Origin of the sequence: Vibrio sp. T20 (assembly GCF_007858795.1) — a bacterium.
In the GTDB taxonomy this organism is placed as follows: Bacteria; Pseudomonadota; Gammaproteobacteria; order Enterobacterales; family Vibrionaceae; genus Vibrio; species Vibrio satsumensis.
Genome location: NZ_VFEB01000121.1, coordinates 57,672 through 114,297 on the forward strand (window position 1 = coordinate 57,672; position 56,626 = coordinate 114,297).

General features: G+C 43.6%; 59 protein-coding genes and 5 pseudogenes (2 of these 64 only partly in view). 50 read left to right on the top strand and 14 right to left on the bottom strand.

Translation table 11 applies throughout. The features are described 5' to 3' along the window. A protein-coding gene (locus FTW16_RS13820) for an adenylosuccinate synthase (protein WP_146491473.1) crosses the window boundary here: on the bottom strand, positions 1–1,082 show its 5' portion. Its footprint begins 178 nt before the window's first position; the window shows 1,082 of its 1,260 coding nt (coding positions 1–1,082); the start codon lies at positions 1,080–1,082; its stop codon lies off the left edge, out of view. Between the two features lie 215 nt (positions 1,083–1,297). Between FTW16_RS13820 and FTW16_RS13825 the strand changes: the two genes are divergently transcribed. After that, complete coding sequence (locus tag FTW16_RS13825) at positions 1,298–2,170, top strand: LysR family transcriptional regulator (RefSeq protein WP_146491474.1); 873 nt, start codon at positions 1,298–1,300, stop codon at positions 2,168–2,170. Positions 2,171–2,362: 192 nt separating this feature from the next. After that, positions 2,363–3,277, top strand: a complete 915-nt coding sequence (locus FTW16_RS13830; protein ID WP_146491475.1) for a LysR family transcriptional regulator — start codon at positions 2,363–2,365, stop codon at positions 3,275–3,277. A 46-nt stretch (positions 3,278–3,323) separates the two neighbouring features. Here the strand turns inward: FTW16_RS13830 and FTW16_RS13835 are convergent, their stop codons facing one another. Further along, positions 3,324–4,841 carry an arylsulfatase gene (locus FTW16_RS13835; RefSeq protein WP_186728072.1) on the bottom strand — a complete coding sequence of 506 codons (1,518 nt, stop codon included), beginning with the start codon at positions 4,839–4,841 and terminating at the stop codon, positions 3,324–3,326. Between the two features lie 373 nt (positions 4,842–5,214). Between FTW16_RS13835 and dmeF the strand changes: the two genes are divergently transcribed. From dmeF to FTW16_RS13865, 5 genes are all read left to right on the top strand, one after another. Next, the gene (dmeF, locus tag FTW16_RS13840; RefSeq protein WP_146491477.1) at positions 5,215–6,207 is read left to right on the top strand and encodes a CDF family Co(II)/Ni(II) efflux transporter DmeF; all 993 of its coding nucleotides are present in this window, start codon (positions 5,215–5,217) and stop codon (positions 6,205–6,207) included. Beyond that, on the top strand, positions 6,185–6,601 hold the full coding sequence (locus FTW16_RS13845) for a MarR family winged helix-turn-helix transcriptional regulator (RefSeq protein WP_146491478.1): 417 nt from the start codon (positions 6,185–6,187) through the stop codon (positions 6,599–6,601). Before dmeF ends, FTW16_RS13845 begins: the two co-directional genes overlap by 23 nt. Positions 6,602–7,219: 618 nt before the next feature. Then, the gene (locus FTW16_RS13855) at positions 7,220–8,944 is read left to right on the top strand and encodes a methyl-accepting chemotaxis protein (protein ID WP_146491571.1); all 1,725 of its coding nucleotides are present in this window, start codon (positions 7,220–7,222) and stop codon (positions 8,942–8,944) included. 242 nt (positions 8,945–9,186) lie between these two features. Further along, complete coding sequence (locus tag FTW16_RS13860; protein WP_146491479.1) at positions 9,187–10,185, top strand: DHH family phosphoesterase; 999 nt, start codon at positions 9,187–9,189, stop codon at positions 10,183–10,185. Between the two features lie 487 nt (positions 10,186–10,672). Beyond that, a complete protein-coding gene (locus tag FTW16_RS13865; protein ID WP_146491480.1) occupies positions 10,673–12,862 on the top strand; it encodes an immunoglobulin-like domain-containing protein in 2,190 nt (729 codons plus the stop codon). A 247-nt stretch (positions 12,863–13,109) separates the two neighbouring features. Here the strand turns inward: FTW16_RS13865 and FTW16_RS13870 are convergent, their stop codons facing one another. Continuing rightward, positions 13,110–13,853: a class I SAM-dependent DNA methyltransferase gene (locus FTW16_RS13870; protein ID WP_029235856.1), complete on the bottom strand. Its 744-nt coding sequence runs from the start codon at positions 13,851–13,853 to the stop codon at positions 13,110–13,112. 211 nt (positions 13,854–14,064) lie between these two features. Beyond that, positions 14,065–15,360, bottom strand: coding sequence for a diguanylate cyclase (locus FTW16_RS13875; protein ID WP_146491481.1), 1,296 nt, complete (start codon positions 15,358–15,360; stop codon positions 14,065–14,067). 275 nt (positions 15,361–15,635) lie between these two features. Here FTW16_RS13875 and FTW16_RS13880 point away from each other — a divergent pair, with 275 nt between their 5' ends. Further along, a complete protein-coding gene (locus FTW16_RS13880) occupies positions 15,636–16,160 on the top strand; it encodes a GNAT family N-acetyltransferase (RefSeq protein ID WP_146491482.1) in 525 nt (174 codons plus the stop codon). A gap of 174 nt (positions 16,161–16,334) precedes the next feature. Here the strand turns inward: FTW16_RS13880 and FTW16_RS13885 are convergent, their stop codons facing one another. Both FTW16_RS13885 and FTW16_RS13890 read right to left on the bottom strand, forming a co-directional pair. Further along, positions 16,335–18,053: a S8 family peptidase gene (locus FTW16_RS13885; protein ID WP_146491483.1), complete on the bottom strand. Its 1,719-nt coding sequence runs from the start codon at positions 18,051–18,053 to the stop codon at positions 16,335–16,337. Positions 18,054–18,423: 370 nt separating this feature from the next. Further along, positions 18,424–19,779, bottom strand: coding sequence for a sphingomyelin phosphodiesterase (locus FTW16_RS13890; RefSeq protein WP_146491484.1), 1,356 nt, complete (start codon positions 19,777–19,779; stop codon positions 18,424–18,426). A gap of 186 nt (positions 19,780–19,965) precedes the next feature. On the opposite strand from FTW16_RS13890, the gene FTW16_RS13895 reads away from it, so the two are divergent. The 7 genes from FTW16_RS13895 to FTW16_RS13925 all read left to right on the top strand — a co-directional run bounded on the left by FTW16_RS13895 (position 19,966) and on the right by FTW16_RS13925 (position 29,008). Next, positions 19,966–20,562 (top strand): LysE/ArgO family amino acid transporter, encoded by a 597-nt coding sequence (locus FTW16_RS13895; protein ID WP_054546391.1) that lies wholly within the window; start codon positions 19,966–19,968, stop codon positions 20,560–20,562. Positions 20,563–20,737: 175 nt separating this feature from the next. Continuing rightward, positions 20,738–21,394 (top strand): glutathione S-transferase family protein, encoded by a 657-nt coding sequence (locus tag FTW16_RS13900; protein ID WP_146491485.1) that lies wholly within the window; start codon positions 20,738–20,740, stop codon positions 21,392–21,394. A 460-nt stretch (positions 21,395–21,854) separates the two neighbouring features. Beyond that, positions 21,855–22,424, top strand: a complete 570-nt coding sequence (locus FTW16_RS13905; protein ID WP_146491486.1) for a porin family protein — start codon at positions 21,855–21,857, stop codon at positions 22,422–22,424. Between the two features lie 212 nt (positions 22,425–22,636). After that, on the top strand, positions 22,637–23,890 hold the full coding sequence (sbcD, locus tag FTW16_RS13910; RefSeq protein WP_146491487.1) for an exonuclease subunit SbcD: 1,254 nt from the start codon (positions 22,637–22,639) through the stop codon (positions 23,888–23,890). Between the two features lie 5 nt (positions 23,891–23,895). Continuing rightward, a complete protein-coding gene (locus FTW16_RS13915) occupies positions 23,896–27,612 on the top strand; it encodes an SbcC/MukB-like Walker B domain-containing protein (RefSeq protein WP_146491488.1) in 3,717 nt (1,238 codons plus the stop codon). A gap of 274 nt (positions 27,613–27,886) precedes the next feature. Then, positions 27,887–28,030, top strand: coding sequence for a DUF2256 domain-containing protein (locus FTW16_RS13920; protein WP_004733920.1), 144 nt, complete (start codon positions 27,887–27,889; stop codon positions 28,028–28,030). 93 nt (positions 28,031–28,123) lie between these two features. Then, a complete protein-coding gene (locus FTW16_RS13925) occupies positions 28,124–29,008 on the top strand; it encodes a PA4780 family RIO1-like protein kinase (protein ID WP_146491489.1) in 885 nt (294 codons plus the stop codon). Between the two features lie 166 nt (positions 29,009–29,174). Here the strand turns inward: FTW16_RS13925 and FTW16_RS13930 are convergent, their stop codons facing one another. From FTW16_RS13930 to FTW16_RS13945, 4 genes are all read right to left on the bottom strand, one after another. Continuing rightward, complete coding sequence (locus FTW16_RS13930; RefSeq protein WP_146491490.1) at positions 29,175–29,915, bottom strand: SDR family oxidoreductase; 741 nt, start codon at positions 29,913–29,915, stop codon at positions 29,175–29,177. Then, entirely contained in the window at positions 29,915–31,474 is a 1,560-nt protein-coding gene (locus FTW16_RS13935; RefSeq protein ID WP_146491491.1) for a cryptochrome/photolyase family protein, read from the bottom strand. Before FTW16_RS13935 ends, FTW16_RS13930 begins: the two co-directional genes overlap by 1 nt. Beyond that, positions 31,471–32,829 (bottom strand): DASH family cryptochrome, encoded by a 1,359-nt coding sequence (locus tag FTW16_RS13940; protein ID WP_146491492.1) that lies wholly within the window; start codon positions 32,827–32,829, stop codon positions 31,471–31,473. The genes FTW16_RS13935 and FTW16_RS13940 overlap by 4 nt, the downstream gene beginning before the upstream one ends. 171 nt (positions 32,830–33,000) lie before the next feature. Next, positions 33,001–33,423 carry a universal stress protein gene (locus FTW16_RS13945; RefSeq protein ID WP_146491493.1) on the bottom strand — a complete coding sequence of 141 codons (423 nt, stop codon included), beginning with the start codon at positions 33,421–33,423 and terminating at the stop codon, positions 33,001–33,003. A gap of 235 nt (positions 33,424–33,658) precedes the next feature. On the opposite strand from FTW16_RS13945, the gene FTW16_RS13950 reads away from it, so the two are divergent. From FTW16_RS13950 to FTW16_RS14000, 12 genes and pseudogenes are all read left to right on the top strand, one after another. Continuing rightward, the gene (locus tag FTW16_RS13950) at positions 33,659–34,789 is read left to right on the top strand and encodes a PcfJ domain-containing protein (protein WP_146491494.1); all 1,131 of its coding nucleotides are present in this window, start codon (positions 33,659–33,661) and stop codon (positions 34,787–34,789) included. Between the two features lie 23 nt (positions 34,790–34,812). Continuing rightward, the gene (locus FTW16_RS24785) at positions 34,813–34,947 is read left to right on the top strand and encodes a hypothetical protein (RefSeq protein ID WP_017107965.1); all 135 of its coding nucleotides are present in this window, start codon (positions 34,813–34,815) and stop codon (positions 34,945–34,947) included. A 27-nt stretch (positions 34,948–34,974) separates the two neighbouring features. Then, a pseudogene (locus FTW16_RS24875) lies at positions 34,975–35,046 on the top strand (GNAT family N-acetyltransferase); the annotation flags it as partial. A 242-nt stretch (positions 35,047–35,288) separates the two neighbouring features. Then, a complete protein-coding gene (locus FTW16_RS13960; RefSeq protein WP_017059204.1) occupies positions 35,289–35,543 on the top strand; it encodes a DUF3297 family protein in 255 nt (84 codons plus the stop codon). 505 nt (positions 35,544–36,048) lie between these two features. Next, positions 36,049–37,422 (top strand): glycerol-3-phosphate transporter, encoded by a 1,374-nt coding sequence (gene glpT / locus FTW16_RS13965; protein ID WP_146491495.1) that lies wholly within the window; start codon positions 36,049–36,051, stop codon positions 37,420–37,422. Between the two features lie 77 nt (positions 37,423–37,499). Further along, positions 37,500–38,555, top strand: coding sequence for a glycerophosphodiester phosphodiesterase (gene glpQ / locus FTW16_RS13970; RefSeq protein WP_146491496.1), 1,056 nt, complete (start codon positions 37,500–37,502; stop codon positions 38,553–38,555). A 225-nt stretch (positions 38,556–38,780) separates the two neighbouring features. Further along, a complete protein-coding gene (locus FTW16_RS13975; protein ID WP_146491572.1) occupies positions 38,781–39,245 on the top strand; it encodes an ASCH domain-containing protein in 465 nt (154 codons plus the stop codon). A 75-nt stretch (positions 39,246–39,320) separates the two neighbouring features. After that, positions 39,321–39,440: pseudogene (locus tag FTW16_RS24790) on the top strand (D-2-hydroxyacid dehydrogenase family protein); the annotation flags it as partial. A gap of 54 nt (positions 39,441–39,494) precedes the next feature. Continuing rightward, positions 39,495–39,995, top strand: a complete 501-nt coding sequence (locus tag FTW16_RS13985) for a GNAT family N-acetyltransferase (protein ID WP_146491497.1) — start codon at positions 39,495–39,497, stop codon at positions 39,993–39,995. Positions 39,996–40,038: 43 nt separating this feature from the next. Next, positions 40,039–40,542, top strand: coding sequence for an HAD family hydrolase (locus FTW16_RS13990; RefSeq protein ID WP_146491498.1), 504 nt, complete (start codon positions 40,039–40,041; stop codon positions 40,540–40,542). Between the two features lie 112 nt (positions 40,543–40,654). After that, the gene (locus FTW16_RS13995; RefSeq protein ID WP_019823466.1) at positions 40,655–41,035 is read left to right on the top strand and encodes an STAS/SEC14 domain-containing protein; all 381 of its coding nucleotides are present in this window, start codon (positions 40,655–40,657) and stop codon (positions 41,033–41,035) included. A gap of 228 nt (positions 41,036–41,263) precedes the next feature. Then, a complete protein-coding gene (locus FTW16_RS14000) occupies positions 41,264–41,665 on the top strand; it encodes an NUDIX hydrolase (RefSeq protein WP_146491499.1) in 402 nt (133 codons plus the stop codon). A gap of 53 nt (positions 41,666–41,718) precedes the next feature. Here FTW16_RS14000 and FTW16_RS14005 read toward each other — a convergent pair whose 3' ends face one another. Continuing rightward, positions 41,719–42,120 (bottom strand): YkgJ family cysteine cluster protein, encoded by a 402-nt coding sequence (locus FTW16_RS14005; protein WP_146491500.1) that lies wholly within the window; start codon positions 42,118–42,120, stop codon positions 41,719–41,721. Positions 42,121–42,332: 212 nt separating this feature from the next. Between FTW16_RS14005 and FTW16_RS24530 the strand changes: the two genes are divergently transcribed. The 18 genes and pseudogenes from FTW16_RS24530 (at position 42,333) to FTW16_RS24535 (ending at position 51,054) form a co-directional block, all read left to right on the top strand. Then, positions 42,333–42,494, top strand: coding sequence for a hypothetical protein (locus tag FTW16_RS24530; RefSeq protein ID WP_017059212.1), 162 nt, complete (start codon positions 42,333–42,335; stop codon positions 42,492–42,494). Continuing rightward, positions 42,494–43,192 carry a pseudouridine synthase gene (locus tag FTW16_RS14010; protein ID WP_146491501.1) on the top strand — a complete coding sequence of 233 codons (699 nt, stop codon included), beginning with the start codon at positions 42,494–42,496 and terminating at the stop codon, positions 43,190–43,192. The genes FTW16_RS24530 and FTW16_RS14010 overlap by 1 nt, the downstream gene beginning before the upstream one ends. 65 nt (positions 43,193–43,257) lie before the next feature. Then, a pseudogene (locus FTW16_RS14015) lies at positions 43,258–43,632 on the top strand (VOC family protein). Positions 43,633–43,728: 96 nt separating this feature from the next. Continuing rightward, positions 43,729–44,337, top strand: coding sequence for a sugar O-acetyltransferase (locus FTW16_RS14020; RefSeq protein WP_146491503.1), 609 nt, complete (start codon positions 43,729–43,731; stop codon positions 44,335–44,337). Positions 44,338–44,652: 315 nt separating this feature from the next. Next, complete coding sequence (locus FTW16_RS14030) at positions 44,653–45,066, top strand: GFA family protein (RefSeq protein ID WP_146491504.1); 414 nt, start codon at positions 44,653–44,655, stop codon at positions 45,064–45,066. After that, positions 45,063–45,169 (top strand): annotated as a pseudogene (locus FTW16_RS24940) (MBL fold metallo-hydrolase); the annotation flags it as partial. The gene FTW16_RS14030 and the pseudogene FTW16_RS24940, both read left to right, overlap by 4 nt. 8 nt (positions 45,170–45,177) lie before the next feature. Further along, positions 45,178–45,735: a nucleotidyltransferase family protein gene (locus tag FTW16_RS14040; RefSeq protein WP_146491505.1), complete on the top strand. Its 558-nt coding sequence runs from the start codon at positions 45,178–45,180 to the stop codon at positions 45,733–45,735. Positions 45,736–45,760: 25 nt separating this feature from the next. Further along, positions 45,761–46,174, top strand: a complete 414-nt coding sequence (locus FTW16_RS14045) for a nucleotide triphosphate diphosphatase NUDT15 (protein ID WP_146491506.1) — start codon at positions 45,761–45,763, stop codon at positions 46,172–46,174. A 49-nt stretch (positions 46,175–46,223) separates the two neighbouring features. Then, positions 46,224–46,631, top strand: a complete 408-nt coding sequence (locus FTW16_RS14050) for a bleomycin resistance protein (protein ID WP_146491507.1) — start codon at positions 46,224–46,226, stop codon at positions 46,629–46,631. A gap of 32 nt (positions 46,632–46,663) precedes the next feature. Beyond that, positions 46,664–47,083 (top strand): GNAT family N-acetyltransferase, encoded by a 420-nt coding sequence (locus FTW16_RS14055; protein WP_146491508.1) that lies wholly within the window; start codon positions 46,664–46,666, stop codon positions 47,081–47,083. Positions 47,084–47,172: 89 nt separating this feature from the next. Further along, positions 47,173–47,529, top strand: a complete 357-nt coding sequence (locus FTW16_RS14060) for a hypothetical protein (protein WP_146491509.1) — start codon at positions 47,173–47,175, stop codon at positions 47,527–47,529. A gap of 35 nt (positions 47,530–47,564) precedes the next feature. Next, complete coding sequence (locus FTW16_RS14065; RefSeq protein ID WP_146491510.1) at positions 47,565–48,035, top strand: GNAT family N-acetyltransferase; 471 nt, start codon at positions 47,565–47,567, stop codon at positions 48,033–48,035. 47 nt (positions 48,036–48,082) lie between these two features. Further along, positions 48,083–48,499, top strand: a complete 417-nt coding sequence (locus FTW16_RS14070; RefSeq protein WP_146491511.1) for a VOC family protein — start codon at positions 48,083–48,085, stop codon at positions 48,497–48,499. Between the two features lies 1 nt (position 48,500). Beyond that, positions 48,501–48,623: pseudogene (locus FTW16_RS24945) on the top strand (GNAT family N-acetyltransferase); the annotation flags it as partial. Positions 48,624–48,691: 68 nt separating this feature from the next. Then, positions 48,692–49,273, top strand: a complete 582-nt coding sequence (locus tag FTW16_RS14080; RefSeq protein WP_146491512.1) for an HD domain-containing protein — start codon at positions 48,692–48,694, stop codon at positions 49,271–49,273. Positions 49,274–49,445: 172 nt separating this feature from the next. Beyond that, entirely contained in the window at positions 49,446–49,904 is a 459-nt protein-coding gene (locus tag FTW16_RS14085) for a DUF302 domain-containing protein (protein ID WP_146491513.1), read from the top strand. A 259-nt stretch (positions 49,905–50,163) separates the two neighbouring features. Further along, positions 50,164–50,679, top strand: a complete 516-nt coding sequence (locus tag FTW16_RS14090; protein ID WP_146491514.1) for an adenylate kinase — start codon at positions 50,164–50,166, stop codon at positions 50,677–50,679. Positions 50,680–50,811: 132 nt separating this feature from the next. Next, on the top strand, positions 50,812–51,054 hold the full coding sequence (locus FTW16_RS24535; protein ID WP_029235167.1) for a hypothetical protein: 243 nt from the start codon (positions 50,812–50,814) through the stop codon (positions 51,052–51,054). A 96-nt stretch (positions 51,055–51,150) separates the two neighbouring features. Here FTW16_RS24535 and FTW16_RS14095 read toward each other — a convergent pair whose 3' ends face one another. Beyond that, the gene (locus tag FTW16_RS14095; protein ID WP_017068336.1) at positions 51,151–51,483 is read right to left on the bottom strand and encodes a PBPRA1643 family SWIM/SEC-C metal-binding motif protein; all 333 of its coding nucleotides are present in this window, start codon (positions 51,481–51,483) and stop codon (positions 51,151–51,153) included. A 255-nt stretch (positions 51,484–51,738) separates the two neighbouring features. On the opposite strand from FTW16_RS14095, the gene FTW16_RS14100 reads away from it, so the two are divergent. The 4 genes from FTW16_RS14100 to catB all read left to right on the top strand — a co-directional run bounded on the left by FTW16_RS14100 (position 51,739) and on the right by catB (position 54,427). After that, complete coding sequence (locus FTW16_RS14100; protein ID WP_146491515.1) at positions 51,739–52,455, top strand: HAD family hydrolase; 717 nt, start codon at positions 51,739–51,741, stop codon at positions 52,453–52,455. Positions 52,456–52,525: 70 nt separating this feature from the next. Beyond that, positions 52,526–52,945, top strand: coding sequence for a nuclear transport factor 2 family protein (locus FTW16_RS14105; RefSeq protein ID WP_146491516.1), 420 nt, complete (start codon positions 52,526–52,528; stop codon positions 52,943–52,945). A 16-nt stretch (positions 52,946–52,961) separates the two neighbouring features. Then, complete coding sequence (locus FTW16_RS14110; protein WP_146491517.1) at positions 52,962–53,693, top strand: glucose 1-dehydrogenase; 732 nt, start codon at positions 52,962–52,964, stop codon at positions 53,691–53,693. Positions 53,694–53,800: 107 nt separating this feature from the next. Beyond that, positions 53,801–54,427: a type B chloramphenicol O-acetyltransferase gene (gene catB, locus FTW16_RS14115; RefSeq protein WP_146491518.1), complete on the top strand. Its 627-nt coding sequence runs from the start codon at positions 53,801–53,803 to the stop codon at positions 54,425–54,427. A gap of 82 nt (positions 54,428–54,509) precedes the next feature. Here catB and FTW16_RS14120 read toward each other — a convergent pair whose 3' ends face one another. Beyond that, positions 54,510–55,688: a BamA/TamA family outer membrane protein gene (locus FTW16_RS14120; RefSeq protein ID WP_146491519.1), complete on the bottom strand. Its 1,179-nt coding sequence runs from the start codon at positions 55,686–55,688 to the stop codon at positions 54,510–54,512. Positions 55,689–55,803: 115 nt separating this feature from the next. Continuing rightward, positions 55,804–56,172: a c-type cytochrome gene (locus tag FTW16_RS14125; RefSeq protein ID WP_146491520.1), complete on the bottom strand. Its 369-nt coding sequence runs from the start codon at positions 56,170–56,172 to the stop codon at positions 55,804–55,806. 205 nt (positions 56,173–56,377) lie between these two features. Between FTW16_RS14125 and FTW16_RS14130 the strand changes: the two genes are divergently transcribed. Next, positions 56,378–56,626, top strand: the 5' portion of a protein-coding gene (locus FTW16_RS14130) for a Rho-binding antiterminator (protein WP_146491521.1). The gene runs 3 nt beyond the window's last position; 249 of the gene's 252 nt are visible here — the first part of the coding sequence; its start codon is at positions 56,378–56,380; the stop codon falls past the right edge of the window.

The window sequence follows — 56,626 nt, forward strand, 5'->3', positions numbered from 1 at the left end:
AGCTCGGCAGTTTGCGGCCAAATTGGGTTCTCTGTATGTTCACCTGAGTAAGCCGTACAGATCTTAAGTTCAGATAAACCAGACAAGCAATCAATCTTAGTCAGTGCGATCTCAGTCGCGGCTTGCAGGTCAACACCGTTGCGAGTTGCTACTGCGTCGAAGTAACCCATATCACGTGGACGACCTGTTGTTGCACCGTATTCGTTAGAGCTTTCGCGGAAGCTGTCTTGCTCTTCCATTGCCGTAACAAGCGTGCCAGTACCCACTGATGAGCTGAATGACTTAGCAACGGCAATAACGCGCTCAGGACGAAGGGCTGGTAAGCCACTACCGATACCTGCGTAAGCTGCAGTTACATTAGAAGAGGTCGTCCATGGGTATTCACCGTAGACAAGGTCACGACCTGCACCTAATTGAGCTTCAAATAGTAAGTTTGCGTCTTGTGATTGAAGTGCTTTAAGCGGTTCAGTCACGTTGCAAATGAACGGACGCCAAGCTTTGGTCACTTCAAGTAGCCACTCTGTCATTTCAGAAGCGGTTTGAGTGAAGTCACATTGAGGGTATAGCGCTTTGAGCTGAGGCATCTTCCAATCAAGCAGGAACTGAATGCGCTGCTCTAAAATCTCAGGTTGATTCAACCAACCCACAAGAATGCCTTTCTTCATTACACGGTCGCCGTACGCTGGCGCAATACCTTGACGTGTTGAACCGTAAGCACTATCGCCTAAACGTTCTTCTTCAAGCGTATCTTCAAGGGCGTGTAAAGGTAGACACAGTGTCGCACGGTCTGAAATCGCCATTTTCACTTTGATGCCAGCCGCTTGTACTTCTGCAATCTCTTCAGTTAGCGCAGCAGGGCTGATCACCATGCCAGGGCCAAGAACCGCCGTACAATCAGGATTAAAAATACCACTAGGGAGTTGGTGCAGTTTGAATGTACCGAAGTCATTTACCACAGTATGACCTGCATTGTTTCCGCCTTGAAAGCGAATGCTAGCAGAAGCTTGGTCTGCTAAAAAATCAACGATACGGCCTTTGCCTTCGTCGCCCCAGTTTGCGCCTACAACAACAATAGATGGCATAATTTTTCTCCTGACTGATTGAGAAATCATGTTAGTCCTGCAAAAAGAATAAGAGAAATTAATTATCTTTATTATCTTGATAAGGATTCCATATGTCCTTAAGGTCTTAACCTACAAGCAAGATTCCCTATCACGTTCGTCCCTCACTGTAGGGAATGACGGAAGGGGCATTCTTCATTTTTAGGGAATGATATAAGTGACACGAGAGAGAGGACATGATGCTCGATATTAATTTGTTGAAGACGTTTGTGACGCTTGCGGAGTACAAGCATTTTGGGAAAGCGGCAAATGCGCTTCATATGACACAGCCCAATGCGAGTTTGCACCTGAAACAATTAGAGCAACAAACACGTATAAAGTTGATAGAGAGAAGCCCATTTCAATTGACTCAAGCGGGTGAGCGGCTATTGGAAACAAGCCAAAGAACGCTACTCGAACTGCAGATTTGTCAGGCCGATCTCAATGCCATCAACGACCTTAAAATAGGGACGTTAACCATTGCTGTGAGTGACATCATTTCTCGATTCTTGTTGATTCGTCCGTTCCAGAAGTTCAAAGCGCAGTATCCCGGTATTGACCTTACGCTATTGAATACCACCTCATCTCAGGCATCGAGTTTAGTTAAAAATGCTCAAGCGGATATTGGTTTTGTTATCGCCAAAGAACAGCACAACGAGTCACTCTATTTCACTAAGCTGCAAGAGCTTTCTTGGTGTGCGCTTGGCGATGGGTTTGATATCCAAGACTCAGGTGCAGAGCTCTCTTTGATTTTACTTGGCCACGATACGAGAACGCGTGATTTCATTGATGAGGGTTTACCAAGCCTTAATCTACCAAGTTATAGGGTGATGGAAGTAGGGAGTGTTGACGCTCAAATCGACTGGGCAGAAGCGGGTTTTGGTGTGGCTATTGTCCCCGAGTTTGCGGTATCAACTAAGCCTCACCTGAATTCAAAAGTGACACCATTGATCAACTTCTCGAGCACCAGCCTCGGTTATATTGTTAGGCAGAACCAAGTGTTGTCGAAAGCGACCAAGCAGTTGTTAGGCTGGGTGAATGATGAGATTACCCTGTTGCAAAACCAATAATTCCATCTCTCAATTAGATCTATCTAGGCCCGCCGCGTGTGGGCTTTTGTGTTCTGTTAATCATAGTTTTCTAGCATGCTAATTCGTAGGTGACTTCCCAAAATAAAAGGCGCGTTAATGAAGTGCTTGGTTGATTCGGTATAATTCAATGATATGAACGTTACTTTAGTACGCTAGTTTGGTAAATAGAACATGAAAAACACCGATTTTAGTCTGATCCCGTATTTTGTTGTCATGATGGAAGAGCTCTCTATCTCGAATACCGCGAAACGTTTTGGCGTTACTCAACCCGCAATTAGTAAGGCGCTTAACCGACTAAAAGAAACCTATGATGATCCGTTGTTTGTGAAAACAAAGGAAGGCTATAGACCGAGCAGCTTTTGTTATGACATCTATCCCCAGATAAAACAGGCTTATGATGCCTTTGAGTCGACTTTTCCAAGTAAGCGAAAGTTCGACCCAACAAAAATTGAAAGGTCGTTTAATGTCGCTTGTATTAGTGGTGCGACTTATTCATTGATGAAGCGTGTATCGGATGTTCTTTACGCAGAAACGCCAGACATCGGTCTACATGTTGATCCTTACTACACCGCAGACATCATTCTTGATCTGCGCCAACACCGCTATGATTTGTGCATAGTTCATACACCGATAAATGACCCCGCAATGGAGTGTATTCAGCTCTCGAATGAACGCATGGTGGTGGCTTATGATAAAAACCATCCTAGATTAGGGGGCGAGATTACATTGGAAGAATACCTTGCAGAGAAGCATGTTCTTCATAGTATGTGGGATACCAAAGAGTCACCATTAACTAAAACCAGCAAATATGCGAAGAATAGAAAAGTTGCGCGAAAGGCGCCCGGACCTTTTGAAATGCTTGATATGGTCAGAGGGACGGATTGGCTTTGTATTAGTCAGGAATCGATAATTGAAAGGTTTGGTCTGATGGATGATTTTAAGTTATCACCGTTACCATTTGAATCAGACCTTGGGACTGAGTATCTGGTGTGGCACAAGAGTCGCAATGCAGATATGGCCCATTCATGGTTTAGAAAAAAGATTATTGATGCCTCACAAAAAAAGCCCCAGTGGGGCTTTAACTAGTCGTTATCTTTAGTCGCGGCAGCTTGACTATTTAGCCATTGCTTCGCTATTGCGCGTTTTGTGCTTGCATCTGCTGAATTAGCTTTTGCATTTTCAGCGTGTTGTAATTGATGTTTGCCGCGCTGAAGCCTTGGCCTTGTTGCATTGGGTAATCGTTTAGAGACCCCATGAACTTAATCACTTCTTGAGACATGGGTACGAATAACCACATATTGTCTACCATCCAACGAGTGTACATACCTGACTCTTTAGCCGCTGTTTCAAACGGGTCCATACGTAGGTTCGTAATTGAAGCCCAAGCCGGAACTTCACGAATAGCTGACTGCATGGTGCCTTCCATCATCGCAAAGCTTGCTTTCCAGTCGTTCCAACGAAGCGCGTTGAAGTCACCGTTTCCAGAGAAGTAGAAGATAGTTTCACGAGGTGATTTTTCAGTTTTACCTTCAAAGTATGGCATGAAGTTTGAGCCATCTAAGTGAACACGCCAATCTTTATTGTTGAGTGAAACACCTTCTTTAAGGTCGTCAACGATAGAGTCGTTACCTGCTGCTGCAGCCAGTGTAGGTAACCAGTCCTCTTGAGACATTAGCGCGTTAACCGCAGAACCAGGTTTGATCACACCTGGCCATTTAACGATTTGTGGAACACGCATACCACCTTCGTAAGTTGTTCCTTTTTCACCGTGGAAAGGAGAAGTACCGCCGTCAGGCCATGTAAACTTCTCTGCTCCATTATCGGTAGAAAGGATAACAATAGTGTTGTCAGCAACTTCTAAGCGTTCAAGAGTATCAAGCAATGCGCCGACATTGTCGTCTAGTTGAACCATACCATCAGCGTAGATGCCTTGACCAGAAATGCCGCTGTAATGTTCGTTCAGACGAGTCCAAACGTGCATGCGAGTAGAGTTGTACCAGATAAAGAAAGGCTTATCTTCTTTTACTGATTTCTCCATGAACGTGATGGCTGCTTCGGTAAAGTCCTCATCGATGTTTTCCATACGAGCACGAGTCAGTGGACCTGTATCTTCAATTTTGCCATCAGAGGTTGCTTTGATAACGCCACGAGGCCCGTAGTTTTTTCTGAAATCTGGGTCTTTTGGGTAAAAGTAGGTTTCTGGCTCTTCTTCCGCGTTTAAGTGGTAAAGGTTACCAAAAAACTCATCAAAGCCATGGTTGGTAGGAAGGTGTTTGTCTTGATCGCCTAAGTGGTTTTTACCGAATTGTGCAGTCGCGTAACCTTCTTCTTTAAGAGCGTCACCAATGGTAGGCGCCCAGTCAGGAATACCGTGCGCAGAACCTGGCATACCGATAGTAAGTAGGCCAGTACGGAATGGGTGTTGACCGGTAACGAACGCAGAACGACCAGCCGTACAAGATTGTTGCGCGTACATATCCGTAAAAATAGCACCCTCATTAGCAATACGGTCGATGTTAGGCGTTTCGTAGCCCATCATTCCACGGTTGTATGCACTAGTGTTGTAATAACCAAGATCATCTGCCCAGATAGCAAGAATGTTCGGTTGGTCCGCTGCAGCAACGCCTTGAGCAACGCTGAGCGCACCCATTGTTAACACCGTTCTGGTTAATTTAGTCAAGGTAATGTCCTTTCTTTAGTTTCTATTTGTTTAAAAAGAAAATACCAATTTTGCATTAACTCGGAGGACTACTGCGTATGAATTCTGGTTACTTAAAAGAAAAGTGGAGCCGTGATCAGGCCTAGTGTTTTACTCAAAATCAGAGACCTGACCCAGAGTTATTTTTTGATTAAGTGCGCATTAATCATTTTCGTTCCATTTCGAAAACCAAATTCGTCGTTGACAAGGTTTGATAATCAAACTAAATTTCAATGAATTACTTTGATGATCAAATTACTTGTTAATCAAAGTTATCTTAATAAGAAAGATCGTCTAACTACTAACACAATCTAAGGACGCCATTTTGAGTTTTCCAACACGTCATCAACACAACTTCTCTTCACACAATCAACAAGGTGAAAAACGCACTTTCTACGTTCTCTTGTTAACCGTCATCACCATGGTTGTCGAGATTATTGCAGGTACTATTTACGGTTCTATGGCGTTACTTGCTGATGGTTGGCACATGGGAACGCATGCTGCAGCGTTTGGTATCACCTTGTTCGCCTACCGTTATGCGAAGAAGCATGCTGACAGTGAACGTTTCTCTTTCGGTACGGGCAAAGTCAGCGTATTAGGCGGGTACACCAGCGCGATTGCATTGGGTATTGTGGCGTTGTTGATGCTGGTGGAGTCAGTACATCGCTTGTTCAACCCACAGGCTATTCAGTTTAATGAAGCGATTATTGTTGCGTGTATTGGTTTGACAGTGAATGTCGTGAGTATGTTTTTGCTAGGGGATCATCATGACCACGGACATGATCATGGACACGAACACTCTCATTCTGAACATAAGGGACACAACCACAATCATCAACATGAAGGGCATCAAGAACACACTGAGCACAAAGGGCACCATCACGATCACAACTTGCGTGCGGCCTACATGCACGTCTTGGCCGATACATTGACTTCTCTGTTGGCGATTGTTGCTCTGCTATTTGGTAAGTTTTACGGTTGGAACTGGTTGGATGCCGCAATGGGTATGGTTGGTGCGGTTGTGATTGCCAAATGGACAATGAACCTCATGAAACAGACAAGTCCAATCTTACTCGATCAGAATATTGACGATGAGTACCGTAACGGCATAACTGAAGCTTTAGCTCCTTATGCAGCCGTAACCGACTTACATATGTGGAAGGTGAGTGGGCATCACTACTCAGCGGCGATTACTCTTGAATCAAACAGCGACAGAAGCGTCTCTGAATATAAACAAATGCTCGCCAAGTTTGATAAGATTAATCATCTTACTCTCGAAGTGCACTCAACCGACCATGCAAAATATAGAACAGCTTAACCAAATACTGACTGAGTTCTACGATAAAATGTCTTCGTGGGAGCAGTCTGTTGTCAAAGAGACGGGTTACTCCCTGGCTCAAGTACACACCATTGAAGTACTTGGTATGCATGGCGCGTTAAGAATGAAAGAGCTCGCTGAAAAGTTGGGTATCACCACGGGTACACTTACCGTTCAAATCGAAAAGTTGGTTAAAGCAGAATTGATTGAACGCCATCAACACCCAACCGACCGCCGAGCAATTGTGGTTGCTTTAACTAATGAAGGCCAAAAAATCCACGTTCATCATAACCAACTCCACTTGAATTTGGTTAATGAGTTGACGCAAGACATCGAAGAAGACGAGAAAGTGGTGTTATTGAAGTGCCTAACCAAGATGGTAAAAGCGTTTTAGTTAAGTTCGCATCCTAACTTATTAGCGGCAAAGCGATTGATTAAGAAATCCAAAAATGGACCTGACTCGAATTAAGTCGGTCCATTTTTTCTCGCCGTTTACGCTCGACAGTACAATCACCAATCGATGGATTCACAGTTTAAAAAAACAAGTCAAAATCTCCAATATTGCGCTTCGCTCTTGCTCCTTTTATGAGCCAAAAAAACGTCATTTCTAACCCTTCGGTCAATAATAGTCCAAAGTGTTTTAATTCAAAGTCTTATATAGCGGGGTGTTCAGGCCTTCACGCTCCGTCAAATAGCTGTCTCTCACTTTTATCATTCAACTAATGTACATGTATTCAATTTGTGTTATTGATGCATTTATCTTTAGTGGGAAGAATCATTCTCTGTTTGAATACCATTGAGAATGTCACTGCTGGTGGACTAAACAGTCGCTAGGTTTAGTGCTCATTACTGATACAAAAACCATAACCATAACAATAACCAGGTCGCACGAGTTGTATTCCATGCTTCGATGCGATCAATTAGATACTCATAGTTAATTTAGTAAAGACGAGCCACGTATATGAATATAAAGAAAAAGCTCTATTCGTTGGGGATGTTCTCCATCTTCGGTATGATTTCATTGCTGTTTACCACATCACAATTCGCAGACACCACCGCTCAAATGAGCGAAGCTAAACAAATTACCAAAGAACTTGAAGTACGATTGCTCAACCTTCGCCGAAACGAGAAAGATTTCTTACTGCGTAGCGATATGAAGTACCTCGATAAGTTCGACGTAAACTACAATAAATTCTTAGCGTCTGAATCTGAGCTCAATGCGGTGCTCAGTGATTTAGGTTTAGCCAACAGTACACACCTACGTGAAGACATCGAAACCTACCACACAAGCTTTGTTAACTTAGTAAAAGCGAGTGAAGTCTATGGGTTAGCGCGAGACAAAGGCTTGCTAGGCGAGTTTCATGTTTTGCTCGATGACATTAGCGCGACAGCCAGTGCTGAACAAAAAATCGAGCTTTACCTGTTTAATGACTTAATTGAGAAGGGGAAGTTTGACCCGAGTGTTCTTTCTATAACTTCGAATATGATTAGCTCAGCTGCTTTGATAGATGCTGCTCGTCAAGTGGTTGAACAGAAGCGAGTGATTGGCTTGAAGCACAACGAAGGTCTGCTAGGCGAAGCCCGCTCTGGTTCACACGCTATCGAAACTCAGTTTAAAGAGTTTTCCGCTGTATTAGACCAAGAAACCCAACAAGAGATGGACAAACTATCGCTGATCAACAACATCCTTTGCGTCACGCTACTCGTGTCGATCATTCTGTTCAGTTGGTTAATTGTCCGTTCTATTATCGGCAAGATTGAGTCACTGCTTTCGGTGATTCGCAACATCGTTGATTCTAACGACGTGTCTATTCGTTCGCACCTTGATGGCAAAGACGAACTCGGCACTTTAGGCCAATACTTCAACCAATTGCTTGATCAGCTAGAAGGCTTGATCGCGGCATCTCAATCTAAGTCACAGCAACTGACACAAAGCACGTCGAACATGCATGACGAGCTAGAGTCAGTAATCAAACAGTTTGAAGTGCAAGCTAACCATACCTCAACCATGACAACCTCAGTGCAAGAGATGGTACTCACCATTGGCGAGATCTCTGAAAGTACATCGGTTGCAGCGGAAGGTGTACATCAAGCGAAAGTGAATGCCGATAAAGGACGTGAAGTGGTGGTTGAAACCATCAGCAACATCACCCAGTTATCTGAACGCCTTTCAAGCAGCCAAGATTCGATCAGTTCACTGAACCATCATGTTGATCAAATCGGCGATGCAGTAAACATCATCCAAGGCATTGCAGAACAAACCAACTTATTGGCATTGAACGCAGCGATTGAAGCAGCACGTGCCGGTGAACAAGGTCGTGGCTTTGCGGTGGTTGCCGATGAAGTTCGAGCGCTGGCAAGCAGAACGCACCAATCAACGACTGAAATTACCAGTGTAGTAACGGCAATTCAGAGCCAAATGAATGCTTCGATGACAGAAATTGGTGAGTGCAATCAACAAGGTCAATTAACACTAAAAGATTCAGAAGAACTTGATGCAAGCCTACAGCTCATCCTAAGCGACATGGAAAGCATTCAAGGCAACTCTGAACGTATTGCTTCTGCAATTGAAGAGCAGGGCGCTGTTATGGCACAAGTGAGTGATTCAATCACAGAACTTAATACCATTTCTAACGATAACAACGTGTCAGCGCAGCATTGCTTGGTAGAAGTCGATAAAGTCGCAGAGCAAGCCCATGAGATGGATAAAGCAGTCGCGCAGTTTAAGACATCTTAGAACCAACCTAGTTGCATTAAAGAAGTGCAGCCAAACAACACAAGCGAAAGGCGCGGATTATCTGCGCCTTTTTTGTGCCTAATGGATAGGCAAGTTCATGAATAGATAGAAATAAGAATAAGGCATTCCAAAATAGACTTAAGTATCTGTGAAATATAACTAAAATAATGACAGACTATCGAATAAACGAACGAATTGGCCCGTTTCTGACAATCGGTTAAATCTATAGGAAGAGGAACAACATGCACTACGACGTATTCAATGGAGATGCAGACGGCATCATCGCTTTACTGCAACTTCGCTTAAACGAGCCTAAAGAAAGTGTACTGATCACTGGTGTAAAGCGTGATATCAAGTTGGTCTCTCAAGTGGTTTCTAAACTCGCTGAGCAGGGTGAACAAGGAGAGGTTTCGTCTGTTACGGTCCTAGATGTGTCGATGGAGAAGAATCTACCGGCACTACACTCGCTACTCGATGCTAATATTGATGTGTTCTATTGCGATCACCATCGTACGGGAGACATACCGCAGTCTAAGTTTCTTAAGACGTTGGTTAATACGGCGCCTGAATGTTGCACCAGCTTGTTGATCAATCAAAAGTTAAAAGGTGAATATGTTGCGTGGGCAATCGCGGCGGCATTTGGTGATAATTTAAAAGCGGTAGCTTCACAATTAGCGTTAGAAAATGGCTTTGACCAATCTCAAACTGATTTCTTAGAAGAGTTGGGTACTCTAGTTAATTACAACGGCTACGGCTCGTCACTCAGTGATTTGCATTTCACGCCAATTGAGCTCTACCAAACCCTTTATCAATACCCGAACCCATTTGACCTTTTAGATGATAAAAACTCTGTGTTTTATCGACTACGAACTGCCTATCAAAATGATCGCCAGCAGCTATCAAACCTTGTTCCTGTTTATGAAAGTGAAGTCGCACGTGTGTTTGAACTGCCAGGTGAGACTTGGGCAAGGCGCATCGGTGGCGTATTTGGTAATGAAATCGTCAATCAAGATCCAAACCGAGCGCAAGCAGTATTAACGAAAAACAAAGATGGAAAGTCTTACACGGTGAGTTTACGGGCACCATTATCAAACAGAATAGGCGCGGACGAAATTTGCTCAAGTTTTGCAACTGGTGGAGGAAGAAAAGCAGCGGCTGGAATTAATCAACTTAATGAACTTGATAAGGTGAATTTTATTTCACTATTGGACGCATATTATTCATCTGGTACTGAGGGTTAACTGAAAAATTCCTGAGGTATACATCCAAAATTCCACAAATTTTCACTCCTATATTCCGTTATACGTGTGTATCTCTAGCACATGTATGACGATTATATCCAAGCTATTTTAGTGATGTCACTCGCAATGGTATCTGGTCTGAGGTCAGTGATTACGGCATGTTTGGGGTGATTTTTGCCGATTTAAAGTTCGTTTTTTCCTATTGGTTATTTTTTATGTTTTTGGTTAATTATCTTAGTGAATTAAGGTTGATTAAATATTTGCTCAGTCAATGTATTTGGTTGAAAATAACAGATTTTAGCATTTCAATTTGAATGAAAAGTCAAAATCATATTGATTCTGATATTCAATCTGTGACTTAAAATCACAAGTTAAATCAAAGGTCATCTTTTCCTATAAATTCCATTACTTCTCTATAAATATTCATGATTACAATGAATTGGTTCGGTTGTGATTGGCACAGCTGTTAAGTAAGGAAGTGGGACTAATGTTGAAACGTAAAGCTCTACAATTAGCAGTATCGGTCGGCATGGCGGCTATGTCTGGCGCTGTTTATGCGAATGGTTCAGATATGACGAATCCAGACTCTGGTGTCGTGGTTGGCTATTGGCATAACTGGTGTGATGGTGGCGGCTACCAAGGTGGTAATGCGCCGTGTGTGACGCTAGATGAAGTGAACCCAATGTACAACATCGTGAATGTGTCATTCATGAAGGTTTACGATGTGACAGATGGTCGAATCCCAACTTTTAAACTGGACCCAACGATTGGGCTTTCAGAAGAACAATTTATTGACCAAATCTCTGAACTCAACAAGCAAGGTCGCTCTGTACTTTTGGCTTTGGGTGGTGCTGATGCACACGTAGAGCTAGAAACCGGTGATGAAAGAGCCTTTGCTGATGAGATTATCCGTCTTACCGATCGTTACGGTTTCGATGGTCTAGATATCGATCTTGAACAAGCAGCCGTGACCGCAGCAAACAACCAAACTGTGATTCCTGATGCACTTAAGTTGGTAAAAGATCACTACCGTGCTGAAGGCAAAAACTTCCTTATTACTATGGCGCCTGAGTTCCCGTACCTAACGACGGGTGGTAAGTACGTTCCTTATATCGATAATCTAGAAGGCTACTACGACTGGATTAACCCACAATTCTACAACCAAGGTGGCGATGGTATCTGGGTTGAAGGTGTGGGTTGGATAGCTCAAAATAACGATGCGTTAAAAGAAGAGTTCATCTACTACATCTCTGATTCTCTTATCAATGGAACGCGTGGTTTCCACAAGATCCCACATGACAAGCTCGTGTTCGGTATTCCTTCAAGTATCGATGCTGCAGCGACGGGTTTTGTGCAAGAGCCACAAGACTTATACGACGCGTTTGATAGCCTAACGGCGCAGGGACAGCCTTTACGCGGCGTAATGACTTGGTCTATCAACTGGGATATGGGTACTAACAAAGCGGGTCAAGCATACAACGAACAATTCATTAAAGACTATGGTCCATTTGTTCACGGTCAGGTGACACCGCCACCAGTTGAAGGTGAGCCTGTATTGAAAGGTGTTGAGAATACGCGTGTTCTTCATGGCACTGCATTTGATCCAATGGAAGGCGTAACAGCAACAGATAAAGAAGATGGTGATTTAACTTCATCGATCGATGTTGAAGGTTATGTCGAAACTAGTGTTATAGGTACTTATGTACTGACTTACCGTGTGAAAGACAGTGACAACAATGAGACAACCAAGGCTAGAACGGTAGAAGTTTACAGCCAAAAACCTGTTTTCGATGGCGTGTCGGATACTACTATCGTACTCGGTAACCCATTCGACCCAATGGCGGGTGTTACAGCAAATGATGCTGAAGATGGCGATCTAACAAGTACTATCACACACACTGGCAGTGTCGATGTAAATGAGATCGGCAACTACACGCTTGTGTATAGCGTAACAGACAGCGCGAACCAAACTGTAACCGCTGACCGTAAAGTGTCTGTGACGGATGGTTCTAACTGTGCTGCTGCATGGGATGCCGACACCGTTTATGTTGAAGGTGACCAAGTATCGCATGATGGAGCAACGTGGGTTGCAGGTTGGTATACTCGTGGCGAAGAGCCGGGAACGACAGGTGAGTGGGGCGTTTGGAAAAAAGCGTCAGACAGTTCATGTGGCGGCAACCCTGATCCAGGTGGTGATTTAGAGCTAAGTGTATCTGGTCTTCAGTCGGAATACATTCTAGATAATGGCAATGTACGTTTACAGTTCACACTAGCGTCAAACGAAGCGCTTGATGTCACCGCAACGGTGAGCAATAGCTCGGATACTGTTGTTGAACAGACTAACGTGAATCTAACTGATAGCCGCACGATTACTATGGAGCTGAGTGATGTTGCAGAAGGTCAGTACCAGCTTGAAGTGGTTGGTACTGCGACAGACGGTGAAATGGTGATGGTCGATAATTCATTCGCTATCAAAGAAGAGGGCGGTACAACGCCACCTCCAGGTGATTACCCGCCATATGAAGCCGGCACAAACTACGCAGCAGGTGACATTGTGGTAGGCAGCGACAATGGTCTATACGAATGTAAGCCTTGGCCATACACGGCTTGGTGTGCAAGCGCATCTTATGCTCCTGGTGACAGCCAGTACTGGCAGGACGCTTGGACAAAGCTTTAGTCTTATAGTTTAACGATAGCAATATAAAGTAGACGATCAAAGAGAGGCCATTGTGCCTCTCTTTTTTATGTTTAAACATTTCTGATTTAGAACTTTGATAACCGTCTTGATCTCAAACTCGGTACTTTATATCACCTTAGATAACACTATGACGCAATGTGATATTGGATACGCGATAAAAATAAAGGCAAATATGGGTTCTTTGTTGATCTATGTGTTTAGACTAATTTGCTGCGTATCGACTTCTCTAGATTTTCACACACGTGATCAGCGCATTGCCGGATTGAGTATCCCAAGGTATCAGTTTGTCGTAATCGTGCTCGAATATATTAACCTCGAAGTAGGGCTTCAATATTTCGATTAATTCCTTAAACGAGAATGCCACCATCGGGTGTTCATCATTCCACACTTGAGTTTCACCCGCGGTCGTCTTTTCAATACTAAGCTTTAGCGCTTGCTTATCACCCTGACCAGAGTAATACCAACCAGAACGGAACGTGAAATCGTCTTTGTCTTGGTTTGTTGTGTGTCTAACAAATAGGTCGTTACTGATCTTGTCTTTATCCACCACGTTAAAACAGAAAATGCCTTCAGGCTTTAATGCGCGATGTACACTTTCAATACACTCTTTAAGTTTCTCTAGGCCATCGTTGTAATGGATGGAATACAAGAAACAAGTGATAAGATCGAGTGGTTCAGTGACCTCAAAGTTACTCATGTTTTGTACTGAGAACTTGGCTTCTGGGCAGCGAACTTCTGCGATGTCTAACATCGGCTTGTTAAGATCTAGGCCACCGCTTTGGTAACCAAAATCAATAAAATGACGAACGTGTGGGCCAGTGCCACAAGCTAAGTCGAGGTGTGTTTTTCCTTCATTTCCAAAGATTTGATGGAGTCTACGGACGCAGTTACTTTGCGCTTGGTAGTCAATATCTACACACATTAAGTCATAGTAACCGGATAGGTCGGTATAGAGTGCGTTAGCGGACATGTTTGCCTGCAGCATAAGCTGAAAAATTAGGGTGGCGCATCATATACCGAAATGCAGAGAACGCAATCAAATATCGATCAATATAAGCGCTTTAATTGTTGGTGGTTGTACTTTAATTGTGGACGGTGGAGTTCAATTCGTGCAGTTAGTCGACTGACTTTACGTATATTTAAACTATCTCCGGATTATGAATGAGAGGAGGTCGCTATGATTACGAAAGTGCTTCATAGCACACCGTGTCGCCGTTAACTGAGACTTGGTTTTTCCCCCTTGTTTTCGCAAGATAAAGCGCCTCATCAGTCACGCGAATCAATGTGTTAATTGTGTTGGATGAGTGGCACTCGCACTGGTTGGTGACGCCAATACTCACGCTCGATGTAAATTGGTGGCGATTAAATCCAAAAAAGATATGTTGATTGAAGGTGTGGCAGATTCGTTCGCCAATGATTTTGGTATGCGCGGACTTCGCTTTTGGAATGAACACAATAAACTCCTCGCCACCCCATCGTCCTACTACACCCCCTAACAATTCAACGTGAGTTTTAATGGTGTCTGCTAAGTGCTTAATGACCGTGTCACCGACTGTGTGCCCAAACCTGTCGTTAATCGATTTGAAGTCATCAATATCAATCAACATACATGACATCACCATATGCTGATTAACCGGTTTTTTTAACCAATCGTAAATAGCACGTCGATTGAGCACATGTGTTAAATCGTCATGCATCGCACGATGCAGTAACTCCTTCTCTAGCAACACCTTATCAGTGACTTCCTCAAGGATAACTTGAATGGCGTCTTCACCTTCCCAGTTAATCACGTTGTCATAGAGGTTGAAGTATTTATAGGAGCCATCGAAACACTGGTTAGATACCACGGAACTAAAGTTCGGTGTATGGCCGTCGAGAATATTGCCACAGCGTCTTATCGCAGCTTCGCGCTGATCTTCAGGTACAATGGATATGATAGAGTCCATAGCAAGCACTTGTTCTATAGATCCTGCACCTTGCTGCTCAACCCATGTTTGGTTGACCATTAAAGGCTTGAAGTTTCTATGGATCAAGATCCCTTGTTTTGATGTGCTGAGTAGCTTGCGGTACATACGATCGGTTTCGTTACGTTTGCGCTGAGCTTCGACTACGGATGTAATGTCAATGATAGTCACTTTGAGCGCGGGTTTGCCATTGAGTTCAATAATATGTGATAGGCAGAAGATAGAGATGTTGCGGTCATTGGCTGGAATATCTGTATACAACTTACCTTTGTTGAGCTTACCTTTTATTGCTTCTAAATAACGCTTTTTTGCTAGGTTTTGGTAATTCTCAGGGACCAATGCATAAACAAATTCTACGTTCAGTAAAAGTTCTTCCCGGCTTCGGTAACCAAAGATTCGGGCGATCTCATTGTCGACATCAATAATTCGGTGATTTTGTAGAGTCATATGCCCTTGCGCGGAATCGAAGTTCTGGCAGGGTGTTGTGGTGGTTAAATCTACTTGAATGCTCATATCGACCGGACTACTTATTCGTTAAACTGAAACAGCTGTTGCTCCCTCGCTGCTGCGACCTACGGGCTTTGCGGCACGCTTTTATGACGAGACTAGATAGGAAAAATATGGTATCTAGGTAAACCCAGTGTGACATTTATAATTTTATGATTAATCAGTAATTTTACTGATTCAAACCGAGTTCTTGAAAAGGAAACAATTCAGGAAAGTAGGCCAGTAATTAACGCCAAATCACTCAAATTAAATAAGCGAACCAAACAAGGAGAGTTGAGGCAATGAAGCCAGCAACAAATGCACAGGATTCAATGGAAAATGGAACAGCATTGAAAAGCAGCACATCGATAGAAATTAAGCTTGATGACTTATCGGGCGGGGAAGTCGTTGAGTTGCTTGAAGAGCACCTCGCTGATATGTATGCAACTTCGCCAGCCGAAAGCGTTCATGCATTGGATCTGGAAGGGCTGAAGTCGCCAGATATTACCTTTTTCAGTGCTTGGAAAGACAGCCAACTGCTTGGGTGTGTTGCCATTAAAGAGCTAAATACACAACACGCTGAACTCAAATCAATGAGAACCTCGCAGTTTGCTCGAAAGTCAGGCGTTGCCAGCCAACTCTTACAACACGTATTGGATACCGCAGCCATTCGCCACTATCAAACAATCAGTTTAGAGACAGGTTCAGAAGACTACTTTAAGGCCGCACGTAACCTGTATGAAAAGTTTGGCTTTGGATACTGTGAACCCTTTGCTGATTATGTGTTGGACCCGCACAGCCAGTTCATGAGTATTGAGTTGCGTTAGATGCGATCGAAATTGTAGATCGAAGTAAAAGAAAGATTCCCTATCACGTTCGTTCCTCACTGTAGGGAATGACGGGCGGGGTGTATCTCGATGACTTGTACTTCTGTTTTGCTGTTGTAAAAAAAAGGTTGCTCTGAGCAACCTTTTTAATAGGTAACGATAATGGCTAAAGCGTTAGCGAGTTTCTAGCTCCGCGAAAATGGCTTCAGCATCCACAACACTTCCTGAGATAGAAAGGGTACTGAACGGAACCAAATCTTCCGGGCTAGATGGTTTGTTAACAAGCAGCTCAGGGTAGACTTTCGATTCGCCCATCAACATTGCCTTGAGCTCTTTGACTGACAAATCAGGGTAGCGTGACCAAACCAAGGCCGCGACACCGGAAACCACTGGTGCAGCCATACTTGTGCCACTTTTCGAACCGTAAGTGTTCCCCGGAGTGGTTGATAAAATGCGGTACCCAGGTGCGAATACATCAACCGATTTCTGACCGAAGTTACTGAAGCTCGCCACTAATGTTTCGTCGGCGTATTTCGCTGATGCACCCACATCTAACCATGTTGAAATAGGCTTTGAGCGGTAGTGCTTAGCGTAGCGGTTTGGAAAGCTTGGTTTGATGTCATTATCGTTGCGGCTGTTCCCCGCAGAGTGAACAATTAGCACACCTTTACGCGCAGCATAGCGAAACGCGTGGTCGACGATGTACTTACGTGGCGAGTAGCTTTTACCGAAGCTCATGTTAATGACCTTAGCACCATTATCGACGGCATAGCGCACTGCGTTAGCAATGTCTTTGTCTCGCTCATCGCCATTTGGCACCATACGTACCGCCATGATCTGAGCATGATCCGCCACACCATCAATACCAATAAAATTGCCGCGTTCAGCAGCGATGATTCCAGCAACGTGTGTACCGTGCGAACCGACAGGGCCTTTTACATCGTTGTTGCCGTAGCCTTTTTCCCAAGGATTGTTGATGTCGTCCCAAACAATGTCAGCACGCGTATCGAGATCTAGGTTGAGATGGAAATCCAGAGAGTCTTGGTAACGGCTACGACGTGATTCCAGATATTCAAATGAATACCATGAATCAAACAGACTCAAAAGCCCTTCAGCAGCGGTTACAACGCTAGCGTTCTCGCTATCCAATAGTGTTTTTAAACCGTTAGTAGAAAAGTCTTTTTGATCGACGAACTGAAGAATCTGTTCTTTGAACTCATTGGCTTGGTCAGTTGCTGTTGTTACACGATTCAACGCATCTTGGTCATCTTTTAGAGATGACAAGTAATCGGATTCAACACCTTGATAGTACTTACGTTTCTTACGCGGAATCCAATGTCCGTTCTCTTTTAACTCAAGGTACTTTTTGTATTCTCTAGTGACTTCTAGCGTGTCCTGGTCAACGTTAATGCCTAATGAGTTACCAAGAAAATTCCAACCATGAACATCATCGATGTAGCCATTGCCATCATCATCGATACCGTTGTCTGGGATCTCTCCTTCATTGGTCCAAAGCTTGTTTTTGAGGTCTTCGTGTTCAACGTCGACACCCGAATCAAGAACGGCAACGATGACAGGTTGTGGTTGAAGAGGAGGCATCAAGTAGTCATATACCACATCAGAACCCACACCCTGAATTCTTGTGTAGCTTGCTGTTAAGTTAAACCAATCACCGCGTTGTTCATCAGCGTTGCTCATCATTCTCATCGAGAAAAATGAAGGCTGGATAGTTTCTCGCGAGTAATCCTCAACAATTGTCCCTTTTACATCTTGGATGAAAGGTGAGTTGGCAGGTTGTGGCTCTGGGCTACTCTCATTCAGAGTTGTAGCTGATACGTGAGCCGAAGCCATAATAGCCAAAGCAAGCGTGGTGAGTCTTTGTCCGTGATTCATGTGTGTTGCATCCTTATCATTGTGCGACTAAATAGTTGTGCCACTAGAACTGACTCTTCAGCGAAGCTTTATGAAAACACGCAGTCAGTTCTGTGAGAGGGAAATGCCCGCTCAAAAAGCAGTCAAAAGGTAATATGCAATCAGACTTGTATCATTCGTTTGATCAATGAAATGGTAGGAAGATCTCACTGTGATTGATTTTAAAGTCTCAAAGTTTGAGCTAAATTCTATTAATAAAAGCAATATTTATAAAATTAAGAGTTGGAATTAAAAACGTTTAAAATCAAATGATTAGTTTGTTAATTGCAGGGGGTGGTTTTGGCTCTCATTCAGCATTGAAGTGCTTTTGAAAGAGCCAAGATCAAGGACGTTAGTCGTCGTGAGAGCCAAATTCAAAGTTTCCGTTGACGGCAAAATGGTCTGAAAGGTGCCAACTTCCCCAAGTGTCAGAGCTCAACCTTTGATGAAGCTTGACCGTATTATTATTACTTGTTGCTCGTCTATGCATTCTGCTAACAAAAACGTAATCCAGATACTCTACATCAGCACCACCTGAATACTTATAAGCGGCATACGGGTTAATCGTCGGATCAAAGGTTGCATTGGTGTAGCCTCTGAATTCTGGAGGATCAACATCCAACGTAGCTAGCATTAGCAGGTATTCCACGAAGTCGCTATTTTTATCGATATTGAAGTCTCCAGCATAGATAACTGCTTCGTTGGAAGGTATGCCTTTAGTCAGCATAAAGGTTCGCATCAGCCCTAGCTGCAAGCGTCTTAGTCTTTTGGCAGCAGGCGTATTGAATGATGCTAGGTGCGTGTTAAATATATGATATATCTGACCATCTTTGTCGATTTTGGTATAGACGACGCCTTTATCTGCGTAACAATCCGTCCCAGAGCAGTGTTCAAAAACTATACTGTCGGTTTCAATAATTGGATGGCGACTAAAAGTGACCACGCCTCCGTCGTACATCGCACTAGTGCCACCTCCTACCACCTCTGTTCTAAATGCATATTCCTCTGCTAGAGCGTTGAATAGGATCTCTCGGTCTGAAGAAAAAGCTTCTTGAAGTGTGAGTACGTCATATCCAGAGAGAGTGTGGTCCAAGACACTTGCACGGCTTGTAATGTTTGATGATACGCCGGGGAGCATCCATAGGTTATATGAGCCAACGTTCAAGGTATTTGGGTCTTGATCAAAATCATTGATCGTATGTTCTGAGACTACAAATTCAACGTCGTCAAAGCCTGACGTGTATATAGCCTTAACACCGAACTCAGAGTGATATCCATCTTGGTTATATCGATGAAGAATATATGGGTTGTAGTCGGTCACCATCCCTTGATCTTTGTACCCATAAGACAACGTTGAGCCTGAACCGTGACCAACCAACCTAAGTTGACTTACAGGTTCTTGTGGCTTACGTGCCCAAGTACCTTCGTTTGTTAATCGTGAAATTGTTAGGAAGTAGTCATACGTTGCGCCATTAACAAGCCCATAGTATCGATTAAAATCAGCTACTTTAGCTTTTTGATAAGGCCAAATAACTAAGTTATTTGTAGTAAGCCTATATTGGTAACCGTTACTTACGGGCGTACTGGAATCTATAGAAAAGTTTATTAATATGGGTTTGTCGGTACGGTTTATATAGTAAAGTGATGTTGCGAGTGCTTGGCTGGCTATTGCCCAAAGTATCAGTGTTGAACACAGCTTTTTGATCATGTTTCTTCCTTTGATTACATTCCTAAAATCGAAATCAGAAAATAGCCTTGATATGCACTTAGTTGCAATTTAAGGGTTTTGGTTTTGTGCTGTGTAACACGTATGTGATCATATTGTATATTTTATGAAAAATTACGCTATTTTATAGTAACTTATGATTATTCTAACCGATTCGAAGTACATTCTATGACGACTTATTTTGCTGGTTTTTCCCTTGGGCTTTCGCTGATTCTTGCAATCGGTTCTCAAAATGCATTTGTTTTAAAGCAAGGGCTTAAGAATCAACACGTATTGGCAGTTTGTGCTGTATGTGCCATTTCTGATGCCTTACTAATTAGCTTCGGCGTTACAGGCTTTGGCGCAATCGTTAAACAGTTCCCACAAATTGAGCAGCTCGCTCGTTATGGCGGCGCTATCTTTTTGGGTGTCTACTCATTCTTAAGCTTCCGCTCTGCATTTACCGAAAACCACGCCTTAGAAGCCACTACTGAAACCAAAGACTCGTTAACCAAAGCGATTGCGATGTGTTTGGCGTTTACTTGGCTTAATCCGCATGTGTATTTGGATACTGTGGTATTGCTGGGCTCTATCTCAACGCAATATCAACCTAATCAAATGTTGTTTGGCGCTGGTGCAGTATCGGCGTCGTTTGTGTTCTTCTTTTCACTTGGATATGGCGCACGTTTCTTGGCTCCAATGTTTAAGAACCCGAGAGCGTGGAAGGTGTTGGAATTTGTCGTTGGCATGATCATGGCGTCTATTGCAATATCTTTGATCGTTTAGCCGCTCGTAATTAGGCATTCAAACATATTATCTAAAGTTCCTACCTAAAGTGACTGCCTTTAGTTGCCTTCGTATTTAATTATTTCCACAAAAATGGAATTATTTTTCGTCTTTCGGTTTTGGCGTTCGTCTTAGGGGTATGAATAGAAAATAATGACCTAATTCGGAGTCAACCATGATTAAACTTGTTAGCTTTAAAAACTGCCCATTCGTTCAACGTGTAATGGGTGCTTTAGTAATGAAAAATGTCCCATTTGAAATTGAATACATTGAGCTAAATAATAAACCTCAATGGTTCCTAGATATTTCGCCAAACGGACAAGTGCCAGTATTGATTACAGAAAATGACACAGTTATTTTTGAATCAGATGCAATTGTTGAATACTTAGATGATAAGTATGCGCCAATAGAAGAGGTGTCTGCCGAGCAAAAAGCACTAGATCGCGCTTGGTCTTATCAGGCAAGCAAACATTACATGCCACAATGCGGAACGATGGGTAGTAAAGATAAAGAAACCTTTGAGACGCGTTTAGCGATTCTTCAAAAATCCTTCCAAAAAGCCGAGAATAAATTGGGTGATAGCGTCTTCTTTAAAGGCGATTACATCTCTAACGTCGACATCGCTTGGCTACCACTGTTACACCGAGCATCAGTAATCAAAGAGGGCTCAGGTTTTGACATGCTTGAAGGCTTCCCGAAAGTACAGAAGTGGCAAGCGGCGCTGATTGAATCTGGCTTGACCGATAAAACTGTTCCTGCGGACTTTATTGAGAAGTTCAGTGGCTTCTATTTAACGAATAACTATTTGGCTAGTCTTACAGAAGTTTGTTAATAACATGGAATAAATTTAAATATATTTTAATAGCAGGTTGTTCTAAATAAGTCTTCTGGAAAATAAAACTCACCCTACTAATCGATAGCGTGAGTTTTTTATTTATGATGAAGGTATAGCTGATGTATATAAACGCTACTTTTAAGATTGATAGATTTCTAACCTGTTGATTTAAATTGACTTTAATGGTCGTGATATAGTGGGTGCGCTTCGTTTTACATCTGTTTTTCTTATTGTGTCTCATAAATAAGATGCTGATAAATTATTTAACTATTCGCTTGGTGAATAAAAAGTATCGTGTTAATTTCTCTATCACTTCACAAATGAACAGTGTTTTATTGTTTGTTAGGAGTCGCTTGAATAATTTATTTTAAACAGTATCGCAACCGTTGGAATAGTGTCGGAAACCTATTGATAGTTGATGAACGGTACTGTGGAACAAACTAAAAAGGGTATTTTCATGCTTAAATCATCATTTCTATTGGGCCTAATTGGCTTAGTTTCACTTCCTACACTTGCTGCTGGTATCGAGGGCGGTCCATACATTGGCGCAGGCCTTGGTGTGTATCAAGACTCAGACACTGACGGCGCAGGCAGTCTAGATGCTGAAAGCATGGGGTACAGCCTTTACGGTGGCTACCAATTTAACCGCATTGTAGGTATCGAACTTGGCTACACGGATTATGCTGACTATGAATCATTTGGTACTAAGGTGTTTTCACCAACATCGCTTTCTGTTGCAGCAAACCTAGGCTACACCTTTGATAACTCAATTCGTCCATTTGTACTAGCGGGCTTGAGCTACGTAGATTTGAACTCAAACAACGCTAGCTCTTTTGATGATGATTCTGGTGCCGGCTTTCATTTCGGTATTGGTGTTGAATACACGCCAGTAGAAAACCTAACATTACGTTTGATCTCACAAGCAGACGCTGTAAATATCGAATTCTTCGGCCCTAATGGTAATAGACTGGCAAGTCGTGATGTCGCGTTTAGCACTGTAACTCTGGGTGCTTCGTACAATTTTTAATGACCCCTGTGAAATAACTTACAGCTAATGTCATGGACACCTATAACCGCTCTAACGTTGAGCGGTTTTTTATGTCAAAAATAACGATTGGTCACGCTATGGGCGGAGTTGCTCTAAAGCCTGAAATTAGTTGGTTTTCACAAGCTTATAAAAGGGAATTATCTCGACTATTTTGGTAGATTAAAGGTATTACAGACTTCCAGTGAGCAGCAATGAAGATTCTTCACACGTCCGATTGGCACCTTGGCCAAAACTTCTACAATAAAAGCCGTAAGAATGAACATGAACGGTTTTTACAATGGTTACTTGAGCAAGTTACAGAGAACGACATCGACGCGATCATTGTTGCTGGCGATATTTTTGATACCAGCACACCGCCGAGTTACGCTCGTGAGATGTATAACAAGTTCGTGGTCGATTCGAACAAGATCGGCTGTCAATTGGTGTTGTTAGGTGGAAATCACGATTCGGTGTCTGTGCTTAAAGAGACACAACAGCTGCTCAAATACATGGGCGCAGACGTGATTCCTAATACCAACCAAGATCATGCGACTCAGGTTGTCGAATTAAAAGGTAAAAACGGCGATGTAGAAGCGCTGGTTTGCGCCATTCCTTTTATTCGCCCACGCGATGTGTTGACCAGTCAGGCGGGTGTCACCGGCGTTGAGCGCCAAAAACAACTCGGCGATGCGATCAAACAGCACTACCAAAGTGTTTATGATGCGGCGGTTGCTAAACGTGCGACGTTTGAAAACAGCGAGCACATGCCGATCATCGCTACTGGTCATTTAACGGCGATGGGGGTTCAACAATCGGACTCGGTACGCGACATCTATGTCGGCAACCTTGATGGTTTCGCCGCTGATGGCTTCCCAGATGCCGATTATATTGCACTTGGTCATATCCACCGCCCACAAGTGGTGGCAAAGCGTGAATACATTCGTTATTCAGGCTCTCCAATCCCATTAAGCTTTGATGAACTTAAATCTCAAAAGCAGGTATGTCTAGTTGAGTTTGTTGAAGGTGAGCGCACGATTTCTCAATTGCCAGTTCCAACGTTCCAACCCCTAGCCGAAATCAAAGGTGACTTGAGCGAGGTTGAATCTCAGCTGAACCAATACATAGGTTTAGATAGCGAACAAAACGTGTGGTTATCGATAGAAGTGCAAGCGCAAGATTACTTGTCGGATCTACAAGAGCGTGTGCGCGCATTAACCGAAGGTTTGAATGTGGAAGTACTTCAATTACGCCGAGCAAGAGAACGTCGCAATCAAGCATTAGAGCAAGAGTCGGCAGAAACCTTATCTGAACTGAGCCCGATGGACGTATTTAGCAAGCGTATTGCCTTAGAAGAGTTTGAAACCGATTCTGAAAAAGCGCGTTTAGAGCGCATGACGGTGAAGTTTAAACAAGTGATGGTTGAAGTGTCTGATAGCGCTCAAGCGCCGAACAAAGTAGAAGAGTAACCAGTATGAAGATTTTAAGCCTAGAATTTGAAAACCTGAACTCTTTGAAAGGGCGTTGGAAGCTCGATTTTACTCAATCGCCGTTCGCAGAAAACGGCCTGTTTGCTATTACGGGTCCAACAGGTGCGGGTAAGACCACAATTCTGGATGCGATTTGTTTAGCGCTATTCCACCGCACGCCTCGTTTGAAAAGCATAGCGAAGGGCAATAACGAGCTGATGACTCGCGGTACGGGTGAGTGTTTCGCCGAGCTTGAATTTGAAGTGCAGGGCAAAACGTACCGTTCTAACTTCCATCAAAAGCGAGCGCGCGGAAAACACGATGGCGCATTACAGACGCCAACGTGTGAATTTGCCGATGCTGATACCGACAAAGTCTTAGAGACCATGTTGACCAAGAAAACCAAGTTGGTGGAGCAGGTAACAGGTTTAGACTTTTCACGTTTCACTAAATCCATCATGTTGTCTCAGGGTGAGTTTGCGGCCTTCTTAAATGCCAATGCTAACGACCGTGCAGAGCTACTTGAAGAGCTGACTGGAACCGAAGTTTATAGCCTGATCTCTGAGCGTATATACGATCATTTTAAGTCAAGTGAAGAGTCACTTAACCACCTGAAAGCGAAAGCCGAAGGTGTAAGTTTATTGTCTGATGAGCAGATTCAAGAGCTGACAACAGAGCGTGACACGTTAGAAACTGAACAGAAACGTTTAGCCGAGCAGTTAAAAGAGTGGCAAGCGCATCTAAGCTGGTGGAAAGACGTGACTAAAGCTGAGCAAACTATTGCTACCAGTGAGCACGATCTCAAAACAGCTCAAGATGAACTAGACCGTAATCAACCTTCACTAGAGCGTTTGGCAAACAGCGAACCGGCTGAGAAATTGCGACCGCTGCACAAAGACCTAAAACGCTGCGAGCATGAGCTCAATCTTACGCAAATTAACCTAGATAACAGTACTAAGTTGCTTGCAGTACGCGAGGCCGAGAAGTTAGATGCCCAAACTAAGCTGGCTCAAAGTAGCGAAGCGGTTGAAAACGTTAAAGCCGAGCAACAAGATCAAGAGAAGATCATTGAACAAGTCCGCCCACTCGACAATCAAATGTCGGTACTTAAAGACAAGAAAGCTTCGGCGGTTAACGCCGCGAATACGCTGAATGAACAACACGCGCAGCAGCGTAATCAACAGGTCGTTTTGGTCCAAAAACTAGATGCACTGAAGCAACAAGATCAACTTAGCACTGAGTACCTAAATACGCATCAAGCTGACCAACATCTGGAAAAATACCTAGGTCAGTGGCAAGCAAAGGTAGAGCAAGTTCGTACTCTAGAGCGTCAGCATGCAGAACAGTTGAACTCAGCGAAGCAAGCTTTGTCAGCGGTTGATGCACAGCAAACGATCATCAAATCTGCGCAAGAAGCTAAAGCAACGCAAGATAAAACTTTAGCTGAATTGGTTGTGCTAGAGAGTAGTGCAAAGCAACAGTGGGAAGCATTGCAAGGCAACACCAGCGAACAAGTGTTGAATTCGAAAAAAGATATATTGGAGTTTTGGAATCGCAATACGCACTCACTACTAGAGATTAATCGTGGCTTCCTAAATGCCCAGCAACAGCTGCATGCAAAAACACAGGCACACCAAATTAACACTCAGTTGGTCGACAAACTTTCGAAAGAACGTGAAGTGCTGGTTGAGCGATATAAAGAGAAAGAGACTTCGCTTGAGCGATTAACACGTTTGATTGATCAAGAAGGCGAGTTGGCGAAATACCGTGCAGCTCTAGAATCAGGCTCTGAGTGCCCACTGTGTGGTTCAACAGACCATTCGATTGAGCAGTCGCAAGATATTGCAAATTTGGTTGCTCAAAAAGAAACGGAAAACCTAGAGTTAACGGCCATCAAAAAAGAAGGCCAAGAGCATCGTCAGCAGTTAGATTCTCTTGCCCCTATGATTGCGGCACTTAACGATGACATTCAACGTGCGCAAGCGGATATTCAGCAAGCTCAAATGAATTGGCAAGGCGTTGTCGACAAACTTCAACAGAGCTTATCGGATTTCGTTGGCACGGTTCCAGAGCTAGCGATACTAACGATTAACGATTTAGGCAATGAAGCTACGGTTGCGACCTTTGCTCAGCAGTGTGAACTTCAACTGAATCAGAGATCGCAGCAACTCAAAGCGTTGGCTAATGCTAAAGCGCACTATGCCGAAGCTGAGAAACAACGCTTATCAGTGAGTGTTATGGCTGACAAAGCGCAATCTAACCTTGAGTTGGCCGAGCAACGCTTAGCGGATCTGAATAAGCAAAACCACAGCACTAACGAGCAAGTGGCTCAGATAGGTCAAGCGAAAGAGCAGCAATGGAGCTCTTTGAAAGAGAATATTGTTCAAACGGCTATCGAAGCGCCTGAGCTGGAATATATCGATGATTGGTTTACTGCGAAATTGCAAGCATCAAGCACATGGCAGCAAACTAAACAGCAACAGGCCGATATTGAGAAGCAACTAATCACTCAACACGCCGAATTGAAAACCTTAGATGACAAGCTAAACAGTGTTGAGAAAGAGCTCGCGACACTGACGCAAGAGAGCGAGTCTCTAGTGTCAGAACTGACTCGTATTGGTGCTGAAAGGGCAGAGTTGTTTGGTGACAAAGACATTCAAGCCACCAGCAATGCGATGAAGCAAAAAGTTACTGAAGCGGTAAATGCATGTGATGCCTCGCAGTTAGTGCTTAACCGTTGCGAACTTGAACATCGAACCGAGCAAACCAAACACATTAGCTTCTCTGAAGAGTTGACTAGCAAGCAGTCAAGTTACACACAAGCGTCGAATGCCTGGTTAGAAGCGCTGAAAACGAGCCCATTCGAAGATGAAGCTAATTTTGAAGCAGCGTTGTTAGACGAAGAGGTTAGAACTCAACTTCAAAGCCTGAAGAAGTCTTTAGACGAAGCGGTTGTCAGTGCGCAAGCTAGGTTGAATACAGCTAAAGCGACGCAAGTGGAACTACAAAACCACGCAAATGCTAAAGCATGGCAAGAGCAAGACCAACAGCAAGTTGAACTTGCGACAACTGAATGCCAAAACGCACAACAAAGCCATGCGACAAAGATCGGCGCGATTTCTGCCAATCTTGAAACGGATCACCAGAACCGCAGCAACCAACAAGATCTGTTCAAGCAAATAGACGAGCAACAGGTCGACTTTGATGATATTTCACGCCTGAATTCACTTATTGGTTCTAAGAACGGCGACAAATTCCGTAAGTTTGCCCAAGGTCTAACGCTGGAAAATTTGGTGTACCTTGCGAACAAGCAGCTGCAGCGTTTGCATGGTCGTTACGAACTAAAACGTAAAGCCGATGATGGCTTAGAACTGCAAGTGCTGGACACATGGCAGGGCGATGTGATGCGTGATACTAAAACGTTATCAGGTGGTGAAAGCTTCTTGGTTAGCTTGGCGTTGGCATTAGCGCTTTCTGATCTTGTGAGTTACAAAACCAGTATTGATTCTTTGTTCTTGGATGAAGGTTTCGGCACGCTTGATAGCGACACATTGGACATTGCCCTAAACGCGCTCGATAACTTGAATGCTTCAGGCAAGATGATTGGCGTCATTAGTCACGTTGAAGCACTGAAAGAGCGAGTGCCTGTTCAGCTTAAAGTAACAAAACACTCTGGCTTAGGTGTGAGTGAGATGGAGAAGCAGTACAAGGTTGTTGCTTAGTCTTGATATAGATGCGGATAAACAGCCCCTGACTCAGTCGTATTTCCTTCTCGAGGATGACGGAGTTTCGGGGCTGTTATCAATCACTCCGCCGTCACGTTCTGCAGTAAAGAATGATTAGAGTAACTGCCGCTATTCCCTAAAGTGAGTTACGAACGTAGTAGGGACTTTAGATTTGTTCTTATTACCTTCGTCATTCCCTAGAGTGAGGAACGAACGTAATAGGGAATCACTAGTAGGCGCGGGAAGTGAACTCGTCAAAAAGGAAACGGCCATGCACAAGAAGCCTCATTTACCAACTAAGACATGTCCTATTTGCCAAAAGTCTTTCTCATGGCGTAAAAAGTGGCAACGTTGTTGGGATGACGTGATTTACTGTTCTGAACGTTGCCGTCGTCATAAGACAACTTTGGCGTAATTTCTGTTCGTTTTTACAACACGTTAATAGTTTCGTCATTCATTTCTTAAGTTAATATTTCTATCTGTAAGACAACTAATGTATAAAGGCGGCATGAAGATACCTAAAAGAATACAGCCCTTAGTTGACGATGGTTTAGTCGACGAGGTGACAAGCCAATTAATGAGTGGCAAAGAAGCATCGGTGTACATTGTGCGCTGCGGCGATACGATCCGCTGTGCCAAGGTATATAAGGAAATAAGCCAGCGCAGCTTCAAAAAAGCGACCGCGTATCGTGAAGGCCGAAAAGTCCGAAATAGTCGCCGTGCTCGAGCGATGGAAAAAGGCTCTGGCTTTGGTCGTGAGCAACAAGAAAAGGTTTGGCAAAGCGCTGAAGTGGATGCCTTGTATAAACTGGCAGAAGCGGGCGTTCGTGTACCTGTGCCTTATGGTTGCTTTGATGGCGTACTGCTTATGGAGCTGGTTACTGATGACGAAGGCTATGTAGCACCACGTTTGAACGATGTCGTGATGTCGGCAGAGCAAGCGATCGAAGATCACGCAGTGATGATGACCTATGTGGTTAAAATGCTGTGTGTTGGTTTGATCCATGGTGACTTGTCTGAGTTCAACGTATTGGTCGATGAGTACGGTCCGGTGATCATAGATTTACCTCAAGCGGTTGATGCTTCGGCGAACAACAATGCCGAGTGGATGCTGGCTCGTGATATCAATAATATCCGTGATTATTACGCTCAGTTTGCTCCTGAATTGGCGAAAACCGAGTATGCCAAGGAAATGTGGGCGCTTTACGAGAAAGGCGACTTAAAGCCCGATAGCAAACTAACGGGTGAGTTTACAGAAAGCGATGATTTGGCCGACATCAATGCAATCATGCAAGAGATTGACGCTGCGCGAGTTGAAGAACAACACCGACGCGAGCGAGCTAAAGAAGAAAAAGAAGGCGTCGACGACAGCAAGTTCAACTGGGCTGAGTAATCGTGATGATCAGTTTTGATCGTTAGCTAAATAGCAGCCATACGTCTTAATTAACTGATGCCTTCTTTCTAAAAAATAACCCAATAGAGCACCACTCTGTTGGGTTTTCTTTTTTAGCACTCATCAAATTTTACCATTCATCAAAGCAAGCGATTGGCATTCCTCACTACCAAGTCAACTGCTCGCCATCGTACGCGTAGAAGTGCCCACTTTTATCGGGTGTCGCAGTGCGAATGATATCGACTAATTGATGGGCGACGTAGCTCGACTCAAACAACCTATCTTCAGGGACATTGGTCTGAAAAGGCTTCGACAGAGCCGTATCTGTTGTACCTGGGTGTAGCGCTAACACCGTGCCTTTCTTAATGGTGCGTTGCCATTCGATCGACATGGTTTTGATGAACATGTTGAGGGCTGCTTTCGATGAGCGATAGCTATACCAGCCGCCTAATCGGTTATCTGAAATACTCCCCACCTTTGCGGAAACCACGGCAAACTTTGGGTTGTCGCTCGTTTTAAGAATCGGTGTGAAGTGTTTTGCCAATAACAAGCTGGGCAGAGTATTTACCGAGATGTTTTTTAGGAAAAACTTAGGGTCAATGGACGCAAGGTTCTTTTCCGGACCAAGGTCTGGAGTGTGAAGCATACCCACGCAGTTTATCAACCAATCAAGTTGTTCAAACTCAGAACTCAAACACTTGATATCAGCTTCGTTGGTGGCGTCGACTTTGTGCCAGTTCAAGCGACTGTTTTCAAGTTCCGGCTGTTGAGAGTGGTAAGTCGCGTCTACATGCACATCAAGAAAATCAAACCGAGAGAGCTCAGATAATAGGTGTTTAACCACAGCAAAGCCGATACCGCCGCTTCCGCCAACCACCAATATGTGTAGTCTGAGTTGCTCAACCATTATAAATTCTCCAAGTTTGTTATTCGTTGTTCTGCAGTATTGAGTATTGCTTGTTGCTCTTGTTCATTCATGTTGTCCCAAGAGCGATATAACATGCCCATGCGTGGGTTACGGTTTAACGCATCGCGGTGCTGGTTCATAAAGCGCCAGTACAAGCTATTGAAAGGGCAAGATTGCTCTCCGCTGCGTTCTTTTATCTTGTAGTGACAGCCTTTGCAGTAGTCGCTCATGCGGTTGATGTAAGAACCGCTGGCAGAGTATGGTTTGGTTCCGACGATCCCGCCATCCGCAAACAGTGCCATACCTCGCGTATTTGGCATTTCAACCCACTCAATCGCGTCGACGTAAATACCAAGGTACCAACTGTCTACTTGGTAAGGGTCGATGCCTGTGATTAAGCAGAAGTTGCCAGTGATCATTAACCTTTGTATGTGGTGCGCGTAAGCAAACTCAAGAGACTGGTCAATCGCATGCTTCATGCAGTTCATCTTGGTCTGTCCGTCCCAAAAGTAATGGGGCAAGTTGTTGTTTGCTGAATAATGGTTTTTGTTGGCGTAAGTAGGCATGTTCGCCCAATAGACGGCGCGTATGTACTCTCGCCAACCCAATATTTGACGAACGAACCCTTCGACCTGTGCGATATCGATAGTGGTAGCGCCTTGCTTGGAAGAGGCGTGATAAGCGGAGAGTGTCGCATCAATGACTTCTCTAGGGCTGAGCAGTTTGCTATTTAGTGAGAACGAAATGCGACTGTGATACAGGCTCCACTTAGAGTCGTGTTCTGTAGTCATCGCATCTTGAAACTGCCCAAATAACGGTAAACAGACTTGGCAGAAATGAGCGAGCAGAGACAAGCTTTGTGCTCGGTTCACCGGCCATAGTAACTTGTTACCGACTTGACCAATGGTTTGCACTTGGTGGCGTTCTATTCGCTGCAAAATGTCTGTTATGTCATTGGTAAACATCAGAGGTTGAGGCAGGCTTTCAATGTCTTGTTTCTTGAGTTTCTTTCGATTGCTCGCATCGTAATTCCATTTGCCGCCAACTGGCTTTCCGTCTTCTAGCAAAATGTCGAAGCGCTTTCTCATTCGGCGATAGAAGTGTTCCATCATGATGTGTTTGTCTTTCGGAAACTGTTGTTCTATCTCTTCGAATGGAAAGAGGAAGTGTTCCGTATCACAACAACCTTTAGTCGCATTAGTGAGCTTTAGCTTGTTCATCTGCTCTAAAAGGCGATATTCATCTGGCCTTTGATATTCGAATTTTTCTGCGCTGCATTCGTGTACATAATGCTTTAGGAGTGTCTCTAGGTTTTCAAATTGCGTGGTATCGTCAAGAGTAAGGTGGAGTACTTGATGACCTTGTTGTGTCAGTTCGTCAGCGAAGTAACCCATCGCACAGAAAAAAGCTGCCACCTTTTGGATGTGCGATGTAACGTAGTCAGTCTCTTGCTCAAGTTCAGCGATGATATAAATGACCTCGTCATCAACCTGTTGAAACCAAGAGTGCTGGATATTGAGTTGGTCACCTAAAATTAGGCGTACAGTTTTGTATTTCATATTACGTCCTGATATCGAATTGACGCTGAAGCCTCGTCTTCTCGGTGCCATTTTTTGATAAATGTATGTTCCGGGTCATACATCTCTGTCTGCTTAACGAGATCGAAATGGCGGGATTTAGATTGTGATTGATGGGTTACACTTTGTTTGTTGGCGTTCTGGGGAGCCTGTGGATTCAACGTTCCAGCGATATAAGCCCAATTACCCCAATTCGAAGCCACATCGTAATCGATGAGTTGGCTTTCGAAATAAGCAGCACCGTGGCGCCAATCAATATCTAGCTCATGAATCAAGCAGCTCGCGACCAGCTGTCTGCCTCTGTTAGACATATAACCCGTTGCGTTAAGCTGGCGCATGCAGGCATCAACGATGGGATAATTGGTGTTGCCGCTTTTCCATTTGGCGAAGCTTGATCCCGCAGTGGTATCGAGCAATTGTTCATTGGACAGATCACTAGATTCTCGACCAAACAGTGACGTCCCCAGCGTTAAACACTTCCAGTAGAAATATTCACGCCACAACAACTCAAAATAAATCCAGTAGGTAGAGTCGTTCGCGCCACGATGCGCTTCGAATTGCTTTAAGTGGCGGTAAATGGTTTTTGGCGAAACACACCCTAATGCTAGCCATGGCGAAAACTTAGTTGAGTTCTCTATGCCATCTAATGCGTTTCGCGTCTGTTTGTAGGTTCCGGCATAGTCATGTGAAAAGTAGTTTTCTAAGTGGGTTAACGCTGCCGTTTCGCCGCCTACATAGTCGCCTGTTATTGAGTCATCCAATTCAAGTATCGGCTCTCTATAAGAGTCAGTAGCGGTTTGAGGTACTGGTGGCAGGTACGTTATCACGCTCTCTTTTATCTCAATATCTAGCCGTTCAACTTGAAGGCGGAACTTAGTGAACGAACGAGGTAGCTTGGCAAGTTCGAAGGGGAACATATCACTCTCAAACAGAGTAGTGTGATGCTGCTGAGAGATGAGTAAATCAGGGCACTGCGTTAGCGTATCCTTTACTAGCTCTCGTTCGTCATGGGCACAATGTGAACTGACAAAAACGTGTGTCACGTGCTGAGTTTTGATGATTTGAACTAAGTTCTCATTAGTATTTTGGTCTAACACAAAAAGGCGCTGTCCAAGACGCGCCAAACTCAAGGCTAAATCATCTATAGCTTGCTTAATGAAAAGGTGACGATGCGCTCCGATTTCCTGTTCTTGTGAAAGTCGAACAGAATAAGTAGAAAGCTTTGGTTCAATGGCGACGCATAGTAGATCATCGACGAGCTGCGACGCCCGATGAAGTAGTGTGTTGTCGTTGATTCTTAAGTCATTTGTAAAAAGATAGAGACCAATCTTTTTCATGCTTACACTCGTGAATTGTTAATTATTAGACGCTTACGAGTTGATAGGTTGACAAGATCACAAATGGATACTCTGAGTGGGCAATAGCAGGGATAAGGGGGTATCAAGCCAACCAATAATACCGATAGAGGTTGGCAATACATGATGATTTTAGGAATCGAGCTGCAGCAGCTATTCCATAGGAACAACGAGAATATCGATAGGAGACGTATCGATGATTTGTTTAGAATGGGATATGAGCTTATGCCAGAAATCATGGTGATGACCACATAGCAATAGGTCGATGCCGTTTACTTCGATGACATTTTTGAGCTTATCGTTCAAATCGCCGGTACCCACGAAAATGTGTTTGATTGGGTGTTTGGCGTAGGCCTCAAACTCTTTCAAATGCTTAACGGCATCTTCATTGATGGGTAAATCACCGTCATTTCCTTGAATATCAACGAGTTCAGGATAAATCTCCCCATGCGTTCCATCGATATAAACAAATGAAATGCCAGCCTCCAGTTTATCAGCGAAGAAGGTCGCTCTATCAATGAGAATCTTGGTGTCGTCAGACAATTCAAGTGCGACCAGAATATGTCGGTAATCCATAATTAAAGCCTCTTGTTGTGAGTTATGTAACAAGCATAGTTTGTGTTAACACAAATGATATCGAAGAGATCTCATATTGCGTAAAATCATCATTCAATGTTCTTCTAAGGACCATCGTATTTATATCGCTTTGATTGATAAGAAATTTACAAAAGGTTGATATAGTTGTTGAAGCGTTAGCTTATGCTTTTAGATAGGCTTGATAGTTCAATGCGCCAATAACGAAGAGGCATCAATGACAGCACTACTAACCATTCCCACTCGAACATTAGGTTTTGACTACGATATTGAGATCCTAGATTGGTCTCAAAAGCTCGTCGGCTTTCATGTGTTCGAAGATGGTAGACGACCGCTTGATGGGGGGATTGGACTTAGCCTAAACCTCGTTGAGCAGTTTGATGTGAATGGTCGTTGGCTAGATTCGTTGCCTGCTCGTTATCGTGAAATCACCGATGACTTTCCTGAATATCAATACCAAATGTTGTGGTTAGCTGCGAACACTTACGAAGCTGCACAGCTACTTGAACTAAGGCCTGTTATTTTGGCGCTTATCTGCATGAAATACAGCGTCGACAACAAGAAAGCATTGGCACTAAGTCGCTTAGGGCAGAAGAAGATCCTTGCCAAGTTGGGCTTAGACAGCAGCAAAGCGACACTCAAATTCATCGACAAGCTAGAATTGCATTACAATGTTGGTGATGAGCTTGACCACATTGTTCGTATTCTCGAACCGTTGCAAAGACGAGTTCTTAAATTTAAGCATTACTCAAAAGTTGGATACACAGCCCTGCGTTTGGACCAAGTTCATCCATTTCTAACCGGCAGTCGATTAGGAATTGCAATGGTGGAAGAGGGCAGACTTAATGCACCGTCGAAGATGGCGATGTTCCAAGATGCGATATTGCTAGGGCAAGATTTGGAAATGGATGACCCACTGCGAGCCATTACCAGTCAGAACTCTTTTGCTATGTTTGAACAACTCCATGATCGCTGGACGGAGCAACGACAATTACGTCGTTTGGAGGGGAATCGCCCAATGGATAAAGACATCCCTTATCCAGTTCCTTTACTCGGTAATGGCAACATTCACCCGCTCACGGATTATTACGACCTTGAACACGAAGGCATAGAGCAGAAGCACTGTATTGGCGTGTATCACAACCGAATCATGAGCGATCGTTATGTGGTGTTCCGCATGCTTAAACCTCAGCGTTTAACCATAGGTTTACGCCGCGTTCCGAGCAAAGTATTTCCGTTTGAAATTGATCAAATCTGCGGAAAGCGAAATGCTCCGCCATCGGAGTCCGCTCGCCAAGTTATTCATGATTGGTTAGAAGCGAGTAAGCAAAAGTATCCTAAGCAATAGCCATGAAGTAGAAGGAATACAGGATGTTTCAACAAGGTGATCTTTGCCCGCATTGTGGTTTGATTATTGTCATGCCAACGGATTTGCAAGCGGAGTGCTTAGGCTGTGGCGAAGAAATCAATGAAGACCCAGCAGACAGTTACGAAGAAGAAGAGTAGCTTTATCTGCACTGATATAAACCAAGGCTAGGTTGGTCAGTCGTCGATATCGAATCAGAACCTAACCATAAAGTGATGAGTATTGAGCTTAATCGATAAGCTCGGAATAAAAGCCTGATATTAGGTTATCTGCCGTTCGAGTAATGAAGCTCTCCCTTTCATCCATAACGCATAAAACTGTTAAATTTTCGTTGAAACTCATGCCGATATCGCCTTTAAATCAAACAACTAGCTGTTGATTAGACCTATCAATACGATTTATTGCAGCAGTTGTTGAGCACAAAGCCTATATTGACTAGAATGACGCACTTTTTTTATTTACGTACATACAGGTAATGAACATGAGCGATACTAATTCAAGACCAGCTTTACCAGATCATCTTGCAGGTAACCCACGCAGCCCACACCACGTTGCTGAGTGTTTCGAATACCCAATCGGCATTCGTCTAAATGGTAAAGAGCGTACTGATGTTGAAGAATACTGCATCAGCGAAGGTTGGGTTAAGATCCCTTCTCCAAAAGCGCTAGATCGTTTTGGTCAGCCAATGCTTATTACTCTAAAAGGCACTGTAGAAGCTTTTTACATCGACGCATAATCACTTCGTGTGGCTAGTTAATACTTCATGTAATTAGCTAATGTTTGTCTAATCAGTCAACATTAAGTCACCAAGTGTTATTACCTAAAAGGGTCTAGAGAAATCTAGACCCTTTTTGTTTGCGTTGATTTTGGTGAATTTCTTTAACCAATAGCCCAAATCACCCTTTTAACTCCACAGATTTAACCAAAATTTTCGGTATTCACTATGCATTCGCAGGAATAATAAATTTGTTGTTGGTTGATTTGTGTTCGCTCGCTCTTTTTTGGTTTGTTCACTCTCGAAAGTTCTGATGTTTAATTAAGCAGATACAAACAAAAATATGAAGCGTAGTCTAATTAAATGAAACTAATATGCTGTATTTAAAGTTATTTTTTGTTAATGACTACCTCTATCACAGAAATTAATCCTGAAGCACATACAATTCCCTTGATTTCGAATGAGCGCTAAATTTTTTCGTTCGAGCATTTTAATTCTTCCTTCGCCCAATAATTATGAGGTTCCTATGTTTGGAATATTCAAACCTATGGCGCATATCGATCGCTTGTCATCAGATAAGATCGATAGCACCTACACACGACTACGATGGCAGCTGTTTCTCGGCATCTTCGTTGGCTATGCGGGGTACTACTTAGTCCGAAAAAACTTTAGTTTGGCGATGCCTTATCTCATTGAACAAGGTTTTAGCCGCGGAGAACTAGGGGTTGCATTAGCGGCGGTTTCTATCGCTTACGGCTTATCTAAGTTCTTAATGGGCAGTGTTTCTGACCGTTCTAACCCTCGTTATTTCCTCAGCGGTGGCTTGTTAATGTCGGCGCTAGTGATGTTCTGCTTTGGCTTTATGCCATGGGCTACAGGCAGCATTACTGCGATGTTTATTCTGTTGTTCTTGAATGGTTGGTTCCAAGGTATGGGCTGGCCGGCTTGTGGACGAACCATGGTGCACTGGTGGTCACGTAAAGAGCGTGGCGAGATAGTGTCAGTATGGAACGTTGCTCACAACGTGGGTGGTGGATTAATTGGTCCAATGTTCCTGTTGGGTCTATGGGCTTTCAATGACGATTGGCGAACCGCTTTTTATGTTCCTGCATTTTTTGCCACTCTCGTTGCTATTTTTGTTTGGTTCACAGTGAGAGATACGCCTCAGTCTTGTGGTCTACCTCCAATTGAAGAGCACAAAAATGACTACCCAGATGATTACGACAAGTCTCACGAAACTGAGATGACAGCAAAAGAGATCTTCTTTAAGTATGTCTTTAATAACAAGCTGTTGTGGTCAATCGCTATCGCAAACGCGTTCGTTTACCTGATTCGTTATGGTGTACTTGATTGGGCTCCTGTTTATCTAAAAGAAGCGAAAGACTTCTCTGTAGATAAATCATCTTGGGCTTACTTCTTATACGAGTGGGCAGGTATTCCGGGCACGCTATTGTGTGGTTGGATCTCAGATAAGTTGTTTAAGGGCCGACGCGCACCAGCAGGGATCCTGTTCATGGTTCTCGTGACTGTCGCAGTGTTGGTGTACTGGTTGAACCCAGCGGGTAACCCAACGGTTGATATGTTGGCACTGATTGCAATTGGCTTCCTTATTTATGGCCCTGTAATGCTGATCGGTTTGTATGCACTGGAACTTGCGCCTAAGAAAGCGGCGGGTACAGCGGCTGGCCTAACAGGTCTATTTGGTTACTTAGGTGGCGCGGTTGCTGCCAACGCAATACTTGGCTTTATGGTTGACCATTACGGCTGGGATGGTGGTTTCATTATTTTGGTCGGCGCTTGTGTGGCTTCAATAATCTGTCTGCTTTATGCCTTCTTAGGTGAGCGTGCGCACCATAAACAAAAAGATCTCGAACGAGAGAAAGAAGCGCTAGCTCAGTAGTGTGTTTACTGAATTACATCTATAAATAACAACAGAGGCAGGTCTATCCTGCTTCTGCTTTATCAAGGGAAACAATAATGAAAACAACGTCACTGTCTCTGACCTTATTAGCACTAAGCTTATCTGCACAAGCGTTCGCTGAGCCTTTAGTGATTGCTCATCGCGGTGCTTCTGGTTATTTACCTGAACACACATTACCCGCCAAAGCGCTGGCTTATGCGATGAAACCCGATTACATCGAACAAGATGTCGTGATGACCAAAGACGACCAATTGGTGGTGTTACATGATCACTATCTAGATCGAGTAACAGATGTCGCTGACCGCTTTCCAACACGCGCTCGTGCAGACGGTCGCTTCTACGCAATTGATTTTACGCTTGCAGAGATCAAATCTCTGAAAGTGACCGAAGGCTTTAACCTAGATGAACAAGGTAACAGAGTGGCAGGGTACCCAACGCGCTTCCCAATGTGGCAGTCTGATTTCCGTGTCGCTACCTTTGCAGAAGAAATCGAACTGATCCAAGGGTTAAATAAGACCTTAGGTTATGACGTAGGTATCTATCCTGAAATTAAAGCACCTTGGTTCCATCGCCATGAAGGCAAAGACATATCTAAAGCGGTACTAGCCACATTACAGCAATATGGTTACCTATCGAAAGATGACAAAGTGTATTTACAGTGTTTCGATGCTAATGAACTTCAGCGCATAAATGATGAACTCATGCCGGCGATGGAGATGGATCTTAAGCTCGTTCAGTTGATGGCCTATACAGACTGGAACGAAACCATGACTTACAAGGGCGATAAAGCAACGCCATACAGTTATGACTGGATGTTTGAAGCGGGTGGTATGGAAAAAGTTGCGACTTATGCAGAAGGAATAGGCCCTTGGAAGCCAATGTTGGTGGACGATACATCGACCAAAGAGAACATCATCATTAAACCATTAATGAAATCTGCCAAAGATGCAGGCTTAGATGTTCACCCATACACATTCCGCGCTGATCCAGGCCGAATTCCAGGTTATGTCGATAACTTCGATGGCATGTTGGATGTGTTTTATAACCAAGTGAAAGTCGACGGGGTGTTTACCGATTTCCCAGACAAAGCGGTCGACTTCTTAAACCGTTAATTGGTTAATCCACAATAAAATACAAAGAGTTAAAAGCACTGCCTGAAGGTGTTTTTAGCTCTTTTTTTGATCTAACAATCCTGCATTAAATCTACACTCTTAGCACACACTTTAATCGTTACTTGGTTTACACCGTTTACACTCCTTGATAGGTTACGCGCAATGCAGTCAGGTGCTCAATATGTAGCGCTTCTGGCTGAAACGAATATTGAAAATGGACACATCATGGAAGAAAGAAGCAAAGCTTACCTCGATAGCTACCTCAACACATTACCAGCGGACATTGCTTCGCAATACACCTCTTTTAGTTCCGACTATTACTGTGCTGACGAATACAATGCCAACCTATGTGCCCAGTTAATTCTCAAAGGTGAAAAACAGGCGTCTTGCAGCCTTGAATATTGGTACAGCCATGAAGGAGAAGTTATGCCTGTCGTGGGACATTTGCAAGTCGTCACTGATTGGAATGGCAAACCAGTTTGCCTTGTCGAGGTAACCTCGGTGTCGCTGTGCAAATACAACGAAGTGACCGCTGAGTTTGCTGCCGCAGAAGGCGAGGGTGATAAAACACTAGAATGGTGGAGAGATGCGCACTGGAACTTCTTCTCACGTGAATGTGAAGAGCTCAAAATTGTGCCAACTGAAGACATGTTACTCGTACTTGAGCGCTTCAAAGTGGTTTATCAATAGTGAAGTCACCGTGAGTGTCATATTGAATCTCGAGACATGGCACTTTGGCTATCTTTGACTAAAGCAAGATAGCTAGACGCCGAACCACTATTATCCTTACCAAATGTCACTGCGACGCCACATTTAGGCTATGTTGAACAAAATAGCTCCGAACTCTACTTCGATATTGCTTTCGACAACATTCTGTCCTATTAAAGGGATGGCATGTAGAGATAGAATCTGCCCCAAGTTATAAAAAGGTAGAGAAGTATGAGCTTAACAATCAGAGCAGTCGCGATAGATGATGCGCAAGGCATTATTGATGTATTGAATCCAATCATCATCGAAGCGCGTTATACGATCTTGGATCAGACTTTTACTGTTAAAGAAGAAAAGGCATTCATTGAGTCGTTCCCAGAACGTGGTGTATTTAGCGTTGCAGTCAACGAGACGACAAGCCAGCTGCTTGGTTTTCAGAATGTAGAACCATTCGCTACTTACACTAAGGCCTTTGACCATGTTGGTATTATTGGTACTTATGTTGATGCTAATAGCCGTGGACAGGGCGTTGCAAAACAGTTGTTTGATTACACATTCAAAGCGGCAGAAGCCAAAGGTTATGAAAAGCTGTTTGCCTATGTACGAGCAGACAACGAGCGTGCTTTAGCGGTTTATCTTAAGCAAGGTTTTGACATCGTCGGAACGGCTAAGAAACACGGTAAGATTGGCGATCAGTACTTTGACGAAATCCTTATCGAGAAATTTTTATAGGATCACTTAAACGCTAGGTAACTCATCGTATGCAGGAGGCAAGATGAAAAAGCTAATCGAATTAACAGAAATAGTCTTATTCGACTGGGGCAATACGCTGATGGTTGATTTCCCAGACGCACAAGGGAAGATGTGTGACTGGGAAACCGTACAAGAAGTGAGTGGTGCTCGTGCATTATTAGCGGAATTGTCGAAAACTCATCAAGTTTATGTTGCCACCAACGCAGGCGACTCCAGTAAAGAGGACATCATTCGTGCCTTTGAGCGCGTTGGCCTATCTCAATATATCTTGGGTTACTTTTGTAAGGCGAGTATTGGCTTTTCTAAGTTCGAGTCAGGGTTCTATCCTGCCATCATTTCCAAACTCGGTGTTGCACCACAAGATATCACCATGGTAGGTGACACTTTAGAGAAAGACATTTACCCAGCACTTGAAGCGGGTTTGCAAGCGGTGTGGTTGAACGCGGAAGGAGTTGAGCTCAAGTCCGAGCATCCGAGCATCATTCAAGTTCAATCTCTAAGAGAACTGTTGAAAAAACACAATTAATTCTCTGATATTAAGCCCAGATCAAGCGCTTGTCTGTTTTGACGCCGACCTCTCATCTCTTTGTTGTTTAATCCTCTAAGCTAACTCTAGTTTCCACTATGAGGGCTAGGTTATGAGTATCGAACGTCACGGAATATCAGTTGGAATTGAACGTGTTAGCGGTGAAACCATCGTTGTGTTTAAAGCGAAAGGCAAACTCACACACGATGACTATCAAGCAATGATGCCAATTCTAAGTACTACGCTAGAAGAACTCGATTCATCTAAACTTAAGATGCTGGTCGACATCTCCACCTTAACGGGCTGGGAGTTACGTGCTGCTTGGGATGATTTCAAACTGGGATTAGAGCTCAATTCGAAGATAGACAAAATCGCGATTTATGGTGATAAAAGCTGGCAAGAGTTCGCTTCAAAAGTAGGGAGCTGGTTTGTGTCTGGTGAGATTAAGTCATTCGAAGACCACGACTCTGCGCTTAAGTGGTTAGTCGATTGATTCTATCTACGAACAACTAGAAAGCAATCCGTAAACAACGCCAATGACAGTTGACGAGCATTGTCTCAAACGCTGTCATTTTTCGTTTTGGCGATGATATTTCCAATTCGATTCAATAGAGTATATTCATTCCAGCGTGTAACATACTCAGGCTTTGTTTGGTCGTGAGTAATAGTGTGGCCAGATTCAGTAATAACGAGAACTAAAACAGAAATAAGGTCTAACGACATGAATAAGGTAATTGATAAGCTCGCTTGGATATTCATTAAAGATGGCAAGTTGTTGATGGTGAGATCAAAAGGCAAAGAACTGTTCTATCTACCGGGTGGTAAACGTGAAGCTGGCGAAAGTGATGAACAAGCACTGGTTCGTGAAATCAAAGAAGAGATCTCAGTCGATTTAGTGCTTGATTCCATCAAATATGTTGAGACGTTCACTGGCCAAGCTGATGGAAAAGCGGAAGGCGTATCGGTGCAATTGACTTGCTACCTTGCTGATTATACTGGAGAACTGTCTCCGGATGCTGAAATCGAAGAACTTAAGTTTGTTGATGGTAATGACAGAGCGGTATGCTCATTGGCAGCACTGGTTGCGCTTGATTGGTTAGAAGCGAACCAGTATTTGGCCTAAGGTTTTAGCTACTATTAGCTAATGCTGAAGAGTGATCTTCAAAAGCTCATCGCTTATGAATAGCTTGAAGGGCGACTGTCTTTCATCAACAGGTCGAGTTTCCTTTGAGCTTTCTTCGTGTCTTGCAAGTCCACCACTTCAATCATTTCACATTCATCTCGCACCATCTCATTAATCAGGCTTGGATAGTGTCGGCAATCTTCTGGTCGATCTAAGTAAATGCTACATGTGTACTTGGCTTGAGCCTTGGTATCTTTTGTCGTAACCAGCTCTAGAAAAGGGCATCGAGTTAAACGTTCGCCAGTTTCTGGGTCAAACCATATCTCGCTTCCGCGAACATATTCAAAGATGTCGGGGTTGAACAGCTCCCACAAATCGATCTCTTCTTGAGTCGCGGCAAGGTCACCATCTCCGTATTTGATACAGCATTTTCCACATTGATTACAATCTTTCATTATCGATTTCATAAGTTGGTGATCTTTTACCATTTTACCACTGTTGGGCATGGCACGTTGACTTTGTTGTTCATGGTTAAGTCATTACGGGGCGGGAACTTGGAGGAATTGCGGCGACTAAAATCCATTTATCTATACACCACCACTCCAATCGAACCTGTAAATGGTGATACAATTTGTGCCTCTCACGTTATTCAAACAAAGGCGTCAAAATGAGAACCGTATATACCACCGAAGGCAACATCAACGCAAAGAAACAAAAAGAGGCTTACCCAAAGCTCGCTTTATGTGACAAGTGCGTTGGTGATTATGTGGTTATCGAACAAGGTGAACGAACGTACAAGCCTTGTGCTAAATGTGGTGCCGACGATTAATGCGCCTTGATAAATACCTATGTAAAAGCACTGACCTAACTAAGCCTGAAGCGATTGAACGCATACAAAATGGTGAGGTCGACGTAAACAGCGAGACGGTTACCGATGAATCGACTCAGGTTCATGAAAGCAACACCATCTTGTTAAATGGCACTCCGCTTAAGTTGCGAGAATTTCGATACCTCTTAATGCACAAGCCTGCGGGTACTATCTGCTCTAATATCGATGAAGTTTATCCTTCATTGTTCAACTACATCGAGATAGACAAAGCATCAGAACTGCACATCGCAGGGCGCTTAGATGCAGACACTACAGGCTTAGTTTTGATTACCGATGATGGGCGATGGTCATTCAATATCACGCTGCCAACCAAGTCATGTAAGAAGGTATACCGCGTGACATTGTCACGAGATATCAAAGACGATGTCGCTGACAAGTTCAAAGCGGGCGTTAAATTGCAGGGCGAACAAAATCTGACGCGTCCGGCAGAGCTTGAAGTGATTACCAGTAAAGAAGTGCTGTTGACCATAACTGAAGGTAAGTTTCATCAAGTGAAACGAATGTTTGCTGCGGTAGGGAATCGAGTTGTTGGCCTACACCGTGAACAGATTGGTGATGTTCGTTTAGATGTTGAAGCAGGCCAGTGGCGTTATTTAACCCAAGCCGAAGTCGACTCATTTCAGCAAGGCTCTGAATAAACGCCGTAACCACTTAAAGCGTTAAGCGTGTCAGCACCAGAACATCAACACTATAAGGATGTAAGATGGAAAACCTCAAAGTCTCAGAAATTAAGTCTTTCGTGCCCGCTAAAGACTTCGAACTATCTAAGCGATTTTACCAATCAATTGGCTTTGAAGTGATGTCCGAATTTCACGACATCGCCTATCTGCGACACGGCAGTTGTGCATTCCTTATACAAAATTTTTATGAACCTGCGCACTGTCACAATTACATGATGCACTTGCTGGTCGAAGACGTAAAAAGTTGGTATCAACACATCCAAAACTCTAATGTAGTGTCGGAATTTGAAGTTACCGTTTCCGAGGTAGTTGAGTAGCCTTGGGGAATGCTTGAGTTTTGTATCACTGACCCAAGTGGTGTGCTATGGCGTGTGGCTGAAAACATCAGGCCGCACTAATTCATCCAACTTGTATTAAGGCCAGTGAAAACTTCAAATTATCCATCTGTTTCTTTATTTATGCCGACATAAGGCAATGATCAAATAGGTTCAAACATGGATATAAAGGCTAAAATGCACAGCCAAGACGTTTACTATTGTGACGACGTTGATCTGGTCGCTGAGCAAACACAATGCTTAGAAGTGCTTTACGATTTCAACCACACTCGCCCGAGTGAAGGTGACAAACGCCAACAAATCATGAAGCAGCTGTTCGCCGAAGTCGGTGAGGGCTGCTACATAGAACCACCGTTACATGCGAACTGGGGGCGTCACACGCACCTAGGCAACAACGTATACGTGAACTTCAACCTCACTCTTGTTGACGACACAGACGTATTCATCGGCGATAACGTGATGATTGCGCCTAACGTGACCATTGCCACTGGCACGCATCCTATCAGCCCGGAACTCAGGCTAAAAGCCGCGCAGTTCAATGTTCCTGTTCGCATCGGCAACAACGTATGGCTTGGTGCGCACACGGTTGTACTTCCTGGCGTCACCATCGGTGAAAACTCAGTAATAGGTGCGGGCAGCATTGTCACTAAAGACATCCCAGCCAATGTAGTAGCAGTCGGTAATCCATGCCGTGTGGTACGCGAAATCAACGAACGCGACCGAGAGTATTATCACAAAGAACGCCGCATTCCAGATGAACTAAAGTAAGCAATTTTGACACGCCTGAAATTAGCTGTGACATAAGCCATTGTTATGCAATGGCTTGAACAATTTGGTAGAGTGACAGTTCAATGAGCATGGAGGTTTTATAATGGGAACTGTAATCGGTCTGGTGATTCTAGCTGCTATAGATTGGTATCTTGTTCGTAAAACAGGGCTTCATATACATAAATGGATCTCTAAAAAGTATGCCGCGTATCTGTCGGAGAAGGGAAACAAAAAATAGCCTTTCTTATTAAGTCATCGGTATAAAAAGCGTTATCCGCTATTAATTTTACACACATTGCAAAGATTGGAGGACTCATGAAAGGTAAAGGAAAGTGTCTATGTGGCTCGGTTGAGTTGGAAGTAGAATACGCCAGTAATGAATTAGGGGCTTGTCATTGTAGTATGTGTAGAAATTGGTCTGGCGGTCCGATGTTAGTCATTGATTGTGCTGATTCAGTTAAAATATCAGGTGAGTCAAATGTAGTGAGATATAAGTCATCAGATTGGGCGGAAAGAGGCTTCTGCGGCAAATGTGGCACTCATTTGTTCTACTATTTGATACCAAATAATCAGTACCACCTTCCTATCGGGTTATTGATGTCAGAGGATGACTACAAGCTAACACATCAGATATTCATCGATGAAAAGCCTGAATACTACGAATTTAAAAATGAAACACAAAATATGACTGGTGCGGAAGTATTTGCCCACTTTGAAAGTGGAGAGTAAGCACTGGGCTGTCACTTCATATTGAAACTGAGACGCTAAAGATCTCATTCGATATGGGAAGTGGCGATACGCTTGTAAAAGTGCGCCATTACTGGACGTTGATAGTTCACGATGAATAAACAAAAACTAAAGAACCTCATTCAACAAGTTCCTGAGTTAATTGAAACAGCCAATGTATGTCGTGGAGTGGGTTTGCCAAACTTCTATATTGCAGGCGGCGCTATCACTCAAATGATCTGGAATGATATCGAAAACAAACCGCTTCTAGAGCAAGTTAAAGACTTCGATGTAGTCTATTTCAATAATGCCTCAGTAATTACTGAAGATGAGTTCAAAATCCGCATTCGTTCACGGTTAAGTCATTGTGTCGACGTGGACGTAAAGAACCAAGCGACCATTCACGAGCGTTACGCTAAGAAGTTCGGTTGCTTAATTCACCCCTACGATTGTGTTGAACAAGGTATCGAGTCTTGGCTTTCTGCGTTTGCTATCGGGTTTACTCTGGATGATTCAGGAGATATCAAGTTGTTTACACCATACGGTGTAGAGGACGCGTTTGATATGTTGATTAAACCGAATAAGCGAGCAATGACAGAAGTGAACTATAACAAAATGACCGCTGGTTATAAGGCTCGATGGCAGCAAGTCAAAGTGCTCCCTTGGGATTAAACGATAGAGTATTAAGGAGTTTTAAGTGAGTCAGGAAGTAAGAGTAGGTGTCGCTGCGGTTATTCTACGTGAAGGACGAGTGCTACTTGGAGAACGAATTGGTTCTCATGGGGCTCATACTTGGGCAACCCCGGGCGGACACCTTGAATGGGGTGAGAGCATTGAAGAGTGTGCAAAACGCGAAACACTCGAAGAGACTGGCTTAGTTGTTAGTACATTTGAGAAGCTGTCTTTCACCAATGATATTTTTGAGAAAGAGAACAAGCATTATATAACGCTGTTTGTTGTTGCTTCTGACGCTAGCGGCGAACCGCAGATAACAGAACCTGATAAATGCAAGCAATGGAAATGGTTTAAGTTAAATGAGTTACCTGAGCCATTGTTTCTTCCTCTGACGAATCTGTTGAGCGATCCGGCCATCCTTGGGAAGCTAGCTTAGTAAAACAGATTCTTCTCATATCTCTAATTGAATGACTAAAGGATCAATGATGACGTTACGAATAGTTCCAGAGCTTTATTGTTTCGATATTAATGTGAGCAAATACTTCTTTGTCGATGTGTTAGGGTTTGAAGTGAAATATGAGCGCCCAGATGAGGAGTTTGTGTATCTAACGCTTGATGGTGTTGATGTGATGCTTGAAGGGATTGCGGGCAAAAGTCGAAAATGGCTATCGGGTGATCTGGAGTTACCTTTAGGGCGTGGTGTTAACTTTCAATGGGATGTTATCGACATCGAACCTCTTTATCAGAGAGTAAACGAAAGCGGCGCTGATTCTATTTACTTAGCGTTAGAGTCGAAGTCTTATCAATGTGGAGACTCGATCGCGACTCAGAAGCAATTCATTGTTCAAACCCCAGACGGTTATCTCTTTAGGTTCTGCCAAGATATTAGTTAGATATAAGCTGTTAATCCAAAGATAGGAAGTCAATGAAATATAAATTAGATATCGAGCCTTCTGATGACGACATTAATGAAGTCAGAGGTGGATTAATCAAACACAACACACCGTTTCTGGAAGGGATCCCCAAGTCTCAAGCTGCGTACTACGCGATGGAGGAAGGCAACAAAGTCGGTGGCATTATCGCTGACCTTTGGGGAAACTGGTTACTGATTAAGTTCCTCTGGGTCGATGATTCGATGAGAGGAAAGCAAGTCGGCAGTGAGCTGCTTGAACGTATTGAAGAGTACGCACAGTCTCAAGGCTGTACGTTGTCACTGGTCGATACATTAAGTTTCCAAGCGAAGCCTTTCTATGAGAAACGAGGGTATGAATGTCAGATGGTGTTAGAAAATTACCCTGTAGATTCCTCGCTATCGTTTCTTACCAAGTCGCTTGTCAAAAAGTAGCAATTAAAGACCCCGTATATACAAGGAGAGTAGAATGGTAAACATTCGAGTACACTCCAATATCAAAACAATCCTTGGAGTATTTAGAAATGTTGTTTTCTAGTCTGTCTAAACCATTGGTTCATGGCTCTGAGTTATGTTCTGTTCTGCTCAACTTCTTGACCAAGCATAAAAGTGATTTCGAAGAAAAGTTAATCCCAGACCTGTCATACATCGATGATATGGCACATGTGGTGAACGGTATTAAAATCAAAGACGTTCTACATATCAATGCGAATCAATACCGACTTCAATATTCGTTTGACTGGGAGCTGTTTCTAGGTTGTTCGGATAGGAACGAAACTGGCGCAGAGAATGGAAGTGTTCTATTCACACTTGAGGACGATAACGTTCTTAATATCAACTTCCCAAACTACGGTTCTCGAGATACTAGCGATGAGCTCTAGTCGGTTTTTGTGCGTGTTATATAGAGGAAAGAACAATGATAACTATCGAAAGGCTTGAAGAGTCACATGTGGCGTTAGTTCAGGCCATCCAATTAGCCGATGAACAGGTCAAGTTCGCTGGCACAGCAGCAGAGTTTTTATTAGACGGCAGTGAAACTACGCACTTACATGTGATTAAGTTTGATAACGAAGTTGTTGGTTTCTTTAAGCTGGATATCGCTTACGCGGATCACTATGAATTTTGCCCTGAAGGAAGCATTGGGTTAAGAGCTTTTGTGCTTGATAAAAACCAGCAAGGTAAAGGTTTAGGAACAGGCACGGTCAAAGCTTTGTTTCCATATTTAAAAGCGAACTACTCAGCGTATGAGTCGATTTACTTAACTGTGAATTGCAAAAATCCCGCAGCATTTCACTGTTATAAGAAAGGTGGCTTCGAAGATACTAATGAACAGTATTTAGGTGGCGCAGCAGGTCCGCAATTTATCATGTGTGGGCGAATTGCTTAGTAACATGAAACAGTTTCCACTGAGTTAAAACCCCAACAAGGTATGTTATGAAACAGAATATTGTCCATATTGCGCTGGTCGTAAAAGACTACGACGAAGCCCTCGATTTCTATGTTACCAAGCTTAAGTTTGATCTCATCGAAGACACCTACCTACCGGAAGAAGATAAGCGCTGGGTTGTCGTTGCTCCACCAAATTCAAGCGGTGTGAGCTTGTTACTTGCTAGAGCATCCAAGCCAGAACAACTCGATTTTATTGGTAACCAAGCTGGTGGACGAGTATTCCTCTTCTTAAACACCGATGATTTCTGGCGTGATTACGAACGTATGACGTCTTTGGGCATTAACTTTGTCCGAGAGCCTAAAGAGCAAGACTATGGTACCGTTGCTGTGTTTGAAGACCTTTACGGTAACTTATGGGATCTACTTCAGTTAAACCCTGAGCATCCAATGGCTAACAGGTAGATTTTGGTGTGACGCTCGAACCTCTGCTCTAGGTTTTTATCGAAGGTTTGGGATGGCGATTGAGGGAAGTGAATTCGAAAAATCGGGTGTCTCTTATTACAAAATGGCGGTTCAATGGGGTTAATGACTCTGGCTGATTGCGCTAACCATTTACCTATCTAAACTCATCAACTCAACTCAAGGAAGACCATCGTGGAAGACATTAAAGGCATTCTTCAATTCATGGCTGAAATCGAAAAGCTAAAGGATGTTTATCGACAAACAAAACCGGTTGGATTGGATCGATATGAAAATTCGGCTGAGCACAGTTGGCACGTCTGTTTAAGCGCGCTTATGTTGAAAGACTATGCCAACGAAGAAATCGATATTACGCGAGTGATGAAGATGCTTTTGATTCATGACCTAGGGGAAATCGACGCAGGCGACACGATCATTTACGCCAGTGAGACCGAAGAAAACAAACTCAAAGAGAGAAGCTGCGTTGAGCGCTTGCTTAAGTCATTACCTAGCCATTTAAGAACCGAGTATTTAGAACTATGGCTTGAATTCGAAGCGGGAGAGTCACCAGAAGCTCGATTTGGTAAAGCGATTGATAGAGTGCCCCCTTTACTTCATAACATCCATGGAGGCGGTCACAGCTGGAAGAAGCACAACATATCCAAAGATAAGGTAATGACCTTTAATGGCGAGCGTATTTTTAAAGGCAGTCGTGCTCTATGGAAAGAGCTAGAAGTGCAACTTGAAGGGGCTGCGGAGCAGGGATTACTCAAGTAGAGCTGCTCGGAGATAAAATAAGAACACATAGCGATAATAAGACGCATTAGAAAAGTGATCCTCTCTGCAAACTGAGAATGGGAACATGTCTATACTGAGGTTGGTTACGTCGCTTCCTCTATAAGTGGCGCTATGAATGTAAGCTTTAGTAGGTTAAATCTCAGAGGTAACAATGAAAAAACTACTACCCCTATGCGCTATTTTACTTTCGGCATCCTTTTCAGTCGCCGCTTCTGACGGTTTGATAAAGTACCAAAGTAATTATTCAGTGAAAGAGACAGCCGACCGCTTTGAAGAGATAGCGAAAAGCAAAGGCCTGACATTGTTTGCGAGAATTGACCATCAGAAAAACGCGAGTAACGTTGATCTCGAACTTAGACCAACCGAGGTTATTATTTTCGGTAATCCAAAAGTAGGCACACCATTAATGCAATGTGCTCAAGAAGTCGCGATAGATTTACCGCAGAAGGTGCTAGTCACAGAGGATTCTAATAAGAAAGTATGGTTGTCTTACAACGATCCTAATTACTTGGTAGAGCGTCACGCGATTAATGGCTGTGACGAGGTAGTTAAGAAAATATCTGGTGTACTAAGCAAGCTATCAGAAGCGACAGTGGCGAAAGCGAAATAGCAAAGTCCAATAAGTACTCATTAAGCTTATTAATGGGTGCAATATGACGATGATATTGCTTACTAGTCAGTGTGTTGACAACTAAACAACAATATATAAAAGTAGTTATATGAAACTGAATTTAGCGCCATCTAACCAACGAATTATCATCATTCCTTAGGAATGGTGGGTTTTTGGATGCGTTTTATTTATCGAACCCACCCGTGAGGTGGGTTTTTCGTATCTGCCTTATGGGTTTTATCTCAAAGAAGGAAGTTATATGAAGAAAGTAGCGGTATTTGGTAAGCCTGGTAGTGGCAAATCTACCGTAAGTAAGGCACTCGCAGCTGCGACTGGCTTAGAGCTTCACGAGCTAGACTCCATCGTTTACAAGGCGAATGGTGAGTTCGTTGACAGTGCTGAGTTTGAACAAGCACACGAGAGCATACTGCGTTCCGACAGCTGGATCATCGATGGCTTTGGCCCGCTAGACTCGTTTAACAAGCGCTTAGACGCGGCAGATACTTTGGTTTATATCGACCTTCCTTATCCAATTAGCTACTGGTTTGTTACCAAGAGAATGCTCAAAGGGTTGCTCGTTAAACCTGAAGGCTGGCCTGATGGAAGTTCAGTGATAAAAGGCACGATACAAAGTTATAAGACACTAAAATTGTGCCCGAAATTTTGGAATGACGACTTTAGACTACGGTTAGAATTACGCGCAAAAGAGAAAGAGGTTCACATCATCAGAAGCGTGAGTGAATTGAATAACTTTGTCCGCCAAAACGTCACTTAACAGGTGAGAGCTTACCTTTCTTTGAAACGCTTTAATTTGCTCATAACTTCATGAAAATATTTAGATTTAATTCAACATATGGCATATTTGCCATATGTTGAATTTGTGCTTCGAGTTAAGGCTATAGATATTATGTATGGAAGTGAGAAGACGAGAGCGTTCTGCTGTAACTGTAAGGAACTTACACTGCATAGGTACACGATGTTCAGTAGCCAAGTGCAAAAGGCACCACAAGCTGAAGATAAAGAACCGAGCTTACTCCAACGAATTTTATCGGAGTTTCTATCTTTTGGTGTAACAGGTTCGGGCGCGACAGGTGATTACAAATGTACCCAGTGTGGAACATATCTGAATACACCAGACAACCTAGACTGAGTTTGGTTTACACAAATAAAAACGGGAAGACCCCAATGATCTTCCCGTTAGGTATTGCTTAACTCATCGTGCTATTGGCAGTTTGAGTAAGAAGCCTTATGCACAACACTTCTTGTATTTCTTACCGCTACCGCAAGAACACGGGTCGTTACGGTTAGGGGTCTTTTCAAACGTCATCGTTTTTGGCTTGTTTAGTAGAGTATCAAGCTCGATGGTGTTCTCTTCTTTGTCTGCGTCGACTGTAACGGTAACGAAGATAGTATTTTCAGCGGCTAGTGCTTCAACTTCTGCTTTGCGCGCTTCAGTTTGAACCATTACTGCGATTGGAGATTCTTCAGTACCCGCTTTTACATCGCGGTTTACGTTGTAGCCAGCAAGAACGTGGTTCTGTCTTGTTTCGATACGGCCTTTGAAAAATAGTTTCGACATTGGGTACTCATTAAAAATGTTGAATGGCGCTATTTTTAACGGCGATAGCGCAATGGAGCGGGGATTATACGCATATATTGCAATTGATAAAGCAGTGATGTGAGCAAAGGCTGTTTGGTTTTTGTTTTCTAGCAACGATTTGTTCTCTAGCTCTGTTCCTATTAGACAAATTTTGAAATTTAAGACAATAAGGTTTCCCTCAATAGGGTTTTGAGTGATAAATTCAAATCGTCAATTTAAACAAAGAGATAGTGTATGAAGTTAGATGCCATCCTGTGGGATTACGATGGAACCTTAGTCAATTCTGTTCCCAAAAATATTGCAATCACAAAAGACATTATCTCTTTGGTCGCACCACACTTGTCAGGTGATAACTTACCTAAATATCTGCTCAGCGAAGCGCTTTATCATGAAGCCAACCACGGCGCTAAAAACTGGCAAGCCTTATATGTCGACTACTACGGCTTATCCCATGACGAAATGTTGATTGCTGGTGGAATGTGGGCGGAGCATCAAGAGAAAAACCAAACCGCCGTTGCCTTGTTTGACGGCATGGAAACGGTGGTCAATCAGTTTGCTCATCTTCCTCATGGAATCTGCTCTCAAAACTCTCAATTGAACATTCGCGCCGTGCTCGACAGTTATGGCATTGGCGATTTGTTTAAATCGGTAGTGGGTTATGACGATGTCTCTAATGGCAACCAAAAACCACACCCGTTTGGTGGTGTGAAATGTGTTGAGAACATATTTGGAGCAGAACAAGCTAATGAGCTTTGTTTGATGTATATCGGTGACCATGAAGCGGACACACAATTTGCTCGTAACATTGAATCTGCACTGGGTAAGAGCGCAAAAGTGATTGCCGTGGCCGCAGGTTATAGCCGATCTGAGCCTGAAAATTGGCAAACCAAGCCCGATTACATTGCGAACAGTGTCGATGATCTTTTAACGATCATTAGCAAGTACGCATAGAAAGCCAAGTATGCATAACGAAGCAGTAAACTTAAAAATCACCAAACGTGAATGACTTTAAGGAAGAGTGATGACACCAAAACAAGTGGTATTAGGATTTTGGGATGCAATGCGCAGTAATGATTTTGCAAAGGCAAGTGAATGGCTAGCCGCAGACTTTGAAGGTTATTGGCCCCAGTCGTCTGAATTGACGGTAGGGCGTGCCAACTTCACGGCAATCAACTCTGAATACCCAGCCAATGGTGTTTGGGAGTTCACGCTCAATTCGATTGTCTGTGAAGGTGATACCGTAGTAACGGACGTTTCAGTTACAGATAGTGTATTGAAAGACCGAGTGATCACCTTTCACACGGTCGTTGATGGTTTAATTCAAAAGCAAACTGAGTTTTGGCCAGACCCATTCGAAGCGCCGGCGTGGCGATCGCAGTGGGTTAAGGTAGTATCGAGCAATCAGCTTATATCGAATAATCAGGTTGCATCGAATAAGTAAGTATTAGGAGGTTTCATTGAGCAAGGTAGTGATTGTAACCGGCGGAAGCCGAGGTATTGGCGCAGCGACGTCTAGATTGTTGGCCACTAAAGGCTATGCCGTATGCGTTAACTTCATACACAATGAGTCGCGAGCTGAAGACCTAGTGAATGAGATTCGTGAGCAGGGCGGAACCGCGATAAGCGTGCGTGCGGATGTGTCTGTTGAATCGGATGTGAAATCCTTATTCGAGATTGCTCGTAACAAGCTAGGCCCAGTGACCCACTTGGTCAATAATGCCGGGATTTTGTTTACCCAGTCACCATTAGTTGACATCGAATTGGATCGCTTTGAAAAGGTGATGAAGTCCAACGTATCAAGCTGCTTTCTGTGCAGTAAAGCCTTTATCAAACAAGCTGATGGTGCAGGTTCGATTGTGAATGTATCGTCTGCCGCTTCTCGCACAGGCGCACCGTTTGAGTATGTGGATTACGCAGCATCGAAAGGTGCGATGGATTCACTAACCAAAGGCTTATCGCTTGAATTGGCTTCACGCAATATCCGAGTGAATGGCGTAAGGCCAGGTTGTATTTATACTGAGATGCATGCAGACGGCGGAGAGCCAGATCGCGTAGACAGACTAGCTTCGCAGCTACCATTACAACGAGGTGGCACACCAGAAGAAGTAGCGAACTCAATCGCTTGGTTATTATCTGATGAAGCTTCGTATGTAACCGGCTCGTTTATTGATATTGCTGGCGGTCGATAGGGCGTATTGGTCTTCAAATTAAGGTAAACCATTTACAATACGCAATACGCAATACGCAATACGCAATACGCAATACGCAACAAAAGTACCTAACTAAGAGTACAAACATGAAAAACTATTTTGAAAGTCCGTTTGTTGGTAAGTCACTCAAAGAACAAGTGACCAACCCAAACATTATTGTGGGCGAGCACAGCTATTACTCGGGTTACTACCATAACCACAGCTTTGATGACTGTGCGCGCTACCTATTACCGGATAGATCAGACATCGATAAACTGATCATTGGCAGTTATTGCTCGATTGGCTCTGGCGCCGTGTTTATGATGGCCGGCAACCAAGGTCACCAAAACCAGTGGGTGAGTACTTTCCCATTCTTCTATCAAGACGACGAGAAGTTTGAAGGTGCGATAGACGGCTTTGAACGCTCTGGTGATACCGTGATTGGTAACGATGTTTGGATTGGCACAGAAGCCATGATCATGAGTGGTGTTAAGGTCGGTGATGGAGCCATCATCGCAAGTCGAGCGGTTGTGACTAAAGACGTCGCACCATACTCGATTGTTGGTTCAAACCCAGCGCGTCACATCCGTTATCGTTTCAATGAAACTGAAATCGCTCAGTTGCTAGCAATGAAATGGTGGGCGTGGAGCGAAGAACAGATCAAAGGCGCAATGTCGTTGATGTGTTCTTCAGATATCAATGGGCTTTACCAATATTGGAAAGCATTCAAGTAATTATTGTGACCGGAGCGCTTTGTCTCATCGTTACTGCTTTGGTTTATCGCTTTGATTTATCGGGTAAGCACAGCGTAATGAATTAGATACCCGCACCGACTTGGAAGTAGAGGGCGGTATCTTCTTCACTGAACGCAATATCAATGCCTGAAATAAGACCATAGCGTCTTGCGATAAGGTAACGGAAACCGACGCCGTAAGCCGCGTGAGAGCTTTGATCAAACATGTCTTTATCGCTGTCACCTGCATAGCCAATTCCCGTAAACACCGCGGTTGACCAACGTGGTGTCCATTGTTTGCTTACTTGAACTTCTGCCGCGACGGTGTGTTCACCTTGATAACGATTACGGGCGATACCTCTCAGTTCAATGTCTGGGTAATATTGAGGAGAAAGCACTCGTTCATTGGTCGACAATGATTTGTACTGTCCTCGCAATGCTAGGTTCCACTCCTTGTTTAACTCCCAATAGTTCAGCCCTTCCACATTAAACGTTTGGTAGGTGTAGTCACTGCCAATCGCATCACCAAACCAAAGGTATTCCGCGACATAGTTGTAGCCTTGCGTCGGATTCAAGAAGCTGTTCTTACTGTCGTATTCAGCGATTAGACCCAAACCGGAAGAGGTCGGTGACGTGTTGCCAATGTTGTTTAAGATTTCTTGTGCTTTAGGGTGGTTATTAAGTGAGAGTGTTGGTGCGAAGAACTGTTGAGAAAACCCCAGTAACCATTGGGAGTCGGGTACTCTAAATTGGAGTTTCTGTATCCCGCCCATGCCCTTGAGTCCTAGCTCAACACCTTCGTTTGGATCGAGTGGAAGCAGAGCATTCGATGAGCTTTGTCGATAGAAGGTCATGTTGATATCGCCATAACCTAAGCCACCAAGGTAGCGTATTGAATCTTCCTTCCAGCTGCGCTTGTGACCAACAAACGCCATCCAAGTGCCATTCTCTGTTGCAAAACCGCCAACCGCAGTGATTGCAGGGGTAAGAAGCTGCGCGCCGCCATCGATGGATTTTTCGGCGAGTTGTTTACGCGTGTTTTTTTGTTCGTCAGATTCGTGCATGAAGATGCCGGTGAAGCCGCCACCATATCCTACCGCAGGCTCTGTAATGAGAATTGGGACAGGAAGAAAACCATAGGCATTTTCTGCGAGGTATTCTCCCATATCGAGTTGGCCATCAATTTCATCGATAAAGCTGACGGCGTGGGTCGTCGTAGAAACAAGTATCAGGCTACTTAGTGCTAGGGGTTTAAAGGTCATAACATTCCGTATTATTCACTATCTATTAAATTGAGTGTAATCAATCAAATAGTTAGCGCAATAGAACGGGGAGTATTAACCGAGATATCTGTTCAAAAGGCGATTGGAACACCGTTTACTTTTGGATTAGCTCTACGTACGTCAGAATATCCAGAGCATCTTGCTTTGTGATAACGCCTTGCCATGCTGGCATACCTTGTTCTACATCGCCTTCTAAAATGTCATCCGCCAAAGAACTTGGACTGGTAAAAAAGCCGCTTAGTTTATTAGCGATGTTAGCGGGCTTGTGTGGTAACGAAGCGGCAGTAGGCCCGTTTCCGTGACCTTTGTCGCCATGACACACCTGACAAAGCTGTCGATACTTGGTTTTGCCATTGGCGAAGTGACTCGCATCGACTTCTGAGGCTGCACTCGCATTAAAGGCTATCATTGAAGCGACTAAACCCAAGAAAGCTAACACGTGTAAATAGTTCATGGTTTTCATTGTTCTATTCTCGATTATTATTTAACAGTGAAAGAATAATTAGGTGTGAGTAGAAGAAACGTGAATGAGATAGCTTGATTATCCCGAATTCAAAGCAGGTTTGGTTACGGGTGACCATCATGTGATTTAGGTAAATGATTGATTATATGCATATTGCATAGTATGGCGTGTCGCATTAGCGTGGTGGATGAATTGGAGGGGTATTATGATTAGTTGCAACGATTACGATTATATTGAGATTGTGTGTATGCACCGATACCCAATCAAGTTAACTCTGAAATCTGGCGAGCAGATTGAATGCGTCGGGTTAGATACTCAACGCAATGACAGCCGTGAAGAGTGTATTAAGGTCAGTATTCACGGTTCGGAACAACTCGTCGTACTCACTGATCTTTCCACACTAGAAGTCTGTGTTGATAATCCTCATTTTCAGCAGATTTCATTCAAAACGTCA

Excerpts from the sequence above, each read along its gene's own strand:
- FTW16_RS13825 (WP_146491474.1), top strand. The coding sequence starts at position 1,298 with ATGATGCTCGATATTAATTTGTTGAAGACGTTTGTGACGCTTGCGGAG.
- FTW16_RS13830 (WP_146491475.1), top strand. The coding sequence starts at position 2,363 with ATGAAAAACACCGATTTTAGTCTGATCCCGTATTTTGTTGTCATGATG.
- FTW16_RS13835 (WP_186728072.1), bottom strand. The coding sequence starts at position 4,841 with ATGGGTGCGCTCAGCGTTGCTCAAGGCGTTGCTGCAGCGGACCAACCG.
- FTW16_RS13845 (WP_146491478.1), top strand. The coding sequence starts at position 6,185 with ATGCAAAATATAGAACAGCTTAACCAAATACTGACTGAGTTCTACGAT.
- FTW16_RS13855 (WP_146491571.1), top strand. The coding sequence starts at position 7,220 with ATGATTTCATTGCTGTTTACCACATCACAATTCGCAGACACCACCGCT.
- FTW16_RS13860 (WP_146491479.1), top strand. The coding sequence starts at position 9,187 with ATGCACTACGACGTATTCAATGGAGATGCAGACGGCATCATCGCTTTA.
- FTW16_RS13865 (WP_146491480.1), top strand. The coding sequence starts at position 10,673 with ATGTTGAAACGTAAAGCTCTACAATTAGCAGTATCGGTCGGCATGGCG.
- FTW16_RS13870 (WP_029235856.1), bottom strand. The coding sequence starts at position 13,853 with ATGTCCGCTAACGCACTCTATACCGACCTATCCGGTTACTATGACTTA.
- FTW16_RS13875 (WP_146491481.1), bottom strand. The coding sequence starts at position 15,360 with ATGAGCATTCAAGTAGATTTAACCACCACAACACCCTGCCAGAACTTC.
- FTW16_RS13880 (WP_146491482.1), top strand. The coding sequence starts at position 15,636 with ATGAAGCCAGCAACAAATGCACAGGATTCAATGGAAAATGGAACAGCA.
- FTW16_RS13885 (WP_146491483.1), bottom strand. The coding sequence starts at position 18,053 with ATGAATCACGGACAAAGACTCACCACGCTTGCTTTGGCTATTATGGCT.
- FTW16_RS13890 (WP_146491484.1), bottom strand. The coding sequence starts at position 19,779 with ATGATCAAAAAGCTGTGTTCAACACTGATACTTTGGGCAATAGCCAGC.
- FTW16_RS13895 (WP_054546391.1), top strand. The coding sequence starts at position 19,966 with ATGACGACTTATTTTGCTGGTTTTTCCCTTGGGCTTTCGCTGATTCTT.
- FTW16_RS13900 (WP_146491485.1), top strand. The coding sequence starts at position 20,738 with ATGATTAAACTTGTTAGCTTTAAAAACTGCCCATTCGTTCAACGTGTA.
- FTW16_RS13905 (WP_146491486.1), top strand. The coding sequence starts at position 21,855 with ATGCTTAAATCATCATTTCTATTGGGCCTAATTGGCTTAGTTTCACTT.
- sbcD (WP_146491487.1), top strand. The coding sequence starts at position 22,637 with ATGAAGATTCTTCACACGTCCGATTGGCACCTTGGCCAAAACTTCTAC.
- FTW16_RS13915 (WP_146491488.1), top strand. The coding sequence starts at position 23,896 with ATGAAGATTTTAAGCCTAGAATTTGAAAACCTGAACTCTTTGAAAGGG.
- FTW16_RS13920 (WP_004733920.1), top strand. The coding sequence starts at position 27,887 with ATGCACAAGAAGCCTCATTTACCAACTAAGACATGTCCTATTTGCCAA.
- FTW16_RS13925 (WP_146491489.1), top strand. The coding sequence starts at position 28,124 with ATGAAGATACCTAAAAGAATACAGCCCTTAGTTGACGATGGTTTAGTC.
- FTW16_RS13930 (WP_146491490.1), bottom strand. The coding sequence starts at position 29,915 with ATGGTTGAGCAACTCAGACTACACATATTGGTGGTTGGCGGAAGCGGC.
- FTW16_RS13935 (WP_146491491.1), bottom strand. The coding sequence starts at position 31,474 with ATGAAATACAAAACTGTACGCCTAATTTTAGGTGACCAACTCAATATC.
- FTW16_RS13940 (WP_146491492.1), bottom strand. The coding sequence starts at position 32,829 with ATGAAAAAGATTGGTCTCTATCTTTTTACAAATGACTTAAGAATCAAC.
- FTW16_RS13945 (WP_146491493.1), bottom strand. The coding sequence starts at position 33,423 with ATGGATTACCGACATATTCTGGTCGCACTTGAATTGTCTGACGACACC.
- FTW16_RS13950 (WP_146491494.1), top strand. The coding sequence starts at position 33,659 with ATGACAGCACTACTAACCATTCCCACTCGAACATTAGGTTTTGACTAC.
- FTW16_RS24785 (WP_017107965.1), top strand. The coding sequence starts at position 34,813 with ATGTTTCAACAAGGTGATCTTTGCCCGCATTGTGGTTTGATTATTGTC.
- FTW16_RS13960 (WP_017059204.1), top strand. The coding sequence starts at position 35,289 with ATGAGCGATACTAATTCAAGACCAGCTTTACCAGATCATCTTGCAGGT.
- glpT (WP_146491495.1), top strand. The coding sequence starts at position 36,049 with ATGTTTGGAATATTCAAACCTATGGCGCATATCGATCGCTTGTCATCA.
- glpQ (WP_146491496.1), top strand. The coding sequence starts at position 37,500 with ATGAAAACAACGTCACTGTCTCTGACCTTATTAGCACTAAGCTTATCT.
- FTW16_RS13975 (WP_146491572.1), top strand. The coding sequence starts at position 38,781 with ATGGAAGAAAGAAGCAAAGCTTACCTCGATAGCTACCTCAACACATTA.
- FTW16_RS13985 (WP_146491497.1), top strand. The coding sequence starts at position 39,495 with ATGAGCTTAACAATCAGAGCAGTCGCGATAGATGATGCGCAAGGCATT.
- FTW16_RS13990 (WP_146491498.1), top strand. The coding sequence starts at position 40,039 with ATGAAAAAGCTAATCGAATTAACAGAAATAGTCTTATTCGACTGGGGC.
- FTW16_RS13995 (WP_019823466.1), top strand. The coding sequence starts at position 40,655 with ATGAGTATCGAACGTCACGGAATATCAGTTGGAATTGAACGTGTTAGC.
- FTW16_RS14000 (WP_146491499.1), top strand. The coding sequence starts at position 41,264 with ATGAATAAGGTAATTGATAAGCTCGCTTGGATATTCATTAAAGATGGC.
- FTW16_RS14005 (WP_146491500.1), bottom strand. The coding sequence starts at position 42,120 with ATGAAAGATTGTAATCAATGTGGAAAATGCTGTATCAAATACGGAGAT.
- FTW16_RS24530 (WP_017059212.1), top strand. The coding sequence starts at position 42,333 with ATGAGAACCGTATATACCACCGAAGGCAACATCAACGCAAAGAAACAA.
- FTW16_RS14010 (WP_146491501.1), top strand. The coding sequence starts at position 42,494 with ATGCGCCTTGATAAATACCTATGTAAAAGCACTGACCTAACTAAGCCT.
- FTW16_RS14020 (WP_146491503.1), top strand. The coding sequence starts at position 43,729 with ATGGATATAAAGGCTAAAATGCACAGCCAAGACGTTTACTATTGTGAC.
- FTW16_RS14030 (WP_146491504.1), top strand. The coding sequence starts at position 44,653 with ATGAAAGGTAAAGGAAAGTGTCTATGTGGCTCGGTTGAGTTGGAAGTA.
- FTW16_RS14040 (WP_146491505.1), top strand. The coding sequence starts at position 45,178 with ATGAATAAACAAAAACTAAAGAACCTCATTCAACAAGTTCCTGAGTTA.
- FTW16_RS14050 (WP_146491507.1), top strand. The coding sequence starts at position 46,224 with ATGACGTTACGAATAGTTCCAGAGCTTTATTGTTTCGATATTAATGTG.
- FTW16_RS14055 (WP_146491508.1), top strand. The coding sequence starts at position 46,664 with ATGAAATATAAATTAGATATCGAGCCTTCTGATGACGACATTAATGAA.
- FTW16_RS14060 (WP_146491509.1), top strand. The coding sequence starts at position 47,173 with ATGTTGTTTTCTAGTCTGTCTAAACCATTGGTTCATGGCTCTGAGTTA.
- FTW16_RS14065 (WP_146491510.1), top strand. The coding sequence starts at position 47,565 with ATGATAACTATCGAAAGGCTTGAAGAGTCACATGTGGCGTTAGTTCAG.
- FTW16_RS14070 (WP_146491511.1), top strand. The coding sequence starts at position 48,083 with ATGAAACAGAATATTGTCCATATTGCGCTGGTCGTAAAAGACTACGAC.
- FTW16_RS14085 (WP_146491513.1), top strand. The coding sequence starts at position 49,446 with ATGAAAAAACTACTACCCCTATGCGCTATTTTACTTTCGGCATCCTTT.
- FTW16_RS14090 (WP_146491514.1), top strand. The coding sequence starts at position 50,164 with ATGAAGAAAGTAGCGGTATTTGGTAAGCCTGGTAGTGGCAAATCTACC.
- FTW16_RS24535 (WP_029235167.1), top strand. The coding sequence starts at position 50,812 with ATGTATGGAAGTGAGAAGACGAGAGCGTTCTGCTGTAACTGTAAGGAA.
- FTW16_RS14095 (WP_017068336.1), bottom strand. The coding sequence starts at position 51,483 with ATGTCGAAACTATTTTTCAAAGGCCGTATCGAAACAAGACAGAACCAC.
- FTW16_RS14100 (WP_146491515.1), top strand. The coding sequence starts at position 51,739 with ATGAAGTTAGATGCCATCCTGTGGGATTACGATGGAACCTTAGTCAAT.
- FTW16_RS14105 (WP_146491516.1), top strand. The coding sequence starts at position 52,526 with ATGACACCAAAACAAGTGGTATTAGGATTTTGGGATGCAATGCGCAGT.
- catB (WP_146491518.1), top strand. The coding sequence starts at position 53,801 with ATGAAAAACTATTTTGAAAGTCCGTTTGTTGGTAAGTCACTCAAAGAA.
- FTW16_RS14120 (WP_146491519.1), bottom strand. The coding sequence starts at position 55,688 with ATGACCTTTAAACCCCTAGCACTAAGTAGCCTGATACTTGTTTCTACG.
- FTW16_RS14125 (WP_146491520.1), bottom strand. The coding sequence starts at position 56,172 with ATGAAAACCATGAACTATTTACACGTGTTAGCTTTCTTGGGTTTAGTC.